The 57,671-nt window shown below is 59.2% G+C and carries 53 protein-coding genes (1 of these 53 running past the window's edge); 19 read left to right on the top strand and 34 right to left on the bottom strand.

Annotated features, from left to right (window positions below; translation table 11 throughout):
• The 5 genes from C2I35_RS10770 to C2I35_RS10750 form a co-directional block, all read right to left on the bottom strand.
• Positions 1–524: the 5' portion of a glycosyltransferase family 2 protein gene (locus C2I35_RS10770; protein WP_103763062.1), read on the bottom strand. Its footprint begins 475 nt before the window's first position; only the first 524 of its 999 coding nucleotides appear in the window; it begins with the start codon at positions 522–524; its stop codon lies beyond the left edge, outside the window.
• A gap of 119 nt (positions 525–643) precedes the next feature.
• Positions 644–1,807 (bottom strand): NAD-dependent epimerase/dehydratase family protein, encoded by a 1,164-nt coding sequence (locus tag C2I35_RS10765; RefSeq protein WP_103763061.1) that lies wholly within the window; start codon positions 1,805–1,807, stop codon positions 644–646.
• 150 nt (positions 1,808–1,957) lie between these two features.
• Entirely contained in the window at positions 1,958–2,659 is a 702-nt protein-coding gene (locus tag C2I35_RS10760; protein ID WP_170067182.1) for a sulfotransferase family protein, read from the bottom strand.
• Between the two features lie 127 nt (positions 2,660–2,786).
• Positions 2,787–3,617, bottom strand: coding sequence for a sulfotransferase family protein (locus C2I35_RS10755; RefSeq protein WP_103763059.1), 831 nt, complete (start codon positions 3,615–3,617; stop codon positions 2,787–2,789).
• A complete protein-coding gene (locus C2I35_RS10750) occupies positions 3,614–6,253 on the bottom strand; it encodes a glycosyltransferase (RefSeq protein ID WP_170067181.1) in 2,640 nt (879 codons plus the stop codon). Before C2I35_RS10750 ends, C2I35_RS10755 begins: the two co-directional genes overlap by 4 nt.
• A gap of 169 nt (positions 6,254–6,422) precedes the next feature.
• Between C2I35_RS10750 and C2I35_RS10745 the strand changes: the two genes are divergently transcribed.
• Together C2I35_RS10745 and C2I35_RS10740 are read left to right on the top strand one after the other, a co-directional pair.
• Positions 6,423–7,391, top strand: coding sequence for an NAD-dependent epimerase/dehydratase family protein (locus C2I35_RS10745; RefSeq protein WP_103763057.1), 969 nt, complete (start codon positions 6,423–6,425; stop codon positions 7,389–7,391).
• Positions 7,392–7,396: 5 nt separating this feature from the next.
• Positions 7,397–8,548 carry a UDP-galactopyranose/dTDP-fucopyranose mutase family protein gene (locus C2I35_RS10740; RefSeq protein WP_103763056.1) on the top strand — a complete coding sequence of 384 codons (1,152 nt, stop codon included), beginning with the start codon at positions 7,397–7,399 and terminating at the stop codon, positions 8,546–8,548.
• A gap of 10 nt (positions 8,549–8,558) precedes the next feature.
• Here the strand turns inward: C2I35_RS10740 and C2I35_RS21880 are convergent, their stop codons facing one another.
• Together C2I35_RS21880 and C2I35_RS10735 are read right to left on the bottom strand one after the other, a co-directional pair.
• Positions 8,559–8,855, bottom strand: a complete 297-nt coding sequence (locus C2I35_RS21880; RefSeq protein ID WP_146050013.1) for a hypothetical protein — start codon at positions 8,853–8,855, stop codon at positions 8,559–8,561.
• A 60-nt stretch (positions 8,856–8,915) separates the two neighbouring features.
• Positions 8,916–10,022 carry a DUF2793 domain-containing protein gene (locus C2I35_RS10735; RefSeq protein ID WP_170067180.1) on the bottom strand — a complete coding sequence of 369 codons (1,107 nt, stop codon included), beginning with the start codon at positions 10,020–10,022 and terminating at the stop codon, positions 8,916–8,918.
• A 254-nt stretch (positions 10,023–10,276) separates the two neighbouring features.
• Here C2I35_RS10735 and C2I35_RS10730 point away from each other — a divergent pair, with 254 nt between their 5' ends.
• The 5 genes from C2I35_RS10730 (at position 10,277) to C2I35_RS10710 (ending at position 15,032) form a co-directional block, all read left to right on the top strand.
• Positions 10,277–11,500 (top strand): tetratricopeptide repeat protein, encoded by a 1,224-nt coding sequence (locus tag C2I35_RS10730; protein WP_103763054.1) that lies wholly within the window; start codon positions 10,277–10,279, stop codon positions 11,498–11,500.
• Positions 11,501–13,252: a glycosyltransferase gene (locus C2I35_RS10725; RefSeq protein WP_103763053.1), complete on the top strand. Its 1,752-nt coding sequence runs from the start codon at positions 11,501–11,503 to the stop codon at positions 13,250–13,252. It abuts the gene before it with no gap.
• Positions 13,253–13,407: 155 nt separating this feature from the next.
• The gene (locus C2I35_RS10720; protein WP_103763052.1) at positions 13,408–13,935 is read left to right on the top strand and encodes a phage tail protein; all 528 of its coding nucleotides are present in this window, start codon (positions 13,408–13,410) and stop codon (positions 13,933–13,935) included.
• 62 nt (positions 13,936–13,997) lie between these two features.
• Positions 13,998–14,459, top strand: coding sequence for a hypothetical protein (locus C2I35_RS10715; RefSeq protein ID WP_146050011.1), 462 nt, complete (start codon positions 13,998–14,000; stop codon positions 14,457–14,459).
• Positions 14,460–14,531: 72 nt separating this feature from the next.
• Entirely contained in the window at positions 14,532–15,032 is a 501-nt protein-coding gene (locus C2I35_RS10710) for a GNAT family N-acetyltransferase (protein ID WP_103763050.1), read from the top strand.
• A 6-nt stretch (positions 15,033–15,038) separates the two neighbouring features.
• Here C2I35_RS10710 and C2I35_RS10705 read toward each other — a convergent pair whose 3' ends face one another.
• Positions 15,039–15,374, bottom strand: a complete 336-nt coding sequence (locus tag C2I35_RS10705) for a DUF6916 family protein (protein ID WP_103763049.1) — start codon at positions 15,372–15,374, stop codon at positions 15,039–15,041.
• 168 nt (positions 15,375–15,542) lie between these two features.
• Between C2I35_RS10705 and C2I35_RS10700 the strand changes: the two genes are divergently transcribed.
• From C2I35_RS10700 to C2I35_RS10685, 4 genes are all read left to right on the top strand, one after another.
• On the top strand, positions 15,543–16,475 hold the full coding sequence (locus tag C2I35_RS10700; RefSeq protein WP_103763048.1) for a Hint domain-containing protein: 933 nt from the start codon (positions 15,543–15,545) through the stop codon (positions 16,473–16,475).
• Between the two features lie 275 nt (positions 16,476–16,750).
• On the top strand, positions 16,751–18,136 hold the full coding sequence (gene ahcY, locus C2I35_RS10695; RefSeq protein ID WP_103763047.1) for an adenosylhomocysteinase: 1,386 nt from the start codon (positions 16,751–16,753) through the stop codon (positions 18,134–18,136).
• A 283-nt stretch (positions 18,137–18,419) separates the two neighbouring features.
• A complete protein-coding gene (locus C2I35_RS10690; protein WP_146050010.1) occupies positions 18,420–20,294 on the top strand; it encodes a hypothetical protein in 1,875 nt (624 codons plus the stop codon).
• Between the two features lie 59 nt (positions 20,295–20,353).
• Positions 20,354–21,046 (top strand): glycosyltransferase family A protein, encoded by a 693-nt coding sequence (locus C2I35_RS10685; protein ID WP_170067179.1) that lies wholly within the window; start codon positions 20,354–20,356, stop codon positions 21,044–21,046.
• Between the two features lie 9 nt (positions 21,047–21,055).
• Here the strand turns inward: C2I35_RS10685 and C2I35_RS10680 are convergent, their stop codons facing one another.
• On the bottom strand, positions 21,056–22,186 hold the full coding sequence (locus tag C2I35_RS10680) for a hypothetical protein (protein ID WP_146050009.1): 1,131 nt from the start codon (positions 22,184–22,186) through the stop codon (positions 21,056–21,058).
• Positions 22,183–23,979, bottom strand: a complete 1,797-nt coding sequence (locus tag C2I35_RS10675) for a glycosyltransferase family 2 protein (protein ID WP_103763043.1) — start codon at positions 23,977–23,979, stop codon at positions 22,183–22,185. Before C2I35_RS10675 ends, C2I35_RS10680 begins: the two co-directional genes overlap by 4 nt.
• A gap of 273 nt (positions 23,980–24,252) precedes the next feature.
• Here C2I35_RS10675 and C2I35_RS10670 point away from each other — a divergent pair, with 273 nt between their 5' ends.
• The gene (locus C2I35_RS10670) at positions 24,253–25,026 is read left to right on the top strand and encodes a phosphoadenylyl-sulfate reductase (RefSeq protein WP_103763042.1); all 774 of its coding nucleotides are present in this window, start codon (positions 24,253–24,255) and stop codon (positions 25,024–25,026) included.
• A 31-nt stretch (positions 25,027–25,057) separates the two neighbouring features.
• Here C2I35_RS10670 and C2I35_RS10665 read toward each other — a convergent pair whose 3' ends face one another.
• From C2I35_RS10665 to C2I35_RS10630, 8 genes are all read right to left on the bottom strand, one after another.
• Positions 25,058–25,810, bottom strand: coding sequence for an FkbM family methyltransferase (locus C2I35_RS10665; RefSeq protein WP_211286133.1), 753 nt, complete (start codon positions 25,808–25,810; stop codon positions 25,058–25,060).
• Position 25,811: 1 nt separating this feature from the next.
• Entirely contained in the window at positions 25,812–26,858 is a 1,047-nt protein-coding gene (locus C2I35_RS10660) for an FkbM family methyltransferase (protein ID WP_146050008.1), read from the bottom strand.
• Between the two features lie 59 nt (positions 26,859–26,917).
• Positions 26,918–28,219: an O-fucosyltransferase family protein gene (locus C2I35_RS21875; RefSeq protein WP_146050007.1), complete on the bottom strand. Its 1,302-nt coding sequence runs from the start codon at positions 28,217–28,219 to the stop codon at positions 26,918–26,920.
• Positions 28,216–29,040 (bottom strand): FkbM family methyltransferase, encoded by an 825-nt coding sequence (locus C2I35_RS10650; RefSeq protein WP_103763039.1) that lies wholly within the window; start codon positions 29,038–29,040, stop codon positions 28,216–28,218. The genes C2I35_RS21875 and C2I35_RS10650 overlap by 4 nt, the downstream gene beginning before the upstream one ends.
• Positions 29,041–29,042: 2 nt before the next feature.
• Complete coding sequence (fcl, locus tag C2I35_RS10645) at positions 29,043–29,990, bottom strand: GDP-L-fucose synthase (RefSeq protein ID WP_103763038.1); 948 nt, start codon at positions 29,988–29,990, stop codon at positions 29,043–29,045.
• Positions 29,983–31,023, bottom strand: a complete 1,041-nt coding sequence (gene gmd / locus C2I35_RS10640) for a GDP-mannose 4,6-dehydratase (protein ID WP_211286132.1) — start codon at positions 31,021–31,023, stop codon at positions 29,983–29,985. The genes fcl and gmd overlap by 8 nt, the downstream gene beginning before the upstream one ends.
• A 180-nt stretch (positions 31,024–31,203) precedes the next feature.
• Positions 31,204–32,241 carry a hypothetical protein gene (locus C2I35_RS10635; protein WP_146050006.1) on the bottom strand — a complete coding sequence of 346 codons (1,038 nt, stop codon included), beginning with the start codon at positions 32,239–32,241 and terminating at the stop codon, positions 31,204–31,206.
• Position 32,242: 1 nt separating this feature from the next.
• Positions 32,243–34,069 (bottom strand): DUF4422 domain-containing protein, encoded by a 1,827-nt coding sequence (locus tag C2I35_RS10630; RefSeq protein WP_103763035.1) that lies wholly within the window; start codon positions 34,067–34,069, stop codon positions 32,243–32,245.
• Between the two features lie 144 nt (positions 34,070–34,213).
• On the opposite strand from C2I35_RS10630, the gene C2I35_RS10625 reads away from it, so the two are divergent.
• Positions 34,214–35,179, top strand: a complete 966-nt coding sequence (locus tag C2I35_RS10625) for a glycosyltransferase (protein ID WP_245890467.1) — start codon at positions 34,214–34,216, stop codon at positions 35,177–35,179.
• A 20-nt stretch (positions 35,180–35,199) separates the two neighbouring features.
• Here C2I35_RS10625 and C2I35_RS10620 read toward each other — a convergent pair whose 3' ends face one another.
• Positions 35,200–36,012: an ABC transporter permease gene (locus C2I35_RS10620; protein ID WP_103763033.1), complete on the bottom strand. Its 813-nt coding sequence runs from the start codon at positions 36,010–36,012 to the stop codon at positions 35,200–35,202.
• A gap of 102 nt (positions 36,013–36,114) precedes the next feature.
• Positions 36,115–36,495 carry a hypothetical protein gene (locus C2I35_RS22140; RefSeq protein ID WP_170067178.1) on the bottom strand — a complete coding sequence of 127 codons (381 nt, stop codon included), beginning with the start codon at positions 36,493–36,495 and terminating at the stop codon, positions 36,115–36,117.
• 9 nt (positions 36,496–36,504) lie between these two features.
• Here C2I35_RS22140 and C2I35_RS10615 point away from each other — a divergent pair, with 9 nt between their 5' ends.
• The 3 genes from C2I35_RS10615 to C2I35_RS21870 all read left to right on the top strand — a co-directional run bounded on the left by C2I35_RS10615 (position 36,505) and on the right by C2I35_RS21870 (position 41,409).
• Entirely contained in the window at positions 36,505–37,368 is an 864-nt protein-coding gene (locus tag C2I35_RS10615) for a KpsE/RkpR family capsule polysaccharide export protein (protein WP_170067177.1), read from the top strand.
• Between the two features lies 1 nt (position 37,369).
• On the top strand, positions 37,370–38,038 hold the full coding sequence (locus tag C2I35_RS10610; protein ID WP_103763031.1) for an ABC transporter ATP-binding protein: 669 nt from the start codon (positions 37,370–37,372) through the stop codon (positions 38,036–38,038).
• A 254-nt stretch (positions 38,039–38,292) separates the two neighbouring features.
• Positions 38,293–41,409 (top strand): calcium-binding protein, encoded by a 3,117-nt coding sequence (locus C2I35_RS21870; protein WP_146050004.1) that lies wholly within the window; start codon positions 38,293–38,295, stop codon positions 41,407–41,409.
• 89 nt (positions 41,410–41,498) lie between these two features.
• Here the strand turns inward: C2I35_RS21870 and rfbA are convergent, their stop codons facing one another.
• The 13 genes from rfbA to C2I35_RS10540 all read right to left on the bottom strand — a co-directional run bounded on the left by rfbA (position 41,499) and on the right by C2I35_RS10540 (position 55,252).
• Positions 41,499–42,398 carry a glucose-1-phosphate thymidylyltransferase RfbA gene (gene rfbA / locus C2I35_RS10600; protein WP_103763030.1) on the bottom strand — a complete coding sequence of 300 codons (900 nt, stop codon included), beginning with the start codon at positions 42,396–42,398 and terminating at the stop codon, positions 41,499–41,501.
• On the bottom strand, positions 42,395–43,237 hold the full coding sequence (gene rfbD / locus C2I35_RS10595) for a dTDP-4-dehydrorhamnose reductase (protein WP_103763029.1): 843 nt from the start codon (positions 43,235–43,237) through the stop codon (positions 42,395–42,397). The genes rfbA and rfbD overlap by 4 nt, the downstream gene beginning before the upstream one ends.
• Entirely contained in the window at positions 43,234–44,271 is a 1,038-nt protein-coding gene (gene rfbB, locus C2I35_RS10590) for a dTDP-glucose 4,6-dehydratase (RefSeq protein WP_103763028.1), read from the bottom strand. The genes rfbD and rfbB overlap by 4 nt, the downstream gene beginning before the upstream one ends.
• The gene (gene rfbC, locus C2I35_RS10585; RefSeq protein ID WP_103763421.1) at positions 44,268–44,840 is read right to left on the bottom strand and encodes a dTDP-4-dehydrorhamnose 3,5-epimerase; all 573 of its coding nucleotides are present in this window, start codon (positions 44,838–44,840) and stop codon (positions 44,268–44,270) included. Before rfbC ends, rfbB begins: the two co-directional genes overlap by 4 nt.
• Before the next feature lie 498 nt (positions 44,841–45,338).
• Positions 45,339–47,789: a GcvT family protein gene (locus C2I35_RS10580; RefSeq protein WP_103763027.1), complete on the bottom strand. Its 2,451-nt coding sequence runs from the start codon at positions 47,787–47,789 to the stop codon at positions 45,339–45,341.
• Positions 47,782–48,456 carry a hypothetical protein gene (locus tag C2I35_RS10575; RefSeq protein WP_103763026.1) on the bottom strand — a complete coding sequence of 225 codons (675 nt, stop codon included), beginning with the start codon at positions 48,454–48,456 and terminating at the stop codon, positions 47,782–47,784. Before C2I35_RS10575 ends, C2I35_RS10580 begins: the two co-directional genes overlap by 8 nt.
• Before the next feature lie 13 nt (positions 48,457–48,469).
• Positions 48,470–49,369: a homocysteine S-methyltransferase family protein gene (locus tag C2I35_RS10570; protein WP_103763025.1), complete on the bottom strand. Its 900-nt coding sequence runs from the start codon at positions 49,367–49,369 to the stop codon at positions 48,470–48,472.
• 22 nt (positions 49,370–49,391) lie between these two features.
• Positions 49,392–50,462, bottom strand: coding sequence for an alcohol dehydrogenase family protein (locus C2I35_RS10565; RefSeq protein ID WP_103763024.1), 1,071 nt, complete (start codon positions 50,460–50,462; stop codon positions 49,392–49,394).
• Positions 50,459–51,085, bottom strand: a complete 627-nt coding sequence (locus C2I35_RS10560; protein ID WP_103763023.1) for a LysE family translocator — start codon at positions 51,083–51,085, stop codon at positions 50,459–50,461. The genes C2I35_RS10565 and C2I35_RS10560 overlap by 4 nt, the downstream gene beginning before the upstream one ends.
• 72 nt (positions 51,086–51,157) lie before the next feature.
• Positions 51,158–53,602 carry a GcvT family protein gene (locus C2I35_RS10555; RefSeq protein WP_103763420.1) on the bottom strand — a complete coding sequence of 815 codons (2,445 nt, stop codon included), beginning with the start codon at positions 53,600–53,602 and terminating at the stop codon, positions 51,158–51,160.
• Between the two features lie 39 nt (positions 53,603–53,641).
• Positions 53,642–54,010, bottom strand: coding sequence for a GFA family protein (locus tag C2I35_RS10550; protein ID WP_103763022.1), 369 nt, complete (start codon positions 54,008–54,010; stop codon positions 53,642–53,644).
• A 62-nt stretch (positions 54,011–54,072) separates the two neighbouring features.
• Positions 54,073–54,693: a LysE family translocator gene (locus tag C2I35_RS10545; RefSeq protein WP_103763021.1), complete on the bottom strand. Its 621-nt coding sequence runs from the start codon at positions 54,691–54,693 to the stop codon at positions 54,073–54,075.
• A 10-nt stretch (positions 54,694–54,703) separates the two neighbouring features.
• The gene (locus C2I35_RS10540; RefSeq protein WP_103763419.1) at positions 54,704–55,252 is read right to left on the bottom strand and encodes a helix-turn-helix domain-containing protein; all 549 of its coding nucleotides are present in this window, start codon (positions 55,250–55,252) and stop codon (positions 54,704–54,706) included.
• Between the two features lie 271 nt (positions 55,253–55,523).
• On the opposite strand from C2I35_RS10540, the gene C2I35_RS10535 reads away from it, so the two are divergent.
• From C2I35_RS10535 to C2I35_RS10525, 3 genes are all read left to right on the top strand, one after another.
• Positions 55,524–56,021, top strand: a complete 498-nt coding sequence (locus C2I35_RS10535) for a tyrosine-type recombinase/integrase (RefSeq protein WP_146050003.1) — start codon at positions 55,524–55,526, stop codon at positions 56,019–56,021.
• A gap of 51 nt (positions 56,022–56,072) precedes the next feature.
• Entirely contained in the window at positions 56,073–56,690 is a 618-nt protein-coding gene (locus tag C2I35_RS10530) for a tyrosine-type recombinase/integrase (protein ID WP_103763019.1), read from the top strand.
• Positions 56,691–56,759: 69 nt separating this feature from the next.
• Entirely contained in the window at positions 56,760–56,969 is a 210-nt protein-coding gene (locus C2I35_RS10525; RefSeq protein ID WP_103763018.1) for a helix-turn-helix transcriptional regulator, read from the top strand.
• 259 nt (positions 56,970–57,228) lie between these two features.
• Here C2I35_RS10525 and C2I35_RS10520 read toward each other — a convergent pair.
• On the bottom strand, positions 57,229–57,671 hold a 443-nt coding region (locus C2I35_RS10520; RefSeq protein ID WP_146050002.1), incomplete at its 5' end, for an IS110 family RNA-guided transposase.

Below are 57,671 nucleotides of genomic sequence, written 5' to 3'. Positions count from 1 at the left end.
TCGCGCGTGTAGATCTTGTTCCACACGGAAAACAGATAGCGAAAGCCAAAGAAGCTTTCCACGCGCTCGGCGCGCTGCAACAGCGTGTGGTCCGTCTCGGGCTGCCCTCTCGAAGTTTCGCTGCCATCCTCCAACTGATTCAGGGCCCGGAATGTCAGGATATCAGGCAGTCGGTCACGCCCCGACAGGGCGCGATAGAGAGCGACATCCACCAGATCGTCCGCATCGACGAAATGGATATACGGCCGGGTTGCCTCGAGTAGCCCGCTGCGCCGAGCGTCGAGCGGACCACGATTGATCGCATGTCGCAGGATACGCGGTTGGCCAAGTCCCTCAGGCAGGCGCAGCGCGCTTGTAAGAGGTTCGTCACACCCGTCATCGACCATGACGATCTCCGGCGCGGGGTATACAGCCGCAAGGCTCTCCAGACAGGCATACAACCGGTCTGGATCAGGGTTGTAGCATGGAATGATCACCGAAAGCGCGTCGCAAAATCTTGCTTCTGTGCGCCGCTTATAATGCATGACGCGCCTCCGGCATTATTCGACCCAGTGTGGGGATGCAGGCGGCACGTAAAGTCAGACCCACGACAAGTAACAGACGCCTTCGAAGAAAGGCGCCTGCCCGCCCTGACCGATGCGTTTCAACGCCAGGTCGAAACGCAAGGGATCTTGGAGCGATCGCAGCGATCCGCGTATTTCTCGGCGATCTCGTGAACTTCCTGCACAATACCTTGGGCAGAATCGAGCTTGATCGGCTCAAGTCCCAGGCCGAGAAACCGGTCATTTGCCACAAAAAGGTCGTTCTCCGCCGCCTCGTTGCGAGGATTTTCCAAATACGCGATCTCCGCCCCCATCATGTTTTCGATCATCTCGGCAAGTTCCCGTACCCGATGGGTTTCGGTCATCTGATTGAGGATGTTGACACGCTCACCCGCCTGCGGCGGGTTGTTGAGTGCCAGTTCGATGCAACGGCACGTATCCTGAATATGGATGAACGCACGGGTCTGTCCGCCGGTACCATGCACTGTCATCGGGTATTTGACGGCTGCCTGCATGATGAAGCGATTGAGAACGGTGCCATAGTCGCCATCGTAATCAAAGCGGTTGATCAGCCTTTCATCCATCTTGGTATCGTCGGTCTGGGTGCCCCAAACGATGCCCTGATGCAGGTCGGTCACCTTCACGCCGTCGTTTTTGTTGTAGAACGCGAACAACAACTGATCCTGGCTTTTCGTCATGTGATAGATCGAACCGGGATTGGTCGGGTACAGAATCTCGGTTTCCGTTTCGCCCTCGGGCGTATCAATCTTCACCGTCAAGTAACCTTCGGGAATCTTCATACCCGCGGTGCCGTAACCGTAGACACCCATCGTTCCCAGGTGGATCAAGTGAACATCCTGACCCGACTCCACAATCGCGGCAAGCACGTCGTTGGTGGCATTGATGTTGTTATTGACGGTATAGCGCTTATGCGAGGCCGATTTCATTGAATAGGGCGCAGCACGCTGTTCGGCGAAGTGAATGATCGCGTCAGGCTTTTCATCCTGGATCAGCGTCAAGAGCCGGTGGTAGTGTTCGCCAACCGTGAAGTTGTAGAACTTGATCTCGTTACCGGTCAGTTCTTTCCACACCCGCAGCCGCTCTCCGATGGGTCGGATGGGGGTCAGGCTGTCGACCTCCAGTTCCAAGTCGATCTCACGGCGAGAGAGGTTGTCCACGATTGTGACGTCATGTCCACGACGCGACAGGTAAAGTGCGTTGGGCCAGCCGCAAAAGCCGTCGCCGCCGAGAATGATTACCTTCATGATATTTTACCCGTTCGTTTGATAAGAAGTGATGTCGCGCTGTCTGGAGTCCTATAAACAGGATTGCGACAAGATTAAAACCCTCAGCACCCGTTCAAAAGACGCCGAAAAACAGCACGGCGTATTGTTGCTCGTTTTTCGGGCCAATCATTATTGGTCCGGATAAAGAGTGTAGCCCAATGTCTCGAAATCCAAGGCATAGGCCTTGCGCACGATGGCCAAAGCATCCGAAGACAGGTGCAGATCTTCCTTCTCCGGTTTGGCCGAACTTTTCCCGGCAAAGCTGGCTTGCGCCGGAAGACCGGTTTGCGCGGACAAATCCGCCCAATCGGTAGCGAATCGTTCCAGTCTTCCGATGAAATGATAATCGATTCGTCCGAGCGACAGGTTAAACACCTGCAGCCGCCAATGCGGATTTTGCTCCGGCGGACGCTGCGCACAGACCGCCCTGACGAAGCTTTCGAAGTCGGGAACTTCATTGGCATCGAACCCGGCCTGAACGCGGAATCTTCCTCTTTTCTGGCGCAGCTTGATCTTGTTGAGATAAGCCGATCTCAACCGCTCCAACGGGTGCCGTACAAAGGAAAAAATAAACCGACCCTCGAGAGCTTCGTCTTCCTCGCCTTCGATCTCTGGCCAAGTCAGCAAGGGCGACTCCGCATGGGCATGTACCGAGCGGACAGGTTCGTAATCCGGGGCGTCAAGTTCGGTACGTTGCAGCGTAAGCTTGATAGTCGAACAAGCGACCTTGGGGTTGTTGACATACACCAGTCCAAGCCTGCGACAGACATGCAAGGATCGGGAAAACTTCCGTCCTTTCAACGCAGGCACAATCGCTGGATCAGACGTCATGTTTTGACCCATTCCCTTCTTGAAGAAGCGTTTTAGGTGGAGGAGCACTGTTGTATATGATGTCGTGCGGGGGGTTGCGCCAATGGGACAGGTCAAGCCCGAATGCATCCCCGAAACGCTGCGATGCCTAAAGCACAACATCGTTTTGCAGCCTGCCGTATTCCTCCTCGCTCAGCCCCGGCGTCCAGCTGCTTTGCCGGCTCATGGCGTCAAGAACCTCGTCAACGCTTGGATCGGCCTTGACCCAACTGTTGCGTTGCTGTCCACAGAATACCAGGTTGTTGGGCGGCAAGACAAAGGTCTCGCGGCCTTCGCTCAAGGTCAGGGCCTTGTCGCGGCTGAAAAGATAGCGCGGCATGACGCCCGGATTGACTGTTTTGCCCTGGATGAAAGGCCGCGAAAAGTCGGCGGGCGGAAGACCGAGGAATTCAAGGATTTGGTTCTCGAACTGCGGATCGCTGCCGGCAACGTCCATCTCGAAGGACAGCGGCAGAATATTATTCCTATCGAATAAACGATAACACTCGCTCAGCGCGTCATATACGTTTTCAAGCCTTCTTGTCAGAGCTTGCGGGCTTTTGGGAAACGGCCCGGGCCGCTGATCTGCGCAGATGTTCTGCAAATACCGGGAATATGCCTGCTCAATCGGACGCCGGAGCACGAAAATTACCTTGGTCTCGCGCCCAAGCGTACTTGCAAGGCGCCTCACCGCCTGCGCCGACAGATAAGACGGCGCAACTTCTCCGACGAGATCCGCCGTCTCCGGAATCTCTGCAAAGTGCTGACTGTACCAGTCCACGCCCCGCTTAAAGCAAGCGGAAAAGAAATGCAGCTCTTTCGGCGTGGACAGGCCGATCGACGGGTTTTGCCCCAGAACATTATAGATCAGCGACGTGCCTGCCTTGCCTTGCCCCAAAACAACGAAGTCGGGCAATCGGGTCGTGGTGGATACGGTCATGGCAAAGGGCCTTCAACAGGGTCGTTCCGGGGGGTCTCGTGCCGCATTTGGGCCGTGTCTTTTAAGAACGCATCCAAAGCACGTGCGTGTTCTTCTGAAGACCGCTCCGCCAAAAGCGTCTCGCGAAGCCTTTTGGCGTTTTCTCGAGCGGTAACAGGATCTGACAGCAAACTTCGGATGGCTGCGACCCAGTCTTTCACCTCCGCGTCCTTGGGCATGGCAGTCGCCAACCCTGACCGCAGGACCTCTGTTGTGCCACCCACATCCGACCCAATCAGCGGCACACCAGTCATCGCAACCTCCAAAAGCATTGTAGGCACTCCGTCCCAGGCGGACGTGTAAAGCCATACATCCGCCTCTTCCATCGGCAGGTCCGCAAATCGCAGATACGGAGCGTGCACGGTCAGGTTCGAAGGCAGCGGATCAGGCAGCCCTTCCGCATCCATGACCTTTTCGCCCCAGACATGGAAGTCTACCTCGGGGAGTGCCGCCGCGATCGCCCGCAAAAGATCCGGCCGCTTTTGGCGATCCAGTCGTCCGGCCCAGAATATCCTGGGCTTTGGGTTCTCCGCAGGGCGGGCAATCGGAATGCTGGAGGCGACCGGGTTTGGCAGGACCCGCAACTTTTTCGACCAGTCCTCAGGCAACAGATATTGTGACCGCAGATCCTGAACCAGACGATGACTGTCGGTAATGATGCCCGTCAACTGGTCGAAGTGCCTGTAGAACCGCCGCAGGGGATAACCGGTCCAGTGACCAAGCAACGTTTGTTCGGGGCAAAGCAGACAGGCGTAAATGTGCATCGACGCCGCAAGTGCCTTTCCATACGGCGTCAACGCATCCCACAGCAGTCGCGAATTGACGTTGAAAACGGCTTCCGGGTTCAAACTGCGCAGGAATTCGGCAAGTATGCGTTCTCGTTCGATTTGGCTGGCCTTGGGCGTGAGCTCAGCAAAATCGACATGCCGAACCCCCTCGGGCAGCTTCCCTTTCGGCATCTGGCCGGCGCGATCGGTCGTGATCACCACAACGGACTCTGCGCCATCCCGCGCCGCAAGACTGCGCGCCAGATGCCCCTCGATCCGCGCCGCCCCGCCAAATCTGGCCCGGTTGACACAAATGACGTGGCGCGCACGCCTCATGTTTGCGGCCTGCGAAAGCCGCCAAACGCTGGCGGTACGGGCGGACACCACGTTGGAATGTAGCGGTGGCAGCTTGACCTGAATTGCTTCCATCCATGCGAGTTCGACAAGCGGCTCATGCTCTGCCGCCGCCTTGACCTGCGCGCCAAGCGCACCGTGGGTAAAACGCTCTTGCAAATCAGCATAGCGCGCGCGCCACGCGGCCACTGTCTGCTCCGGCGTGAGACCCAGAATTTCGGCGACAGTGTCCAAATCGCGAATGAAAATCGGCGTGTAGCCGTTTTTCCAACCTGTTGTCAGCCAGTGGACAAAGGGATTTTCACCGCGTTGCGCCACATCGGGATACCGCTCCAGGTAAAGCCGCGTGGTAAACCATGGCGCCGGGTCGCGCCCCTCTTTCCAACCGGCGCGCATATAATGCGCTACGGGGTCCATATCCCCGAGTTCGCGAATGTCGGGATTGCTTGCAAGGTAAAAGGGAACATCAAGGTTTTCAGCGACCAGGTCGTAGTGCCGCCGCATACTTCGTGGGATGTAGCCCTTCCTCGCAGTTGCATCTGACACCAGCTTCCCGAAAACGGCGCCATAATGCGGAACATCACCCATTGTCCTGCTAGGCGTCTCGGTGGCCGCGCCGCGAAAAAACCGGTACGCTCGGCTGCTGAAATCGGCGGCAACCTGAACGGGAAACGCTAGGGCCTCGGCGTCGGGATCAGCGTCTTGACGCGGCACCGTTCCGCCTAGCGATGCCACTTTGTCGATGGCCATAGGGTCAAGCTGGCGCACAAGCGCGCGCCGATTGCGACTTTCATTGACCAGCGAGACGTCGCGGCGACGTTTGAAAATGATCGTGTCAGGAACGCTAAGATGCTCCCAGCCGCCCGCCATGGTCTCAATGGAAAACTGCCAGTCCTGATAGCTTAGGCCGTTGGGGATATCGCGATGAACATAAGGATGCTCCAAGTGCGCCTCGCGCGGGCACAGACACAAGCTGTCATAGTAGTTCATGGCGTAAAAATGCCATGGCGTGAACAGGACCTCATCCTGGGCAGGTTTGAGGTAGACTGAATGCGCACCGTCAAAGAGCCAATTCAGCTCTGGATGGGCGATGGCGCGTTTTCCGGCAGTTGCGGCGTCGCGCAGCATCATGACGCCGTCGCGCAACCAGTTTTCGGAAAACAGATCGTCGGCATCGAGGAAAGCAACGAACTTCCCGCGGCTATGAGGTAGCACCGCATTGCGGACGCGGCCCAAGTCGCCTTCATCGAACTCAAGGCACGACCAGTCGGCTAGTGCGTGCTGGGAAAACCATTGCTTCGCAGCCAAGGTGGGCCGGTCCAAGGCGATGATGCGTTCAACAGTTATGCCCGCGTCCTGTGCCGCGCGGATGGCACTGTCGGCCGAGGTCACTGTCGGACCGCAAACCAGGGTTTCGTCATGAGCCGTAAGGATAACGGATAGGTCTACACCCTCTGTGCTGCCGCCTGATTTCACCCAGCCCTCCTGCGGCCAACCCAACACTAAGTCACCGACCTCGTCGTCATTTACAAAAGGCGCGCATGGGTTTCAATCGGTTCACGCTGCAATTGCGAACCGTTTGATCTTTCCCGCCGTTCACACTAGAAGCGTGAGCCGCAGGCATCAACTCAGAGAGGCGGCACGAATGCAGAGCAATTCCACGGTAATCCTCGTGGGCGGTTTCGGCTTTGTCGGTCGTAATGTCCTGGAGGTCATGAACACGCAGAATGCGTTCGGCGTGCTCAGGCCCGCAGTGATCGACAACCTTGCAAACGCCGCTCCGAATTACAAGTCGCTGGACCTGCCCGCCTATCACGGCAACTATCAGGACCCGGATGCGCTGACATTCCTGGACACGCTTGAGAGCGGGACATCCGGAACGGGCGGTCGCATCTTCGTATTCTTGGCCGGCGAGACTCGTGTGGCAGAGTCCAGAGAGCGCCCCATGGATTTTATCGCTGCCAATATCGACATGCCATCGCGTTTCGTTCTTGACGCAATCCGTCCGCAGGATCACTTCATCCTGATTTCGACTGCAGGCGCCTTGTTTGACGGAACCTTCGAGGTTCGCAAGGACTCCGCTTATTGCCCCAAGAACTTCTATGGCGCCACGAAAGCTGCTGAGGAATTGATCCTGCAAAAGCTGGTGGAGCAACGCGGCGCTACGTACAGTGCGATCCGCCTGACCAATGTCTACGGTCGCTTCTCGGAACAAAAAAAGAGCGCCATACATGTCTTTGTCAGGTCGGCGATTGCCGGGCACGAGATCGCGATCAACGGCGACGGTCAGCAAAAACGTGATTTTGTCTATGCGGGCGATGTTGGACGTGCAATTGCAACCCAGGCGCTTCGCGTTCATGAAAACGCGGATCTGTCGACCGTCAACATGGTTGGCTCCGGTGTTTCGAGCCCCTTGATGGACGTGGTCCACGCGATCGAAACAGCATCTGGCAAAAAGTTGCGCTGCAAGACTGAAGCGGCCACGGACCTTCTGAAGACCGAACCACGTCATGTGATCGCAAATAGCCATGACGTCCGGGATCTTCTGCAGGATGGTGTGACGCCGCTTCAAGAAGGAATTCGTCAAACCCTCGCATATTATCTGGACCAGTAGCCCAAATGCCAAAGCTTCCAGTGTGGATCGCGGGAGCCGGGCTCTCGGGTGCAGTCATAGCAAGAGAGCTCGCCGAAGCTGGCTATTCCGTGGATGTCTTCGAGTTACGCGACCACGTCGCAGGAAATTGCCACACCGCGCGCGACCCGAAAACGAATGTGCTGGTACATGTCTACGGGCCTCACATCTTTCACACTGCGGATTATGAGGTTTGGGATTACATACGCCGCTTCGGAACCTTCCGACCCTACCGTCATCAGGTCTGGAGCACGGTATCAGGACGCGTCTATCCTCTGCCTGTGACGCTTGCCACGATAAACCAATTCTACAATAGCGCGATGCGGCCCGACGAGGCGCGCGCCTTTATAATCAGTCAAGCCGAGCAGATCGAAGCGCCCGTCAGCTTCGAAGAGCAGGCCCTTTCCATGATTGGAAAGGACCTTTATGAGGCGTTCTTTCAGGGTTACACCGAAAAGCAATGGGGTCGGTCTCCTCGCGAATTACCGGCATCCATCCTGAAACGTCTGCCCCTTCGATTCACCTACGGAGGCAGTTATTTCTCCCACCCGATCCAAGCGATGCCGGAAACCGGCTATACCCCGATCGTAGAGGCAATGCTGGACCATCCAGATATCAAGCTTCATCTCGCGACAGAGCTTGATCCGCGCGAGGTTCCACCGGACACGCATCTGTTCTGGTCAGGTCCGCTGGACGCCTATTTCGGCTATCGTTCGGGTCGGCTTGGTTACAGGACTCTGGACTTCGAACATTCGATCGAAAAAGGCGATTTCCAGGGGTGCCCAGTCATGAACTTCGGAGATCGGGATGTCCCGTTCACACGCATCTCGGAACACAAGCACTTCATGCCTTGGGAATCACATCAGGACACGATCATCACCCGTGAGTATTCCCGTGAGTGCGGGCCCGAGGATATGCCCTATTACCCGATAAGACTTGTTGCGGAAAAACAACTGCTTGTCGACTATGTCCAGCAGGCCGAGACAACCAAGGGCGTGACATTCGTCGGCCGACTCGGGACCTATCGCTACCTGGACATGGACGTATGCATACGTGAAGCCCTGGATGCCGCGACAGCCTTCCTCACCGCCCAGACCTCGGGAGAACGGCTTTCGCCGTTCCTGGTCTCGCCGCTCTGAACCTCTTGGGTCAGCTTCCGGGCAAAGCGATGGGTCCGTCAAGTGCAACGAAGATCGGCTCAGGATAAAGTCTCTCACTCGGGGCATTCGGGCCGTGCGGCAGCAAGAGCTGAATGCTCAGAACACCATCGGCGCCACGCTCTGGATCGGCCGACAAGGCAGATGCCGGCCACTCGGTCATGGACCGACTTGACCCAGGTGCCACATCAGAAAAATCCAACGGAAAACCGTTGACCAGCAAAGTATCGCCCTGGCGCTCAAGAGAAAAATCATCGTCTGAGCGGATCGGAGAAAAGGAAATTCGCATTATTCTGCCTTATCGGGTTTGAGTGAAGCAATGACACAAGCGGACCGGGGTGCAAGTGAACTAGAACCAGCGGCCAATCGCGAACAGGGTAAAGACCGTGTGATCCGTTCCCACCCCCGCTGCGGCGGATGTCGAGAACAGCACCAAGCCGTGCCAGAAACTCGGCGTGCCATCCTGAAAGAAGCCGAACCGCGCCTGCAAAGCGCCATTTCGAATGGCGGCTGTATCGGATCCGTTAAGTGTCACGTTGGTAAAGTCCACCGATGCAAAAGTCGCTGGATAAATATAGGAACCGATCAGCCCGCTGCGGTAGAGCGCACCCGAGGCTATGTCGCAGGCGAGTCCGGCGATGCTGAGTTTCCGCGTGCAGATCTGCGTGCCGTCCGCCCATCGAACGTAGGTACCATTCGCGTTCGAGCCGCTTTCAATGACCGCTCCGGTAGGAACACCTCCCGACTGCGAAACACCGCCCAACAGGGTGCTGCGGCCATAGCCCCAATCGGCTCTCATCAACCGACCGGGCGTCGCGTCGTCCGGGCTTGCTTGCACCGCGCTCCCCGTCGCCGTGCCGGTCGTCGCATCAAACCGCAGAGCTTCGGTCCAGGTCCCGCCATCGGCGCTGACTTTGAGTGTAAAGTCATCCTGCCCCGCAAGCCCGATTTCAGCGTGCCCGGTCCAATTGCTTTGGAAGAGAATGGTGCCGGTGTCCGCACTGTCAGCCTTGTTGATCTTCATACGGTGGTCAGTGCCGTAATGTGAAAACAGGCTCGCGTCCGACGCGACGGACAGCCTATTCACGGGATCCCAAACGGTCCTGATCCCGACACCCTGGATCTCGGACAAGTCGGGGATCACCGGGACCCAGGCATCGGTCTCGAAAACCATCAGTCGGCCTTCGGCAAGATCCCACGCGCGCCAGCCCTCTGCGGGCGAGAAGAAAATCCACGCACCATCGCTGTAGAACGCAAGCTTGCCACCCTCACCGGACCAATCGCCCTGGGGGCTCGCACTCAGGGCGAAAAGCTCCCCCTCAGACGGGGTCGAGGGGGGCGTCGATGCGTCGAACTCCGTGACGCCCGCCTGCACCAAGGCATCCAGAATTAGCAATGCCTCATTATGGGTAACGTGTTTTTGGGCCTGTGCCGGACGCAGGTAAGGCAGGCTCAATCTGGTGGAAACATCTGACATGGCGCACTCCATAAGTCGGAAGGTTTCCAAACAGGGTGGACGCCAATTGTTAACCAAGCCCCACCTCAGCGCACGCTCACCTTCGACCGAAGCAACAGGCAACCACGACGCGAAACTGGACCTAACAACAGATTGCTTTAGGGATTGAAGGTGTCCGGTGCCGCGACCTAAGGTTCGGTTCAGAAAGCACAATCAATCAATTGTTCAGTATCAGTACATAGCGCGACAGACCAATGACCAACTCCACACCGAATGATTACCATGACTTTCATCGCCGGATGAAAGATGCGGTTGCGGCTTTGCCCGCTTCCACTTCTACCGATCCAATTGCTGTTTCAACGCGGCACACCCTGATCACGGCTTTCCGCAATTTGGGCGATCTCGAGACGGCAGAGGCACTCATGTCGCAGATTTTGGCGCTTGACCCCAGCCATGCGGGCGCGCTGCTTGGTCAAATTGACAACGCCTTGCGGCGCGGCGATCAGGATGCGGCCATTTCGTTCTGTGACACCGCCAGATCCGAACACCCCGAAAACGTGCTCGTAAGACGTAAGCACGCCCAGGTCTTGCAGATCGCCGGCAGGACGACAGAAGCCCTGACCGTGCTTGAAGACTTGAACCGCGACAAGCCAGGCGATGCGCCCGCCTGTCTGGCAATGGCAAACCTAAAGCGCAAGCTTGGCGATCTGGATGGCGCAGAGGCGGCGATGGCTCAAATTCTGGAGCATGATCCCGGCCATGAAGGCGCACTCTTGGCACAAATCGATACAGCCGTGCAGCGCGGCGATCACGAAGCCGCTCTCATTCTCTGTAACGCCGCCAGAAAGCAACATGCCGACAGTGTAATCCTAAAGCGAAAGCACGCCCAGGTTCTGCAAACCACCGGCAAAATGGACGAAGCCTTGGCCGTGCTTGAAGACTTGATCCGCGACAAGCCAGACGATGCGCCCGCCTGTTTGGCAATGGCAAACATTAAGCGCAGGCTGCGCGATCTGGATGGTGCAGATGCGGCGGTGGCTCAAATCCTGGAACATGACCCCGGCCATGAAGGCGCGCTGTTGGCTCAGATCGACACGGCGCTCCGCAAAGGTGACCACAATACGGCGTTTGCACTTTGCGACGACGTTTTGTCCAAACACCCCGAAAGCCTGGCGTCACGTCGCAAGCACGCACAGGTCTTGCAGTCCGCTGGCAAAATACAAGAAGCTCTTACTGTGCTGGAAAGTTTGATCCGCAAAACCCCCAACGATGCGGCTACCTGTCTGGCCTTGGCAGGCGTAAAGCATAAACTGGGCGATCTCGACGCGGCAGAGACACTCTATACGCAAGTTCTGAAGGACAACCCGGAAAACTGGCCAGCCTTGAACAGTCTTGCAAAGATAGCCGAGTCCCGAGGCGACCTCGAACGCGCGATTGCGCTTCTGGAAACTGGGTCAAATCCTGCATCGGTCCGTTGAATGTCCGCAACAATCCAACCTGTGAAACCGGATCATGCGCTGCCAATGACCCAAGAGCGGGCTCTGGCTTTGGCGAATTTGTACATCAAGGTAAAAGACGAGACCAAACTCCGGTCTATCCTCTCTTGGCTTGCAGACCATTTGCCTGACCTGAGCGACGGTCAAATCGGGCAGTTCTTGCGCCTGGCAGGATCAGCGGGACACGCTGATCTTGTTGCGCGCGGAATTTCCCAGGCAGGCACCCGAATGCTGATCGAGCTGACCTTGGCGATGGCGCTTTTTCGGCTGGCCATCGAAATGGAAGACAAATCTCTTGCCGTTGAGATGAAATCGGCGCTTGGCGACCGCGTTGCACCGACCTTTGAGGCCCAGTTCCGGATTGAAGCGTCGCTTCTTCTGGACGGACCACATAAAGCGCTGGAGCTGGCCCGAAGCCTCCGCAAGCGCGCCACATCTCCCGAAGCGGCCGTCCAATCCGCACAGCTCTTAATTGATACCGGGCAGGCAAGGCTTGCATCGCGCTATCTTCGCCTGTGCGCTCGGCGCTGGCCAGCCGCCCCCCGCATTGCGTTAGTTCTCGTTCGGAGTTTCGTGCAAGCTGGCGATCCCGACGGCGGCCTGCACTGGCTGGAGGCAAATGAGCACCGGCTCCCGGCAAAAAATGTGCCGGACCTGCGCCGAACACTCTTGATCGCCCAGGGTCAAATCGACGAGGCGATGAAATTGCTCGAATCTGAAATTGAAGCCGGACAGCGCCCTGCAGGCGACACGCTGCTTCTTCAGATCTACTGTAGCAAAGGGTGCCTCAAGGAAGCAGAAGAGGTGGCAGCCGCGTTGCGCAATGATCCGCGTTTTCCCAAACGGAAGGGCGCCCATTTTGGAATCAGTGTTCCGGGTGTCGCACTTAACGAATTGCGGCTCTATAATCTCGTCAAGGGGTCGCACTCGGGCGCGCTGCCGGACCCAAGCCTGACAGAAACCAATCTTCACGCCGCCAGCGTCGTGCTGGATCAATGGACCTCACGGGAGGCATCACAGGTCGTTCGTGCAGATAGCTTGTCGCGCAATATCTTTCAGTACTGGAACACTTCGACGCGCCCACCGGAACTAGCCCAGATCATGCAGACCTGGCAAAATGTGCCCGGCTGGACCTACTCTTGTCTGGACAAACCAACGGCAAAAAAGTGGCTTGGTGACACGTTCGGCGCCACCCACGCCCGGGCTTTCGTTCTGGCGCGCCATGTGGCCGAAGAAAGCGATTTTTTCCGGCTTTGCAGGCTCTATCACAGCGGCGGCATCTACGCGGACGCCGACGACATGCTGACCGGCGATCCGAACGATTTGGTCGGAGATGGTCAGAAACTGATCGTGTATCGCGAGCCCCTCGGGATGTTGGCCAATAACGTGATCATCGCCCCACCGGGCCATGCCGCGATAGGCCGCGCAATCGACATGGCGATGGCCGCCCTTCTGGCGCGAGACAATGACAGCATCTGGTCGAAAACCGGTCCGGGGCTTCTGACTCGCGCGGTCGCAGCGCATGTCCAAGCGGCGCCGGAAGACGCAGCGACGGACACGATTGTGCTACCACAATATCGCCTTCATCGAAATGTCCACCCGCACATGAAACTGCCTTACAAGAACACATCGCGTTACTGGAACTCGCAGGCCGTGCGGCAACAGGATGCGGTCAGTCTGGCCCTGCAAGCAGTTCTGGACGTTCCGAAAATGAAAATTCCCACATTTTCATAGCCCTTGGTTGACCTTAGGGCACAACAACGTAAAGATGAGTTCCGACAGCAGGTTGCACCTATAGCTAATCGCGCGACATTGCTGAGACGATTTTCGTGTTTCAAGAGTGACGTTCTCTTCCATCCAGATTTCCAGACCAGTTAAAAGGAAAAAACATGTCGGAACCCTTTCTCGGACAGATCTACCTCGTTGGTTACAATTTTGCGCAGCGCGGCTTTTCGTTCTGCGCCGGGCAAATCATCGCGATCAGCCAGAACACGGCGCTGTTCTCGCTTTTGGGCAACACCTTTGGGGGCGACGGGCGTACCACCTTCGGGCTGCCCGACCTGCGCGGGCGCACCGCCATCGGCATAGGGCACGGGCCAGGCCTGCCGGACTATCGCTGGGGCGAGAAAGCCGGGAATTACCAGACCACGCTCAATATCACGAACATGCCGTCGCACAATCACACCGCGACGCTGCATGCTGAAACCGGTCCCGCGACGCAAACAAGCGGTTCAGGGAACCTGCTGGGCGTCTCGCAAATTTACGCACCTCCCGGCGCCGCCCCCAATCAGCCCATGGCCTCCGAAGCAGTCACTGTAGCAAACGCTGGCGGAAACCAACCTTTCAACCACATGCCTCCCTTTCTCGCTCTGAACTACGAAATCGCGATGATGGGCATCTTCCCCTCGCGCAGCTAAGCCCGTCAACCGGGCACCTTTCGCCCAAAGGCAAAGGTCTGCCCCCGGAAAGGAGTGCCCCTATGAGCACCAAGACTTCCCTCAGCAGACGCGGCTTCGTGGCGCTCAACGCCGCGGGCGCCGCGATGGTGGCGCTGCCCTCCGCGGCGACCGCGTCAACATCCATGGCCGAAACAGTGACTTCCGCGACCCAGGTGGGTCCGTTCAACTGGCTCACCTCCGGCGCGGCAGAGCTTGAGGTCCATATCGGCCGCCGCTTCCGCTTTCAGGACGAAAACGGCCACAGCACCGCGATGCGCCTGATCGCGGTCGAACCGGTCAACAGCGGCCCCAACAGGCCCACCGACCTGCCCCGCGCAGAAGGCGTCATCGCGGTCTTTGACGGCCAAGATGCTGCCTCGCTGGCCGAGGCGGGCGATAGGATGTACCGCGTCGGCGCGCTTGGTCTGAGAACGGCCTCTGTGATGGCCGGGCCGACCCCGCGTCGTGACGGCTCGAACATGATCGAGATCGTGCTGAACTGATCCACCCGGACAAGGATAGCCCCGTGTGAAGGCACGGGGCGTTTTCATGGCTGCCCCCGAAGGAGGCCCGCAATGCTTGATCGTCGCGGACAGGTCTCATTTCGCGTCATCCACGATGCCGACCGGCCTTTTCTGGAACATGTCTATGCCAGTGCCCGCGAATGGGAATTCCAGCTGACAAGCTGGGAACCCGACGCCAAGGCCGATTTTCTGCGCCGTCAGTTCGAGGCGCAGGACCTGCATTACCAACGCGTCTTTCCCAATGTGATCCGGCGCATCATCGCGCTGGACGGAGTCGATATCGGGCGGCTTTACGTTGACCGGCAGGACGATTGCCTGCGAATCGTCGAATTCACGCTTTTGCCCGCCTACAAGGGTCGCGGCATCGGCACGGACATCCTGCGCAGCCTGCTGAACGAGGCACATGGCGGCAAGGTGCCGGTCCGGCTGATGGTCGAAAAGAACAGCCCCGCGCTTCGGCTTTATTTGCGGCATGACTTCGTGCAGACCGGCGAACAGGGTCATCACCTGATGATGGAATGGCGCCCCAATACCGGCCCGCGTGAGATCTGATGCGCTTCAGTTAAAGACAACCTCGTAAAGCATGCAGGTCTGATCCTGCCGAAAGGGCGACAAAAGCACGGTCATGTCGCCAAGGCGCGCATGTTCCAGGGTTACCGTCTCGCTTTCCAGCACCGGCTCGCGCGGTCCTTCAAAGGTCAGCGCAAAGGCCTTGCGCGGCGGATAGTGGACCCCGCCGATGGTCAGATCGTTGTCGCGGACAGTCGAACCTTCGAAGATCTTGATATTGTCAAGCGTGAGCGGCACCGGCCCGGCGGCGCTCTGCGCGGTAAAGGTCTCGCCCATGTAGGGCGCAAAGCTTTCGGACGTGGCGGTGATCAGATCAATGCTCATGGCTTCCTGTCTCATTTTGCGGTCTCTGTCTGCGTAGCACCGGCAGATCGTCGAGAGAACAGGATATTGGCTCCATGAAGTGCCCAAACACCCGTAGAGGTTGATAAATTCCTTCGACCATAGCGCGATTATGGTGTATGGTCGCGGCAACCTAAAGGAGTATCCAACATGGCTAGTTATACAGGCGACGTTTATTATTATTTTCCTGTTACGCCCTCCGACCCGCCAGTCCAAAACGGCAACGGCACCATCACCGACGACAACGCCAATACGACGTTCGAAGTTGGCGAATCCGCGTTCGGCAATACGGGAAACGGCGGCTTCGGCGACGGTGAAGCCACGTTTATCGGGTCCTACGAGGGCACATACCCCGATGGCGGTACATTCGACTTTCTAGTCTTCACCGAGAACAACAACAGCACCTCACTTTCGGACGGTGTTGTTTATCTGGTCGCGCCGACCGGCACACCAGAAAGTGCAATTCCGACCGACTACAATGAATTGAACGGGGCGCTTGAAACCCAAGCTGTTACCGAATGCTTCCTGACCGGCACCCGCATCGCCACGCCCGAAGGCGAGACGGCGGTCGAGAATTTGACCATCGGCGATATTGTCCTGACCGCAGAGGGCAAGACCGTACCGGTGCGCTGGATCGGCTGGCAGAAAGTGGTCTGCGCCTTTCAACCGCCCGAGCGTCTGATGCCCGTGCGCGTTTCTGCCGGGGCGTTGGGCAACGGCCTGCCCCATCGCGACCTGACGCTGACGACCGATCACGCGCTGTTCATCGACGGCATGCTGGTCAATGCCGGTACGCTGGTCAACGGCTCCACCATCACGCTGGTCCCCTTGTCAGAGTTCGATGGAAGCTACACCGTTTATCACGTGGAAACAGAGAACCACGACCTGATCTTGGCGGAAGGCACCGCCGCCGAGACCTATATCGACTATCTCGGGCGCAGCAACTTTCACAACTACGCGGAATATCTGGAACTTTACGGCGAAGAGGTCACGATCAGCGAGATGACCCTTCCGCGTGTTTCCGCAAGCCGGCTTGTCCCGGATGCCCTGCGGCGCAAGCTCTCCGCAAACAACGCGGCCTAGGAACAGCCCGCGCGTCCGCGTTAACGCTATGACCGGACGCGCGCAATCGGTCGTGCGGGTCACCAGCGGCAACGCGTGATGGCCATGCCAATGAGCGTGCAAATTCCCGCCAGGGGACGCCAAAGCCGCTCATCTTGCGCGAACGAGACCACTGGGCTGATGGCACTCCGGAAACACATTTGTGTTTGGGAACGGAAGTGTTTATCGACGCGGTTAAATCGATACAGGTAACAATAGCTGCTTGTTGTGCCGAATCTTAAGCGGATGGGAAGCCCATGAAAGACTACATCGTAAAAGACATTTCGCTGGCCGAGTTTGGGCGCAAAGAACTGGACATCGCCGAGACGGAGATGCCGGGCCTGATGGCGCTGCGCGAAGAGTACGGCGCGGAAAAGCCCCTTAAAGGCGCACGTATCGTCGGGTCGCTGCACATGACGATCCAGACCGCCGTTCTGATCGAGACACTGACCGCGCTTGGCGCGGATGTCCGCTGGGCCTCGTGCAACATTTTCTCCACGCAGGACCACGCGGCAGCGTCGATCGCCAAGGCCGGCGTGCCGGTTTTCGCCATCAAGGGCCAGACACTGGAAGAGCATTGGGATTATCTCGACAAATCCTTCATGTTCGAAGATGGCCCGAACATGATCCTGGACGATGGGGGCGATGCAACGCTTTACGTGCTTCTGGGCGCGCGCGCCGAAGCCGGTGAAGACGTCATCCCGGCCCCACAATCCGAAGAAGAAGAGGTGATCAAGAAGCAGATCGCCAAACGCATGGCCGAAAGCCCCGGCTGGTTCACCAAGGTCCGCGATCAGATCAAGGGCGTCTCCGAGGAGACGACCACCGGTGTAAACCGGCTCTACCAGCTGATGCGGGACGGCCACCTGCCGTTCCCCGCGATCAACGTGAATGACAGCGTCACCAAGTCGAAGTTCGACAACAAGTACGGCTGCAAGGAAAGCCTTGTCGACGGTATCCGCCGCGCCACCGACACGATGATGGCCGGCAAGGTCGCCGTGGTCATGGGCTATGGCGACGTCGGCAAAGGCTCGGCCGCCTCGCTCAAGGGTGCAGGCGCCCGGGTGTTGGTCACGGAAGTCGATCCGATCTGCGCGCTTCAAGCGGCCATGGATGGCTTCGAGGTGACGACCCTGGAAGACGTGGTGAATACCGCCGACATCTTCGTCACCACGACCGGCAACAAGGACGTGATCCGCATCGAGCACATGCGCGAGATGAAGGACATGGCGATCGTCGGCAATATCGGTCACTTCGACAACGAGATCCAGGTCGCCAGCCTGAAGAACCACAAGTGGACCAACATCAAGGAACAGGTCGACATGATCGAGATGCCCTCGGGCAACCGCATCATCCTGCTCAGCGAAGGGCGTCTGCTGAACCTCGGCAATGCCACCGGCCACCCGTCCTTCGTGATGTCAGCCAGCTTTACCAACCAGGTTCTGGCGCAGATCGAGCTGTGGAAGAACGGCGGCGAATACCAGAACAAGGTCTATATCCTGCCCAAGCACCTGGACGAAAAGGTCGCGCGCCTGCACCTGGACCGCATCGGCGTGAAGCTGACACAGCTTTCGCCTGAACAGGCCTCTTACATCGGCGTCACGCCGGAAGGGCCGTTCAAGCCCGAGCATTACCGTTACTGATCACGAGCAGCTTGGTCCGGCCGTCCAGGCCGGGCCAAACGCCATGGCGACTTCTGCTTGACACGCCATCTTGACCGCGACGTAAGGCCCACCCACCTCCAGACATCGCATCTCCCGGCACGCCTTTGCCGATGGCTGGATCAATCGCATGGATGCTCTCTATGCAAAACAGGGCCTTTGCCGTTAGACTCGAAAAAACAGATCAGCACGTCGTTTTTTGCCAACCGGCACGCAGGTCGAAAGTCGCCCACAACAGAAACTGCGTCCGTACGAGGAGACCCAGTTGAGGCTGAAATCATTCATTGCCCGGCTGCGTGATCGTTTCCTTGTCACGGAAAGCCAGCCTGCACCTAATCCATCAAACACCGGATCGCTGAACAAACGCATCGTATCGCTGGGTGACACCTACCTGTCAGTGCTTGGCGCATCCGTGCCGAATCCCTCGCATCTGCCCGAACCGCTGAACTCGCTTTCACAAGCCGCCAGAACCACGCCGCAGCCCAAGGATTATGCAGAGGAATACGCGCTTTTGCGAACCGAGTTTGATCCGGCTTACTACTTTGCCGAAAATCCAGATATAGCCAACACGGCGCTGAACCCGATCGCGCACTACATGAGAGAGGCCCGATCCAAGACCCAGCAACGCAACCCGGCGCCCTGGTTTTCCGACGACCACTACATCGCACGCTGTCCCGAAGCCGCAACGAGCGAATTGACACCCTTCGGTCACTATCTGTCCCACAACACCGGCGAGGGTCATACCGCAGCGCCCTTCCACGACTTTGCAGCCCTGGCTGAAATTCTGGAGATATCCCCGAACGACGCCCTCGCACATCTTCGCCAGCGAAGCGATGATCTGCGCGCCAGTCTGGAAACAGGAGAACTGGGCGAGATGGTGGAAAAGGCGGCAAGCCACGATCCGCTGATTGCAAAAAGCTGGTCGGCCGCCATGTCGCCCAGGATCCTGCCCTTCTCCAGCGACCGTGTCGTGTCGCGCATTGTCTCGCTTTTTCGGCTGCAAAAGGCAGCGGCGTTTCGACGTGCCCGCGTTGTTCTGATCGAAAACGGACTGGCCAGTAACCTGGATGGAGCGCCGACAACAGCCTTCGTCAAGGTGCTTTGCGATGTCGTACCCGCAGATGAAATCATCGTTTTGCAAACCGGCACCGCATATCCACTTCTGGAAGCGTCACGGTATCCGGCCGGCGTTCGCGTCATCTCGCTCTGTGATTTTTGCGCGAAACTCGACGACTTGAGCATGGCGCGTGTGCTGACAGAGTTTTTGCGGACGCTGCGCTGCACGGCATGCATTTTCACGGACACACCCATCGCATGGAACACTGTGTTGTATTTTGGGCGGCAGCTATCCAAAAGCATGGCGCTCCATGCTTGGACCGGCCCCTCAGCCGGGGGCGCACATGCTGACTCGGCTGCATACATGACGTATCGTTGCTTCAACCAACTCAGCGGTATCTGGTCCGAGTCCTCGGACTTCCTTGCGGAACTACGGAAAAGATACGCCGTCACCGACCCGGCAGAGGCAGCGCGCTTCCTTCATCTTCCGATGGTCAGCCAAGCACCAGAGGCGCGTGAAGAGACGGCTCTAGAGGGGGCGGGCGTCACCGTCTTGGGGGCTGCCACCTCCGAGAATGATCCGGCGACCGACCGATTTTGTGCTGTCGCAGCCACGATGCCGGAAACGCGCTTTCGTCTCTTGCTGACACGACCGACAGGAAAGATCCGGCGGCGCCAGTACATCCCCGCAAATGTCGAGATACACGCAGCGGGAATCCCGTCCGAGAACTGCTCTATTCAACATGCAATCGCATGGCTGGACACGGGACGCGCCGGCACCACGTCTTACAGTCTTCGGCATGCCGCACGTAACGGGATCCCCATCGTTGCAACCCGAAGAAACTGCACCGATGCCGGGCTTGATCCCGCGCACTGCTGGGTTCCCGCCGAGACCGAAACCCTCGCGGCCCAAGCGGATGCCCTCCGGCAGGTTATCGCGGATAGGTCCGGTGCCAAACTCAGGGCGGAACATTGCGCAAAGAACCTCGCGCCTGACCAAGAGCAGGCGGCTTTGAGAGCAATCTTGCAGGGTCTCTTTCCCGCTCAGCCGCGCAATACTCCGTCGCAGGATGCTGGCAAATGATAGACCTTACTCTTGCCCTCACGGTACACTCGGAAACGCATGTCGCGGGCCCCACTCTCTTGAGCATCAAGGACGCCCTGCACAGCCTCACGCAAGCAGGATTCACCTCTGAAACCCTGGTCGGGTTTGATTCCGCCCCTGACAACGTAAGCCGGTTCATCCGGCAAGGAATGCAGGATCATCCTCAGGACGTCCGGTTTTTCGACTACTGCAATCTTGATCAGGGGGCCACGCGCAATGCTTTGGCGCAAGCCGCACGCGGGCATTGTCTTGCTTTCGTAGATGCTGACGATCTGGTTAGCGAGAACTGGCTGCGAAACGCTGTCGCGCTTGTCTATCAGCTCGAACGTGACGGCCAGAGCCCGATCATCCATCCCGAACTGAATTGGCAGTTCGATGGGATCAACCACGTCTATTCAAACCCTGCTCAGTCCGATCCGTTCTTTTCCGGTCATGTGATGGCAATCGCAAATTACTACGACGCCATGTGCGTTGGGCCGACCAGGCTTTGGCAGGAGCTTCCCTTTGCCGAGCGAGATTTGGAAAACGGCTTCGCACTCGAAGACTATCAATGGTTCGTCGAAGCCACTGATCGCGGCTGGCATCACGCCGTTGCCCCAGGCACGATCGTGTTCAAGCGTCGGCGTGACACCTCACAACATCGTAACAGCAGTGCCGCCAAGGCGCTCATACGGGCTATACCAGCGCTTGCGATTGATCGTATTCGCCACCTCGGGCGTAAAAAGACCTGAGCGCTCGGCTTACTTGATCGATGGCAAAAGCGTTTTGAGCGACGGCAAATGCCCAAGTGAGCGCCCGTTTTTTCCAATTAATTGCATTGGATTTTCCGCCTTAAGGGCTGCAAGCGGAAGCTGCACGGTGTTCTTGCCCTCGTAATACTTGAAATTCGGCGCGTCCGCTTGATCAAGAGGGTGTACCTGCCCGGTTTCATTATCCAAGACATGTTCGATCAGGAATTTGTCTATGTCCTCTGGAACGATGGTCAGAAGGACATTCTTCTTGTCCGAGGCGTCAATCCGCGGGTTCGCTATCAAGAAACCGCTTGTTTCGTTGAAGAAACCCCAGACAGGTGATCGTTTTGACTTCGCCCCTTTGAACGTCTCGGCTGACAATTTTGCCAAATTGTTTGCAGGCACGGGTGTCGCAAAACGGAACATGCGCAGCGGATCATTACGCCATTGCTTTCCGCTTCTGGCAACGCCCACTTGCCCATCCGCGTGTATCTTGAGGAACACATCCACATCCGGGTTGTCAGTGTAGGTGGCCCAGCCTTCTATCAGACCACCTCGAAGGAACCTTACAATATTGATCTTATCGGCAAGATGGAAGTCCTGCAGCGATCCTGTGCTGCCGCTGAACATTAGTCGCCCGTCACGTTCGATCTCGCAACCAACCGATTTCGATGGATCAAACCCGTCGGGTGCATTCACAAGAAAATATTGCCACCGAGAGCTGCCATCATAGACGTAGCTGGCCTGTATCACAGTTCGCCCGTTCATGATGATCGTCAAGGATTGCTCGGTGTTACGGTACGCTCCCCGCTGCTTTTCCGGGATGTCCCCGCCCGCGCGAACGCCAATTATCAATGTCTCCGAGTCTACCGCAAGGACCATCGCCGAACCGGTCGAACGTTCTTTCACCAGAAAGCTCGGGAATCTCCATACGGGAAGCCAACGGGCCTCGGCCACATGCGTGTCGATATCAGGGTCACGAAAGCCGGTGTATGACACAGGCCTGCAGGGTTCAGCATGGACCACCTGGTGCAAGATATTCTGATATAGCTGCGGCAAGCTTGCCGTCTCGGGGTCAGACTTTGGTGGTTCTGCTCGCGCGTGCGTCGAACGGGGTGTTTTTTTCGCAAAGCGGATCACAATATTACCCCCGACAAGTTCAAGCCACTGCGCTGCGGACCTTTCAGGTTCAGTTGATGCGCCCCGGCAGTCCACGTGTGCGACGACGGGTCAGCGCGACGGACTTGGGCAAAATTGAACGGGTCGCTCGACAGGATACGATATCCTCGTTCCTCGGCTTCCGTCAGATAAAGCGTATCGGCATACCCGCGCACGTCCTCCGGAAACATGTTTGTCCCCGTCCGGGCCAGTATCGTGCCGCCGCCAATAAAAGGCTCCAGCGTGTCTCGCGTCCAGAGACGGCGGATGTGCAAACGGTCAAATTCTTCAAGATACGTGAATATGGCGGCCTTTCCGGTGATGTCGAAATCGACATACTTTCGCTGAAGCAGCATGTCGGAAAGGTAGTCCGGGCCATAAATGTCATCGTCATCAAACTTGGCCCAGTAATCGGATGCGGATTGTTCGATCCCGTAGTTGATACAATACCCGATGCTTTTGTATCCTGGCATACTATAGAGGGACGCAAAGGGATGCGCGTCCACCAGCCGACGGATGTCAGCCGGCACCTCAGCTCCATTGATCACGATCGAAAGGCTGAGGTTGTCGTGCTTCTGGCGTTCCACGTTCTTCAAGATAAAGGGGATCAGGTCAGGACGAATTGTTGGGACCACGACATTGACATGCGGGTTTTCCGGTTGAGAAAAGCGCGCCTGGATACCGACGATCGACAAGGTCAGCTTTAGCACCTCAAAGTAACTGTGATGCGTCAGCGTCTGTCTCCAGGCAAGATGCTGGACGGCTTCGCGGCCAATGTGGTCATTCAGAACCCAGTCGCGAAACGCCTCCAAAGACTCCGTGTCACCGGTATAACTGATATAGTCCTGCTTGAACGACGGATCGTCTGTCACGACACAGGTTTTGCAGGCACCCGCCGATAGATACAAACGCTGGGCATGGCGTTTGCGCCCAGACACAAGCGCCTCCGGCAAGAAATAGCCGCTCGCCAATTGCAACGGCTTGCTCAAGGCCGAGTCGCGCATACTGCCCAAGAACCTGCGACGCATCGCAGCGTGGATCTTGTGATCCCCGTTTCTCAAGTCGTTCGAACTATCCGTTAGCCACCAGTTATACTCAAAGAACGGCTTGAATGCTTCATAGGCGCGTTCCGGGCCGTACTTGATCCCAATTTCGTGTGCGCCGTCGATAAGAAAACCGATAAACCGCGCTCGGCTCCTGCGCATATGAGCCTTCGGCAACAACGGGTTGAAGGATTTCACATCGACTCCGACAGGCAATGTCGAAACCCGCTCCGACTTGCCGTGCTCGGCGCCCTCGGGCAGCATCAGATGGTCGACCTTGTCGAACAAGTGGGCGAACATGCCGATCGCTTCACTCTCTTCCTCGACCCAGAGAACACTGGGAACCCTATGCGCCTTTGCCCGCCGCAGAAGTCGGCTCAACAAGAACCCTTCGTCCTCGATATTCAGAAAACAGCGCCGCCACGGCTCATCAAAAGGCAGAACCTGGGCGACGATGAGCAGGAAATCCATCGCCTGCCAGTCGATGAATTCATCCTTTTGATCAGGGGATATGGGGCTGACATCGGCGTACTTGCCCAAGGTTGCGGCCACGGTCTTTCCTGAAATCAGACCGATTCGGTTCAAAAGTCTTTGTGAGGAAGGCTCGTCCGCAGCGGGGCTGCGCATATCTTGGGTCAGCGAGCGGGATGGGAGGTGAGCGTCAACCTTATCCAGAAACTGGCTCTTGATCGAAGGCTTGGCTTCGTTTCGAGTTGAGTCGTCAGGATCCATGATACGTCCTTCAAGATAAATTCTCTGGTCAAGGCGTCACAAAAACAGCAGCACGAGATACAAACGCCTTGTCAACATGGAAGGATCACTGCTTTGCCGAGTCATACTTGCCATACCCAAACGGCTCAAGCAGATAGTGGACGACAAGGCACGGCAAGCCTTCTGCGCTTGCAAAATAGGCATTGACTGCTTGATTTCATGCCTGCTCGCGGTGACAGGGTGGCCTTGCTACAGCCTCGAAGTTATGGTCGCTCCAGGCCATTGGAGAAGCTCATGCGTGACACCACCGTTCAGCAAGGTCCGGCATATGAGACAACTGCCCGCATAGAGCTGAGAGACCGGGCAGACACGCTCTCGGATCGGTTCGCGGCCCAGTCCGCCGAGGACGTGCTCGCCGCGGTAATTGGCACTCATTTCCAAGGGCGCGCAGGCCTCGTGTCGTCCTTCGGCACCGAAGCGGCCGTGCTCTTGCACATGGTATCGCGCATTGACCCTTACGTGCCGGTGATCTTTCTCGACACATGGAAGCATTTTCCCGAAACACTGGAATACCGCGACCGGTTGGTCAACGATCTGGGCCTGTGCAACATCCAGACAGTGACCCCGCAGCCCTCTGGCGTGCAGGCAGATGACCCATCCGGCGATCTTCATGCGCGGAACCCCGACTTGTGCTGCCATGTTCGCAAGACCTTGCCGATGTTGGCCGCGCTGCGGCCCCTGTCCTGTTGGATCACTGGACGCAAGCGCGGACAGGCCCTCACGCGCTCGGACATGCAGTTGTTCGAGGTCCAGGACCGCTGGATCAAGGTAAACCCGTTGCTCGACTGGTCCACCGCCGACGTCGAGGCCTATTACGATGCACATGACCTGCCGCCTCACCCGCTCAAGGCGCAAGGCTATCTTTCCGTCGGTTGCGCACCATGCACCCGCGCGGTTCAACCCGGAGAGGACGCGAGGGCCGGACGCTGGGCCGACAGCGAGAAGACCGAATGCGGCATTCATTTCGAGAACGGAAAGATGGTGCCCAAGTCGTCGTCGCAACGCTAAGCGCGGGCCGGGTTGCCGACCTGTTGCACATTCAGTCCTGCGCACTCCGCACGGCCAGATAGTTCGACGTCATGAAGCTTTCGAGGTGCTCCCGATAAGCTGGCAGAGGGATCAGGCCAAGCGGGGAAATGCGTTTCAACTCGAAACCGAACTTCTCGAAGAACAGGAAAAAGTCTTTCAGATATGTGCGGGTGTCGATGTTGCACCCGCCGAACTCGAATTGCACGGCGTTGCAACTGGGCAGGGTGTTCGTGGCCCCGTGCAAACAATCAAGCTCGTGCCCCTCGACATCCAGCTTGATCAGATCAATCCCAGCGTCCCCGAAATGCGCGCCGGCGATGTCATCGATCGTGCGGATCACGACCTCTTCGACCGGGTCAAAGCGGCGCCGTAGGTGACGCAGATCGCGCTGTGTCAGGCTGGCAAGCTCGGACCCGGGTTCATCCGCGTAGAGCATGCCCGTCCCAGGTGCGTGACCAGCGGCGCTGACCTCCACCGCAATCCGCGGATCGCTGGCAAAGCGGGCGCGCAAAGCATCTGTCTGTTTTCGACTGGGTTCGACCAGGACGATCTGAGCATTGGGATAAAGAGCACGGCAATGGGCGGTAAAATCACCCTTCGCCCCACCGATATCGAGAATGCGACGCGGCGCTTGCCCGAACACGTCCATATACTGGCGCGCCTCGAGTTCCGTGGTGAATGCGCCGCCACGCTTGCCCAACTGTTCCTGGGCTTCAGCCTCCAGCGCGATCCAGTCCCTGATGCTGCGCTGGTTCTTTTCCATCTTATTCGAAGGCGTAGAACTGGCTGACATTGATCGCGTGCCGCCCCTGTGCCTGCAGGCGGATAAAGCGCGTCTCCTGGTTGATGCCGATGTGCTTGATCAGGGCCGTCGACGAACGCTTTTCCTCATCCTCCAGCGTGGCGATGGTTGTCCATGTTTCGCCATCGTCACTGATCTTCACGTCCGTGGGATGCGGCGCCATGAGCCTGCGACGGCGGTCCAGCCAGTAAGCGTGCGACACGAATTTGCGCTCCCCGAGGTCAACCTGCCAGTGAGCTTCGTTCTGAAGCTTCGTCCGGCTTCCCGAAGCTTGGCGAAACTTGCCATTTATGGCGTTGTGCGCGCCGAAATTCTCTTCCGTCGCGTGCGTGGAACTTTGCGTAGCCGTCCCGCTCTGCGCGAGGCTTTGTTCAGCTTCGTCCTCGAACAACAGGCGGTCACGCGAAAAAAGTGCGTTCCCCCAATCCATGATGTTGATGTTAACGTGGCGCGGGGAGAACTCAAGGCTCTTCATAAACGCCGTTATTTCGTCAAGCGTACACCCGCCTGCATAAATCGGAGCCAGTGAAACCTCGACATATATAAAATCGATATTGTTGCGTATCGTCTGTTCTGCGCCCCGCAAAACCTTCAGGTCCGCGCCTTGCGTATCGATAACCAGCACATTGAAATCTGCCCCGGATATTCCCCTGTCTTCCATCAGATCATCGAGCGTGACTGTCGTCATCTCGATATGATCGACGTACGAGATACTGGGGTATAGCTCCGCAACTTTCCCCAGTTCGAGCATACTGGACGAGTCGCCTCCACCACTTGCGACGTTGAAGGTCACTTGCTCTCCCGTCACGTCGCTGCAAAGTGCCTCGATGACCTCGTATTTTACGCCGTGGTCGGACACCTTTTTTCGTAATTCGTCCAGAAGATGTGGGATCGGCTCGATCAGAATGGCGTTCTCGACTTCGCGGGAATACTCTTCGATTTCCTGCCCTCGGTTTGCACCAATGTGAATTATACCTTTGATTGGGATACCGAAATTATTGATCTGCACTGTAGACAATTCATTTACCTCACATAAATTCTTAGATTGAATTTTAGGACGGTCGGACTTTACGCTATGCTCTTCAGAAGCTCTGAAGCCTTTTCTCCCTGGCTTATTTGAAGGCAAACCTTTGCCAATCGAGAGCCTTTCTCGGATCCAGCCTCCAGCGCCTTGACATACGCCGAATTCCCATCGCCCGCGTTTGATTTACCCAGGCGTCGAAGAATAAGAACAAGCCGCGATTTTATGGCATGGGGATCACGAAGTCGCGGGCCTAGAATGTCGTCTGCGCTTTCTACATCGCCCGCCGCGAAATAGCTGCAAGCCAGGGTCAGGGCCAAATGGTCATTTGCAGGATCAAGTGTAAATCCTTTTTTCAGCAAACGCCAAAACGGCTCCTCGGACGCAAGCTTTTCCTTCGCGAAAAGGAACGCACTTCGACAAGCAAATGCACGCTGTTCCTTGGAAATTCGTTCATCCTCCGACCCGGAGAACACATGGCGGTCAATCAGATTGACCGCTTCTTCTGGTGGAAAGAATGAACGCGGGTTATCGATTTTGCATTGACCCAGCCAGGAGCTCAAGATTGCAAAGCCACTGGTTCCGGCCAAGATGCGATTGCATCTCGACATGAGAAAGATATCGAACATCGCCTTTTCGGCAGGCGAATACTCTTCATTGGACGGAACAAACTCGCTGGCCAACCGGGCTCCGTGATGCTCCGCCAAGTATTCCATCAAGGCTTCATCTTGACCGAACAAAAGTGGCGTTTTGCCTTCCCCACAAAGGCGGTCACATATCTCGATAGCAAGAGGATATGGTGTGACCTTGCCATGGAATTGGTCTGTCATTCGATAGATGTTGTATACGACATCCCCCGCACGAAGATGTAATGCCGTCATATCGGGCGGAAGATCAGCCGAATACGCAGCTTCACGCGCAGCCTCTATCTTGTCCGAGAAGGATATTTTCGCGAACGCCTCTTCCAGAATTGGCGCGACACTTGTCCCGGCGAAGATGGGTCTTGCCTGTGTTTGAAGGTGGGTCTGCGTTACAATTATGTTGAAGGGCTCCGAGCGCGCCGCGTCTTGCTCGTCCGAAAACTCTTCCAGCAGTAGCGTCGATCTGCCTTCAAGTGCATCCCGTTCTTCTAGGTAAAGGTCGCAGAATTCTTCCGAGAAGAATTCGCGAGCAGGTAATATCGAGTGATCTCCGGCAATGGAGTCACGAAGTATTTCCCAGCTCAGGCGAAATGGCATACCGAGCCGGTCTGCAAGAGCAATACCGTTCAGAATTGCTCTTAAACGCTCTCCAAGACCATCTGTATTCTGCGCCCAAACAATTCCATCGAGACCGTCGGAACCACTCATGGTTTCACGTACCAATCATCAAAACGAGTAACGGACTCCCAATTCTTCCGTACGAATCCGTGAGAGGTCAAAAGGTCGTACAGCTTTTCGCGCAGCGGAGTATAATTATGCTCCACACAAAGAGATCTTACGTCCCAGCGGTCAAAGTCAAATTTAGAAAGAATTTCAAACTCGGACCCTTCCGTGTCGATCGACATGAAATCAATGGTCGAAGGAGCCGCGTTCTCAACAAGCAGGTCGTTCAAACTGATTGTTTCAACAAGAACTTCCTTGTCCGCTGGTACGTCCCGTGAGCCAGAAGCTTCATGCGAGTCTTCTGGAGCAATATCTTTCATTCTGGACAGCTCACCATAGCTCGCGGGCAAGAAGGCAACTTGCTTGCCGCTCTCGGAGAACACACATTTTTCAGAAATGATGCAGTTCCGGTTCTCTCGAACCTGCGGAATGAACTCAGGGTTCGGTTCAGCCACGATACCGCTCCAGGAAAACGCGGTTTCGAGAAGGTATGTATTGCTAAGTTTCTTACCGTTGGCGGCACCAAATTCAACGAAAAATCCCGGTGATTCAAGCCCGTGTTCCCATAGAGCCCACACATCCTGGAACAGCTGCCCTTCTGCGCGATCAGCATGCTCAATGGCAAACGACAGGAATTGCGCAACATCGTCCTTGTCTCTCGTGTCGATAGATTTTGGCCGCATTGCAAGCATGGTTCTTTGGTATCTCAAAAGATCCATCACGAAATTCTGGAACCCTTCATTTCTTTTGAAGTGTCTTTCCGAATTGAATATGAGTCTTTTGTTCTTTTGCTGCGTATTTGCCATTTTCACACTTTCTTTAATTCTTCAAACTCGGCGATCGTGCGCTGCAACCCCTCATCAAGCCCGATCTTCGGGGCCCATCCCATGTCCAGAAGCCGCGTGCTGTCCATCAGTTTGCGCGGCGTGCCATCGGGTTTGGTCCTGTCATGCACGATCTCGCCTTCATAACCGGCAGCATTTACGATCCTGCGCACCAATTCGCCGATTGAGATTTCCTGCCCGGACCCGACATTGACGTGATCGTAATCCGAATAGTGCTCCATCAGAAAGATCAGCGCATCAGCAAGATCATCGGCATGCAGGAATTCGCGGAGCGGTGTACCACTGCCCCAAACCTCGATTTCCGGCGCGCCTTTGTCCCGTGCCTCGACAACCTTGCGTACCAGTGCCGGCAAGACATGGCTGGTCTCAAGATCGTAATTGTCGCCGGTGCCATAAAGATTGGTCGGCATGGCCGAGATGAAATCGCGCCCGTGCTGCTGCCGATAGGCCTGCACCAGCTTGATCCCCGCAATCTTGGCGATGGCGTACCACTCGTTCGTCGGCTCCAGCGGGCCGGTCAGCAGCGCATCCTCGCGCATCGGCTGTTCGGCCATCTTGGGATAGATGCAACTGGATCCGAGAAACATCAGCTTGGCCACGTCCGTGTCGTGCGCGGCCTGAATGATATTCGTCTCGATCATCAGGTTCTGATAGATAAAGTCGGCAGGATAGCTCGCGTTGGCGAGGATACCGCCCACTTTTGCAGCGGCGAGGAACACGGCGTCAGGCTTGTACTCGGAAAACCACGCCTCAACCTCGGCCTGCCGTGTCAGGTCCATTTCCGACCGGGTCGCCGTCAGCACGGTACAATCTTCTTGTTGTAACCGTCGGCAGATTGCACTTCCGACCATGCCGCGATGACCGGCCACGTATATCCGTTTTCCGGCAAGCTTGAAGAGCGGTTCACCCATGGCGACGTGCGTCTTCCAGGTCGGCCTCTGCCATCTCGCGTACCAGTTCCTCGAACGGCGTCTCGGGCACCCAGCCCAGTTTCTCACGCGCCTTGGTCGCATCACCCAGCAGGGTCTCGACCTCGGCTGGGCGGAAATATTGCGGATCGACCCGCACGATGACCCGACCGGTCTCGTCGCGGGCCACCTCGTTCACGCCCTCGCCTTCAAAGGTCAACTTGAGGCCCAGCACCTCCGCGGCGCGAGTGACGAACTCGCGCACGGAATATTGCTGACCCGTCGCGATAACGAAATCCTCTGGCGTGTCCTGCTGAAGCATCAGCCACATCATCTTGACATAGTCGCGGGCGTGGCCCCAATCCCGCAAGGCATCCATGTTTCCCAGCACCAGATCGTCCTGCATCCCCAGCTTGATGCGCGCCAGGGCACGCGTGATCTTGCGCGTGACAAAGGTTTCACCACGGATCGGGCTCTCATGATTGAACAGGATACCGTTGCAGGCGTACATCTCGTAGGCCTCGCGATAGTTCACGGTAATCCAGTAGGCATATAGCTTGGCCACGGCATAGGGTGAGCGCGGATAAAAGGGCGTCGTCTCACGCTGGGGCGTTTCCTGAACCAAGCCATAAAGCTCCGACGTGGAAGCTTGGTAAAAACGGGTCGTCTCGCCCATGCCCAGAAACCGGATGGCCTCCAACAGGCGCAGCGCGCCCATGGCATCGGAATTGGCCGTGTATTCAGGTTCTTCGAACGACACCGCCACGTGACTTTGCGCCGCCAGGTTGTACACCTCGTCGGGCTGTGTCTTTTGCAGGATGTGGGTCAGAGACGAACTGTCCGTCATGTCCCCGTGATGAAGCTTGAAACTCCCCGACCTTCCCGGCTCGCCTTCCATGAGATGGTCGATCCGGTCGGTGTTGAACAAAGAGGTGCGGCGCTTGATACCGTGCACCTGATAGCCTTTTTCAAGCAAGAACTCGGAAAGATAGGCACCGTCTTGGCCGGTGACGCCGGTGATGAGCGCTGTTTTCAATATTCCCTACCTCCTAATGAAAGGCTACGGTTTAATAGCGCAACCACACTTAACGACGCCTGCTACAGGCAATAAAACCCCGCAGCAATCGATTGCTGCCGACGGCGATGTAGTACTCACTCCAATCTCTGGTTGCAATGTTCAATCCGGGAAGGTGCCAGTACGATGGTCGCACTGCGTTCAAGAGCCGAAGACAAGACCGGCCAGCAGCCCGTCGGCCTCTGACGCAGAGCGCATGAATTTCGGCCAGCTGCGCAACAGCGCCAGTCGCTGCCGTGCACTGACATGGTCGGTGGGGGCGCCCAGATCGGGGCAAGACAGCTTGTCAGCCTCGGCAAGCGCAGGCGCCAGCGCACCTTCGGGGAAAAACGCCCGGTCCATGGCGCGGGCATCCTCATTGCAACTATCCTGCACCAGCGCAATTTGATCGGATGTCAGGCCAAGAGGCGTGCCTGACGGGCCTTTATCCGACAGGACGCTGTACAGCGCATTGCCGAAACGGCGACGGTCGGCCTTGTCCAGGTCCGGTCTGAGTTCGCTGATGCGCGCATGTACGTGGCGCATGAACCACAGATCCTCGGCGCTCAAAGACGGGTTGGACCGCAGGTGCCCCTGGTTAAGCTCGAATGCATGTCCCTCAAGCGCGATGTTCAGAAAATCATTCAGGGCGTCCCCGCCGGCCAGCAACGGCGCAACCACCGGGCGCAAGATGAATCGGTCGCCGAACACCCGCCGCCACCGCATGAAACGCGGCGCAAAACGGATGCGGTCGTTTTCAAGAAACCGCGGCAGGTAAGTGTCGATGGGATCGGTCGTGGCGCCCAGCTTGACCCGCTCCGCATAGAGCGAAAGCGTGAATTCCGCGTGGGGTCGCACATAGGCCAGCACGCACATGTCGTCAGCCATCTCTGGCAAATAGGTTTCGACCCACTTCAAGAGCCGCGCAGGCCGCACGCCTTGAAAATGCTCCGCCGACAACACGACGGTGTCCGCGTCGGCATTGCGAACCGCCTGTGCGGTCTGACGGAACAGATCGTCGCGCGCCGGATCCGGCTTGCGCAAGCGCATGGCCTTGGCCAGCACCATGTGATGCGGGTTGGCGCAGGGATAGGCCAGACTGTGCGTTTCGCAACGCCACAATCCTTCTGAAAGGCAGGTCTGTATAGACGTGCTCCCCGTCTTGTAGTCGCCAACATGGATCAGCAGTCGTGCGCACATCTTATCGTCCGCTCCGTTTCAATCCCGCATACAGCTTTAGAAGTGGCCGTCTGAGCACCGGCACCCGCTCCGCCAACGCTTTGCCCGCCCGCACGACAAAGCCACTCGCGGACAAGCGACTTCGCGCGCCAGTGCCACTCATGACCTCGCCGTAAAAGGGCGTGCGCATCAACGCCTGCCAGTAATGCTGGGCCATCGGGATCGCCTTGAACTGCCAGGGCTTATAAGTCTGGTCCGCATAGTGGATGATCCAGGGGTCTTGCTTCGCGGCAAGGGCCGCCTTGCGGCCAGGTGCCGGCACGCGGTCATAGGCTGTCGGAAAGGAATTGAACACGTTCCATCTCGGGTCCAGTTGGAAAACCGTGTTCTTGAAATGCTTGTTCAGGATGTCCTGATCGCGGAACAGGTACTTGCCTTGGCGCGCTTCGAGCAACAAGGCCCGGCCCGTCTCCGCGACGTCCGCCATCGCAGCGAAGTTGAATATCAACACGCCTGCATTGAAATATCTTTCAATTTCAGCCTCGCTCAGTTTCAGCACGTTGCGGTGATACTCGGACAAATCCGGCACATCGCGGTCGATGGTCTTGGTCGGCCCGGTCAGCGTTCTTGTCATGATCCAGTCGGGCACCGCCGCGATTTCGGCCTGTCCGATATCGGTGTCATAAAGCTCGCACACATCGGCGCGCAGGATCAGGTCCGTATCCAGGTAAACAAGCCGATCGAGACAGGGCAGCAGATCGAACAGCAGGAACCGGTTATAGGTGGCATTGGACGGCGCCCGGCTCATGGATCTATAGCTGGCCTCGAAGGCACCGCCGGTTTCGATCGGGTGAAGCGTCACGCCCTCGTGCCGTGCCAGGACTTCGCCGAGCAGATCGAGATCCTGCGCACCAATTCCCGAGCACAGAAAGAACAGATTGATCGTGCGTGTCGCATCTGCGTGATCAACCAGCGATCTCAGCATCGCAGCCGTGTGCGGCAGATAGGTACGATCCGCGGAAAAGGCAATGTTCACGCTGTTGTCTGCGTCGCCCAGATCTTCGCGCACCAGGTACGGCGTCACGAGCGTCTGTGAAAGAGCCAGGATCGAGACCTCGCGGATCCGCAGATCTGGTGCCGTTGCCTGCAAATGGTGCACAAAGACGGTCAACAGCCGTTCGGCCAGAAACCCCAGATAGCGCGTCTGGTAGCCGCTGTAATACTGGCGGCTCTTTCCCGCGTCCTCGACCTTGAGCAGAATGTCGAAAAGCCACACGCAATAGCGCTCGAACAGCGGCCGCTTCATGAGCGCAAGATTCCCCAGGCGAACCTTGTGACCGCTCGCGACCGCCTCGAAACTCGACGCGTATTCGGGATGATCCCGCATCACGATCTCGCGAGCGAGATCGAAATCCTGATCCTGGTGCGAGTTGCGGTAATTCTCTTCCACCGAGCGGCCCATCTCATGGGCACGAGGCAGGACGATGTCCCAATTGGCCCCCTCTCGCTCCAACCACGCTTCTACCTGGGCCGTCCAGTCAGGAATATGCAGCCGTCCGGGCGTGCGCTCCACCGCGCCGCCCGGCAAGAGATCCGTCAGATCCAGAAGACGGCGATAATGCATCAGGCCGATTGCATCACTGTCGCGGTCGTTCTTCCAGGCCCAGTAAAGGGCCGTAAGTTCACACCATTCTTGGTTCCGCGCTGACAGGTTATCGCCGCTGTCATCGCCGGTCATCTCTGGCAAGGGCGCTTCCGCCGTGGCCCGTCCCACATGAATCGGCTGGATCGACGCGCTTTGGATTCGCGGGGCGCTACGGTGATAGGCTGTATAAATGGAAACTTTCATACTTTTTCCGAACTTCTCACCCTTGGCAACCTTTGATTGCGCGTCCTACCCCACACTCTGGCCATGTGCCATATTCAACCTCTATTTGACAGGGGTCCTGCACAACGTCAAAACCACGATTTGATGGATACTACGGAGGCCGACATGGCAACGCCTCGGCTTGTGGCGGTGGTTGTGACCTGCAACCGCCTCGCCCAGCTCAAGATCACGCTGGAACGCTTGCTGTCCAGCGCGGAGAGTGACCTGTCGGGGCTCGTCGTCTTTGACAACGCAAGCACGGACGGCACCGCCGACTGGCTGAGCACGCAATCCGATCCGCGCCTGCATGTGATCAGAAGTGCATCCAATATCGGCGGCGCCGGCGGTTTCGAAGCCGCCATGCGCGAAGCCTCGGCACGCTTCGATCCGGACTGGCTTGCTCTGATGGACGACGACGCGCGACCGGACGCAGGCACGCTCGCGGCCTTCGCCAACGCGCCGCGCGCGCAGTACGATGCCTGGGTGGCGGCGGTGCGTTACCCGGATGGTCGCGTCTGCGACATGAACCGGCCCTGGATCAACCCGTTCCGATCTGCAGGCGACCTGCTCCGGGCCATGGCAAAAGGGCGCGATGGCTTTCACCTCTCTGCAGCGGACTACGCGCACACGGATCACCGCGTGGTCGACGGGGGATCGTTCGTAGGGCTTTTCCTCTCTCGTGCCGCGATTGCCCGGGCCGGCTTTCCCGATGGCTCTCTGTTTCTCTATGGCGATGACGTGCTCTATAGCCTTGCGCTCAGCGAAGCCGGGGGCGTCATCGCGTTCGATCCCGGGCTAGCCTTCGAACATGATTGCGCCACGCTCTCGGCCTCGACGTCCCCCGTGATGTCTCCGTTGTGGAAGGTCTACTACTACCATCGCAATCAGGTGATGGTCTATCGGCGTGTAGCGGGACCGATCCTGTTCTGGCCGGTCATGGCCTGTCGCGCCACAGCCTGGGTCATGCGCGCCAAAGCCTATGGTGCGCAGCGCAAGACCTACCTGAAAGTGCTGCGTCAAGCGGTTCGCGACGGGCTCGGCGGGTGCACGAACCGACCGCACGAGTCTGTTCTCGTTCTCGCCGGGCAATGACCCGGCGGGCGTCCGCTGCCTCAGCGCCGGGCGAGGATATCAAGGTGATAGCGCCGCATCAGCATCAGGCCCATGACCAACAGGACCATCCCGACCGCTGTTACGTACCAGACGGATGCGAAATCTGCCTCGTAGATCGGATAATAGCCTTCGCGCGAAATCGCTGTAAGATGGAGCAAAGGAAAATACCACAAGATCTCCTGCGCCGCTCGGGGAAGGTCTTCGTAGATATAAAGCACCCCTGAAGCCAGCAACATGGGCCGGGTAATAATCCCCCAGATCGTTTGCCAAACGGGCACGAACCCCACGAAAACGCAGTTCAGCATACCCATTCCAGTGCCCAGCAGTGCCGCCAGTATAAAGCTCAGCAGGATCGGACCGAAATCCAGTACGGTTTTGGTATCGACCACCATCAGAATACCGAAGAGCAACAGGTAAGCGACAAGCGCCTCTGTCAGGATACTCAGTATAAATCGCGCGGCCACCGCATCGAACCACCCGACTGCAGGATAGTAAAGCAGGGATCTTACCTGCGCGAGCGTCATCATTATCATGCGCGTGTTCTTCTGGAACAACGAGTAGGGCAAATAGCCGGTTGCGTAAAACAACAGGAACGAGGTGCCAAGAGGCGGCGACCGCAGCAGCAGCGAAAACCCGAGCGACAGGATGAAGATCATGCCCAAAGGCTCGACCACCGCCCAGACATAGCCGCCCGGATTGCGCCCATATCGCGACCCCATCTCGCGCAGGATAAGCGCAAGTATTGCCCTTAAGTGACCATGGCTTGGCTTGCCGTTGGCGATCTCGCGCTCCGGAAGAGCCACGGGGGTCATCGTTTGGCCATCCTGCAAAAAGGCGCCTCCTTCTGATCTGGTGCTGGCCTGTCTGACACGTTACAGTTAACTGGCATTCTCGTGCCCACAAGAAGAAATGATTCAGCAGTGACCGATACAGGCTCCACGGAAGAACGCCAACAGGCGCCTGAGGACGATCAGGCAAAAAAGCCCCGGCGGAAACAGGGTGGCCGGGGCAAGCCCGCGAAAGTGGTCGAAGTGCCCCCGATGGCAACGAAGGCTCACATGCGCAAGCGTCACTGGGGCCTGATATTCAGCTTTTGCGCGATCGTCCTTCTGCCCCTTGCCGTGACGGGTTGGTACCTGAGTTTCAAAGCGATTGATCAATATGCCTCGGTCGTCGGCTTCACCGTACGACAAGAGGAAGGCGCCGGTGCGTCTGATCTGCTTGGCGGTCTCGCCGCACAGGTCGGTGGCGTCTCGGGCGGCTCGGACACCGACATTCTGTACGAATTCATACAAAGCCCCGCGATGGTCGAGGCGCTTGACGCGAAATTCAATCTCACGGAAATCTATTCGGCCCCTTACGACCTGGATCCGGTGTTCGCCCTGGCGCCGGACAGCAATCTTGAGGATCTGCTGGACTACTGGCATCGCATCATCCGGGTTTCCTATGACGGCAATTCCCAACTGATCGAACTCCGCGTTCTGGCCTTCGAGGCAAGCATAGCGCAAGAGATCGCAGAAGAAGTCCTTGATCAAAGCCAGCAATTGATAAACGACCTCAATTCGCAAGCCAGAGCGGACACGATCCGATATGCCGAGCTTGATCTTGACGAGGCACAACGTCGGCTGCGCGAATCGCGATCGGCCTTGATTAATTTCAGGGCGCGAACCCAGCTGGTAGATCCCGAAACCGATCTTCAGGGCCGTATGGGCGTCGTCAACACGCTGCAAGGACAGCTTGCCGAGGCACTGATCGCCCTCGACCTCCTGACGCAGTCGACATCCGAAAGGGATCCGCGCGTCGTTCAGGCACAACGCAGGATCGAGGTCATACGCGAACGCATCTCGGCAGAACGCCGCAACGTGGCGCGCGGCGACGATGATGGCCTGTCCGGCGATTATCCGACGCTCTTGGCGGAATACGAAGGCTTAGTCGTGGACCGGGAATTCGCCGAACAAAGCTACACCGCGGCACTCAAGGCCTTGGATGTCGCGCGGGCAGACGCGGCGCGCCAGTCACGCTATCTGGCAACCTATGTGCGACCCACACTGCCGCAAAGTTCGGAATTCCCACAGCGCTGGACCATTTTCGGGCTCTTTGCCCTGTTCCTGTCCTTGGCCTGGGCAATCCTTGCGCTGATCTACTACTCGATTCGCGACAGCAAGTGACATGATCCGCTTTGAGAACCTGTCAAAGAGCTTCTGGCTGCGTGGCGAGCAGAAGGTCATAATCGACCAGCTCGACACGACATTGCCCACAGGCAAATCCCTGGCCCTCATGGGGGGCAACGGGGCCGGCAAATCGACGCTCCTCAGTATCATAGCTGGTGTGATGCCGCCCGACTCCGGGCGCATCGTCAGTGACGGCACAATTTCGTGGCCTGTCGGACTCACCGGGAGCCTGCACCCGCAGATGACCGGCGCTCAGAACACCCGGTTTGTCGCGCGCATTTATGGGGCTGATACAGAAAACCTGATTGAGTTCGTCAAGGATTTCTCCGAACTCGGCGTGCATTTCGACAACCCCGTCCGAACCTATTCCACGGGGATGAGATCGCGACTCGCGTTCGGCATGTCGATGGGTATCAAGTTCGACACCTACCTGATCGATGAGACCACCGCCGTCGGCGATGCCTCCTTCTTTCACAAAAGCCGGGCCGTGTTTCACGAACGGGTCAAGGATGCCAGCGCGATCATGGTCAGCCACCAGACCCGCGCCTTGCGCAATTTCTGCAACAGCGGCATCGTCCTGAGCAATGGAAAGCTTGAATACTTCGAGGATCTTGAGGAGGCGATTGACCGCCACAACGAGATCATGGGCGTGCCATCCGGAGGCTAAAGCGTTTCGCCTTTTTTCCAAGACCCGGATAAAGCCGAAATCCGCGCAGCGACTGAGCACTTGACCGAGTTTCCAGAAAACCTGCGTGGCAAGTTTTCGCAAAACGCTTTGGCGTGCCATGCCCTGCATAGCTCGCATTCATATTAAATATCAGCTTCATGCCACGGTTTTGACGCGGTCTCGGTCCGCTCCGCGTCACCTCCCCGCCTTTTCTTCAAACGCGATCAAAGCACTGAAGATCATTTGGGGCGAACATGTTAAATTTACGCTTTCACGGGATCGCCGGAAATCTTCGCGCGGTGTCCGACTTGCAGATCGTCGACCTGCAGACCGGCCCGTATCTCGTGACCGTTTCGGCCAGCCAGGGCGGCTTGACAAGCTGGGCACCGGTCGCGGGCGGCCTGCCCGACTATCTGGGCTGGCGCGCAGCCTCGGTTGACACGCTGACCGGCACCGGACCTCAGATCGCCGCAGTCGCAGACGAAGTTCTCGTGGCCGGTCTTGGCCGGGACGAGGTCGACAGGATCATGCTGCGCAGCGACGGCAGCCTGCTCGCGCCCGAGGATCTTGCAGCGCCCGGTGGCGCATGGTCAGCAATCGCCATGCTGGACGCCGAAACAATCGCTCTGGCCGAAACGAACGCCTCGGGCTTTTCGCTGTTTTCCCAGGCCGACAACACGTGGCAGTCGACAAGGACCGTGACGGATACCAACGCCGTCCATGCGGACGGAATCACCGCGATGACGTCCCTGACCGTCGGCACCAGGTCGTTTCTGGTCACCGCAAGCGGCACCGAACACGGCGTCACCCTGTTCGAGATAGCCGGCAAGACAGTCAGTGCACAAAGCAGCATCGGCCCCAAGGATGGGCTGGGGCTGATGGTGCCTTCGGCCATGACCGTCGCTGCCGTCGCCAACCAGCCCTTCGTACTTGTCGCCTCGGCCCCCGAAAACGACGGCGACGGCGGGGCGATCAGCGTTCTCGCCATAGGCCCGAACGGAGAGCTGACTCCGACGGACCACATATTGGACACCCGCGAAAGCCGTTTTGGCCAGATCAAGAGCCTCGCCGCGGTCGAACATGGGGACATCACGCTGGTGGCCGCCGGCGGGGGCGATGACGGGATCACCCTCATGATCCTTCTGTCCGATGGACGGCTGGCGCATCTGACGACGGTGGTGGACGACACACAAACCGGGCTGCAGGGCGTGACCGAGCTGGAAATGACCGTCGTCGACGACCGCTTGCAGATTTTTGCCTCCTCCGGGGCCGCGGACGGGCTCAACGTGTTCAAGGCCGACCTGTCCCAGCTCGGACTTCGGGCGGCGGCAGACGCGGGTGGCGCGCGCCTCGTCGGCACCGACCGTGACGACATCCTCGAAGATGGCAACGGGGCGGATACGCTGGAGGGCCGAGCGGGCGCCGACCTCTACATTCTTACCGTCGATGGGCAACGAGACGTGATCCGTGGCTTCGATCCTGGCGAAGACAGGCTGGACCTGTCGTTCTGGCCCATGATCTACGATACAGGCCGGATCGACATCACCAGAACGACCACAGGCGCCCGGATCGAGATACGAGGCGAGATCCTGGACCTGATTTCACCGAACAATAGCGCCCTTGATACCGAAGCGGTGCGCTCTGCGATACAGCTTGTCATAAACCGCAGCTTTTCTTCTCCCTCGGTCGAGTATCAGGGCGACAGCACCGCCGAGCGTATTGAGGGAAGCTGGCACAACGACACCCTGCACGGCGGCGGCGGCAATGACACGCTGATCGGCGGCCGCGGCGACGACACGCTCATGGGGGGCGCCGGCGCTGACACGGCCGTATTCGGCATCCCTGCCGGTGCGCTCACGATCCTCGACATCGCGGGCGACCGCGCCACCATCATCTCGTCCGAAGGCACCGACAGTCTCGACGGGATCGAAATCCTGGAATTCACCGACACCACGGTGAATTTCGCCGACCTGGCACAGCTGCGTGCGCCCGTCACACTGACAGGCGGGGCGGGGAACGACAGTCTTGTCGCGACGGGCCTTGATGCGTCCCTCCACGGCCTCGACGGAGATGACAGGCTCACGTCCGATCTGGGCGAGGATACGCAGCATGGCGGGGCAGGGAACGATACGCTCAGCGCAGGCGCCGGTCAGGATTCGCTGCTTGGCGCCGAAGGACACGACCGGCTGTCCGGCGGGACGGGACAGGACAGGTTATCGGGCGGGTCCGGAAATGACTGGCTCAGCGGCGATGACGGCAAAGACAGCCTCGACGGCGGCACCGGAGCGGACACCTTGAACGGCGGCGTGGGCGATGACAGCCTGCGGCCCGGGCAAGGTGACGACGAAGTCGACGGTGGCGCGGGCTTGGACACGCTCTACTTCAGCCTCGACATATCGCAGATCGAAATCGCAGAGATTGACGGCACCCAAGTCACCTTGATTTCCGCAGAAGGCACGGACCGGATCAGGGGCGTCGAAAACTTTGTCTTCGGCACGCGAACGCTGACACTGTCCGACCTTGACGCGATGTCCGGCCCGACGCTTCTGGAGGGCGGCAACGGAAACGACGTTTTGCGCCACTTGGAAAACGCAGTCGATATGCGCGGCTTTGCGGGCAACGACTTTCTTGAAACTGGCCCCAGTGATGACCGCATAGACGCCGCAAGCGGCGATGATACCGTCAGATCTGGCCGGGGAAACGACACCATTGAGGCCGGACCCGGTCATGACGGCGTTTGGGCACTTGGCGACAACGACACTGTCTTCGGCGGAGACGGCAATGACACATTGCGGGGCGGCCGTGAGTCCGATCAGCTTTTTGGCGGAAACGGGAATGATGTCCTGCGCGGGCAACGGCACGCTGACACGCTCTATGGCGGCGACGGCGACGACAACATCGCAGGCGGCGGCGGTAGTGACATCCACTTTGGCGAAGACGGCAACGATTTCGTCAAAGGCGGCACGCGAAACGACCTTGTCGATGGCGGACGGGGAAATGACAAAGTAATAGGCAACCGGCACGATGACACCCTGCTCGGGGGCCACGGCGACGACTACCTGAATGCCGGCGGGGACGATGACAGGTTGGACGGCGGACCCGGCGACGACTGGATGCGCGGCGGTCCCGGGGCCGATGTGTTCGTCTTTGCGGACGGGCACGGTCGTGACACGATCGATGATTTCAACCGCCGGCACGATACGTTCGAAATCGACGCGAGCCTTGCAGGCGACCTCAGCCCAGCGCAGATCATCAAGGGCGCAAGGGTGACTGCCGATGGGGTTCTGATCGATTTCGGGGGCGGCGACACGATCCTGCTGGATGGGCTTGGGTCGACACACGGGCTGATCGACGACATCATAATCGTGTAAAAGGGCTTGATCAGGCCACCACCTTTCGCTTGCGAAAAGCACATAACAGTCTCTGTTTTGCGGTGCGCGCCTCTGCCCTGCACCTGACCCTAATCGCGGGGATAAAGCGCCAGCCGTTTGAGATAGGCACCATAGCCTGTTTTCCCAAACAGCGCGGCCCGGGCCTCGAGCTGTTCAGCATCGATCCAGCCCTGCTGAAACGCGATCTCCTCGGGGCATCCAACCTGCTGGCCCTGCCGGTCTGACAGCGTCCGCACGAAATTGCCCGCGTCCAGCAAGGACCCATGCGTGCCGGTATCAAGCCAGGCATATCCCCGCCCCATCTGCTGCACGCTCAGCTGCCCATCGGCAAGATAGGACTCGAGCAGCGAGACGATCTCAAGCTCGCCACGCGATGACGGGGTCACATGCCGGGCGCGCTCGGACGCCGTGCTGTCGAGGAAATAAAGCCCGGTCACGGCATAGGGCGACGGGGCCACCTCCGGCTTTTCCACGATGCTGCGCACCGTGCCATCGGGGGCGAAATCCACCACCCCATATCGTTCGGGATCGGCCACGCGGTACCCAAAGACGGTCCCCCCCGTCACGGTTCCGTCGGCCTCGTGCAGGCGTTCCGGCAGGCCGTGGCCAAAGAAAATATTGTCGCCCAGAACCATGGCGCTTGGGGCACCATCCAAAAACGACTCCGCCAGCAGATACGCCTGCGCCAGCCCATCGGGGCTGGACTGGGTCACATAGGTCAGCGACAGGCCCCATTGCGCCCCATCCCCAAGCGTGCGGCGGAACTGATCCTGATCCTGCGGTGTCGTGATGACACAGATCTCACGGATCCCCGTCAGCATCAGCGCAGACAAGGGATAATAGATCATCGGCTTATCATAGACCGGCAAAAGCTGTTTCGAAACGCCCATCGTGATGGGATAGAGGCGTGTCCCCGATCCACCCGCCAGAATGATGCCTTTGCGGCCTGTTGCTGATTGCGCGGTCATACTCTGTCCAATTCCTTTAACACGTTGACCAGTCCTGTGGTCCAGTCCGGCGGCTCAATTCCAAAATCCCTCGTCAGCTTCGCACAGTCGAGCCGGGAATTCCGCGGCCGCTCTGCCGGCGTGGGATAGGCGCTGGTCGGAATATCCTCGACCGTAACGGTCTTGCCGGCATTCGCAAAAATCGCGCGGGCAAAATCTGCCCAGCTGACCGGAGGCTGGCCGCCGTAGTGATAAAGACCACCCCCCTGCCCTTTTGTCATCTCACGTCCCATGCGCAACAGCGTTGCCGCGATATCCGCCGCCGGGGTCGGGCAGCCCACCTGGTCGGCGACAATACTCAGGCGGTCGCGGCTCTCGGACAGACGCAACATCGTTTTCACGAAATTGCCCCCATGGGCCGAAAATATCCACGAGGTGCGCAGGATCGCCCAGTGCCCTCCGGCCTCCGCAACCTGGTGCTCTCCGGCAAGCTTGGTGCGCCCATAGGCGCTTTTCGGTGCAACAGGGTCTGTCTCACGCCAAGCTCGGGTGCCAGAGCCCTCAAATACGTAATCGGTCGAGATATGCAGGAACGGAATCTCCAGTGCGCAACAAGCCTGCGCCATGGCACCCGGTGCTTTGGCATTGATCCGCATCGCATCACTTTCCTGCGCCTCGGCCGCATCGACAGCGGTCCAGGCGGCGGCGTTGATCACAACCGCCGGTGCGTGTGCCTCGATCGCGGCGCTGCAGGCCTCCGGATCTGACAGGTCTGCCGTATCGCGTCCCAGGGCCGTGACCGACGCCTGGCGCTGCAGCTCCGTCGCCACCTGGCCGGTTCTTCCGAAAACCAGGATCACGCCGTGCCCAACCGGCGGCCGACACCTTCACGGTCGAGCAACGCGCGCCACCACGCCTCATTGTCCAGATACCAGCGCACGGTCCGCTCCAGTCCCTCTTCAAGCGTTACGGACGGCCGCCAACCCAGTTCGTCCCGGATGCGCGCAGGGTCGATCGCATAGCGCAGGTCGTGGCCGGGTCGATCGGCCACAAACTCGATCAGGCTTGCATAGGGCCTTGTTCCCGGCCGCAACCTGTCAAGAATGGCACAGATCATCTGCACAAGATCGATATTGCGCGCCTCGTTCTCGCCGCCGATGTTATAGCTGCGCCCCACCTTGCCCTTTTCCAGTACCAGCAAAAGCGCGTCAGCATGATCCTCGACATAAAGCCAGTCGCGCACATTCTCGCCCTTGCCGTAGACTGCGATCGGCTTGTTCGCGAGCGCATTCAGGATCACCACCGGCACCAGCTTTTCAGGGAAATGGAAAGGCCCGTAATTGTTGGAGCAATTGGTCAGCAGGATGGGCAGGCCATAAGTTTCCTGCCACGCGCGCACCATGTGGTCGCTTGAGGCTTTCGAGGCGGAATAGGGACTGCGCGGATCGTAAGGCGTTTCTTCGGTAAACATTCCTTCCTCTCCCAGAGAGCCGAACACCTCATCCGTGGAGATATGGTGAAACCGAAAGTCCTGGGGCCGCCCTTGTCCGTGCCAATAGCTGCGCGCGGCCTCCAGCAGGTGGAAGGTGCCCAGCACGTTGGTTTCGATAAACGTCGCCGGGCCGTCGATGGAGCGGTCCACATGGGACTCGGCGGCAAGATGCATTACTGCGTCTGGCCTGTGTTGGGAAAAAATCCGGTCCAGGGCGGCTCTGTCACGGATGTCGGCCTGCTCGAACGCGTAATCTGGGTGATCGGCAACCGAGGCGACGTTCTCGAGACAGGCCGCATAGGTCAGCGCATCCAGGTTGACCACCGAATGCCCGTCGGCCATCGCCCGGCGCACCACCGCCGAGCCTATGAATCCCGCCCCTCCGGTCACGAGCAGCTTCATGTTACTGCCCCGTCCCAGACAAACGGGCTGTCGAAATCCCGCAGGGCCGGCGCCCGCGCGTCCTTGTCCGAGATCACCGGCGCGCGGCCATCAAGCGGCCAGTCGATGGCAAGGTCCGGATCGTCCCATTTCAGCGCGCCTTCTGCCTCGGGGGCGTAAAGGTCAGAGCATTTATAGATAATCTCGGTCTCTTGCTGCAGGGTCACGAAACCATGGGCAAAGCCCGCCGGGATCAAAAGTTGTACACCGTTTTCGAACGACAATGTTTCGCCCAGCCAGTGACCGTAGGTGGGACTGCCGCGACGCAGATCGACAGCGACATCGAAGAGTGCTCCGCGCCCGCAGCGCACCAGCTTGGCCTGGGCATGGGGCGGCGCTTGGAAATGCAGGCCCCGCAGGGTGCCCGCCTGCTCCGAGAGTGATTGGTTGTCTTGCACAAAAACCGTGTCGATCCCTGCCGCTGCCATCGTGTCGACATTGTAGGTCTCGGCAAAAAAGCCACGATGGTCGCCGAACCGGCGTGGCGTCAGGCGCAGCACTCCAGGCAGCGTGGTCTCTTCGATCAGCATGGCGACCTCCGACCACTGGTAAAACTTTCGCATGCGAAAGGGCTCACAATATTCGTCTCTTCACTCTGATTCAGAATTCTTTGTCGGGCTTTCGTAACCTTTGATTTCCGGTGCCAAAAAGGACCGCTCGATCTGACTGGTCCTGTTCGGTCGTTGGCCCATTGTCCGTTGAAACTGCCTGAGTTCCTGACTTGGCCTACACACCGCCTTTCCGGACTTCTGTTGTTGGCTCCAAAGCCGCTTGGCGTCAAGCTTGCAAATGATGAACGCCGTTTGATTTCATTATGCTCCGGCCCCGCAAGCATTGACCTGAAGTGGCCCAAGCGGTTTGGCAAGTTTTACAGTGCTTCAGGGTATGACGCTAGTGAACGCAGGGAAACCGCTTCCTCGTTAACCTGAAGGCGAAACGTGTAAAAAATGCGGATCAAATAATCATTTTCTGTCTATCTATCTGGCAGAAAATGCTTTTTGATCTTGGCAATGCTCCCGTCCGAGGCGTCAAACCTTCACACGCTCCGATTTCGGGTCATACATCGGCTTCAGCGACGCTTCGGCCTTTACCCGCGTCCCCGCCACGTCGATCTCGTAATCCGACGCCAGCACCTCCTGCACGCTCTCACCCGGACAGGGCACATATCCCATCCCGATCGCCCCGCCCAGGTGGTGACCATACGCCCCCGAACACAGATACCCCACGATCTCGCCATCCCGCAGCACCGGCTCGTTGTGATAGACCAACGGCTCGGGATCGGTCAGCCGGAATTGCACCAACCGTTTCGACACTCCCGCCTCCTTCTTGCGCAGGACCGCGTCGCGGCCGATGAACTCCGCCTTCTCCGTCTTAACGGCAAAGCCCAGCCCCGCCTCCAGCACGTGATCCTCGCATGTGATGTCATGCCCGAAATGCCGGAACCCTTTTTCGATCCGGCACGAGTCCATCACGTGCATCCCGCACAGCTTCAGCCCATGTTCCTGCCCGGCCTCGTAAAGCGTCTCGAACACGTGTCCCGCCATATCCGCGCCGACGTAAATCTCCCAGCCCAGCTCGCCCACGTAACTCACCCGGTGCACCCGCGCGAGCCCCATGCCCAGCTCGATCTCCTGCGCCGTGCCGAACGGGTTCGCCTCGTTGGAAAAGTCGTTCGGGCTAACCGCCTGCATCAGCTTGCGGGCATCCGGCCCCATCACCGCCAGCACGCCCTCGCCCGCCGTCACGTCGGTGATCACCACGTTGAAATCGCCCTTGTGCCGCATCATCCACGTCTGGTCCGCCAGCCGCGTCGCGGCGGGCGTCACCACCAGGTACGCAGTCTCGCTCAGTCGGGTCACCGTCACATCCGCCTCGATCCCGCCCCGGTCGTTCAGGAACTGAGTATAGACGATCTTTCCATTCGGTACCGAATAGTCGCCGCCGCCGATATGGTTCAGGAACACTTCCGCATCCGGCCCCTCGACCCGGATCTTGCCGAAACTCGACATGTCATACATGCCGACCCCGGTGCGGATCGCGTGATGCTCGGCCGCGGCGTTCTCGAACCAGTTCTGCCGCCCCCAGCCGTACCGATACTCCTGCTCCTGTCCTTCCTTGGCGAACCAGTTCGCCCGTTCCCAGCCGGCCATCTCTCCCATCACCGCGCCGCGCTCCAGCAGGTGGTGGTGAAACGGCGACCGCCGCACGCCCCGCGCCGTGCGCTTTTGCAGGTAGGGAAAGTGATCGGCGTAAAGCAGCCCCAGAGTCTCCTTCGACCGCTCGAACAGGTAATGCCGGTTCCCCTGAAACAGCTGCATCCGGGCAATATCCACGTCGCCCAGGTCAAACGGCTTTTCGCCGCTGTCCATCCACTGGCTCAGCGCGTGCCCCGCGCCGCCCGCCGACTGAATCCCGATCGAGTTGAACCCGGCGGCCACCCACACATTGTCCATCTCCGGGCAAAGCCCCAGGTGATAGGCATCATCCGGCGTGAAACTCTCCGGCCCGTTGAAAAACGTGTGCACCCCCGCCTCCGCCAGCATCGGCATCCGGTTGCAGGCCGCTTCGAGGATCGGCTCGAAATGGTCGAAATCCTCGGGCAACTGGTCGAACTCGAAACTCTCCGGAATGCCCTGCATCCCCCACGGCTTCGCGTTCGGCTCGAACGCCCCCAGCAGGATCTTGCCCGCGTCTTCCTTGTAATAGGCGCATTCGTCCGGCACCCGCAGCACCGGCAATTGCCCCAGCCCGTCGATGCCTTCGGTCACGATGTAGAAATGCTCGCAGGCATGCAGCGGCACGTTCACACCCGCCATACGCCCCACCTCGTGGCCCCACATGCCCGCGCAGTTCACGATCATGTCGCAGGAGATATGCCCCGTCTCGCCGCAATCGTCAGCGGCCCAGTCCACGCCCGTCACCCGGCGGCCCTCGCGCGCGATCCCGGTGACCTTCACCCGCTCCTTCACCAGCGCCCCGTTCTGCCGCGCGCCCTTGGCCAACGCCAGCGCGATATTCGCCGGATCCGCCTGTCCGTCCTTTTCCAGGAAAACCGCCCCGGTCACGTCGTCCGCGTTCAGATGCGGATAGCGCGTCTTCACCTCCGCCGCGCTGATCTCTTCCACGTCTACGCCAAAGGCGCGCGCCATCGCGGCCTGCCGGTAGATCTCCTCCCGCCGCGCGTCGGTCAGCGCCACGGTGATCGACCCGCATCGCCGGAACCCGGTCGCGACCCCGGTCTCGGCCTCCAGGTTGCCGTAAAGCTCCTGGCTGTATTTTGCCAGCTTCGTCATGTTCGCACTTGCCCGCAGTTGCGCGATCAGCCCCGCGGCGTGCCACGTCGTGCCGCTGGTCAGTTGCTTGCGCTCCAGCAGCACCACGTCACGCCAGCCCAGCTTGGCCAAGTGATAGGCCACCGAACAGCCCACCACGCCGCCTCCCACAATCACCACGCGGGCATGCTTCGGAAGGTTACTCATCGCTTGTCTCCTTGAACGCGGCATAAAGGGTCTGCCACTGGTTGGTCATCGGCCCCACCGTGCGCCACTCGACGTGCAAGTCATCGCGCTCGAAATGCCGGTCGACCCAGTCCTCGACGGTCTGCGGTCGCGACATCGAGAAATCGCTCGCGCCGATCTCGAACAGCGGCAGGTCCGCGTCGATCTCGCAGGACCGCCCAAACTCGTCCGTCGCCTGCACCTGAAGCCTGTAGCGATCCGGCGGCACAAAGCTCAACGCCAGCTTCAGCACGTCGGTCGAGCCATAAGACCCCTCCTGGATCGCCGCCGGCGCCTCCAGCACATCGGGCATCTTCCGCCAGTCGAAATCGACCGTCACACCGTCCAGCGCCGCACGGCCCCGGCTGGCGAACTGGCATTCATCGATCTTCAGCCATTCTGTGGTCAGCGCCGGGGCCAGCAAATAGGCCATTTCCGCGTCGTCGCTCTCGTCCGGTATCTCCCGGCTCTGCGCGGCGATCATGACATCCAGTTGCACGCCCTCGGCTTCCTGCCCGTCCTCGAAATTCTTCCACAGCACGACCTTCCCGTGGCTCACCTCGAAATCCAGACGCCCGAATTCCCTGCTTTCAAAGCGGAATCGCCCGCTTGCCGGGACCATGCCGGGGGGAAGCGTGCCGTCACTCATCTCGTCACCTCGCTCATACGATCTCGTGTCCCGCCGCCTGCAGGCAGCGGGCAATCTCCGCGATATGCGCGGGCCCGATCTCGCAACAGCCGCCAACGATCGTGGCCCCCTGCCCGACCCAGCCCATGACGTATTCCGCGTATTCCAGCGGCCCAAGGTCCTTGCGCTGCTCAAGCGCGTCCACCGTTGGCGCGTCGTCCAGGAACCCGTCGCTGATCTCCGTGAACCCGTTGGCATAGCCGCCAAAGGGCAGGCCGAAGTCCTTGATCACTTCAATCCCCGCGCCCGTCGCTTCGGGCCGCGAGCAATTGACCAGCACCGCCGCCGGCGCGTGCTTTTCCACCGTCCCGGCCAGGTCCGCCACCGGCTCACCCGAGCGCAGGCGCGTGCCGTCGTGGTCATCCACGCTCACCGCCAGCCACACTGGCAGGCCCTGCCCCGAAGCCGCCCGCAGCGCGCCCTCGGCCTGGTCCACGGACGACATCGTCTCCAGCAGGAAAAGGTCCACGTGATCCTTCATCAGCGCCACCGGCTCGGCATAGATCTTCGCAGCCTCGGCGGCGGGCGGGCAGGTCTCGGGCTTGTAGGACTGCACCAGCGGTCCGATTGCCCCGGCCACCCGCCCCTTGCCGCCGCCCGCCGCCCGGGCCCGACGCGCGGCCCGCACCGCCGTACCGGTAAGTTGCCCGATCTTGTCCTCCAACCCGATCCGCACCAGCCGGTCGCGCAGCACCGCGTAGGTGTTGGTCGTGGCCACAGTCGCGCCGACGTTGAAGTATTCCAGGTGCACCTCGCCCACCAGCTTGGGATGGTCGATCATCACCTGCGTCGACCACAGCGGCGTCGCCCGGTCGCCCGAGCGTTTCACCAGCTCCTGCCCGATGGAGCCGTCCAACAGGGTGACCTGTGCCATGTTCTTCCTCCCGCGCCCTTGTTCAGATGTCGATGCCATCCGGGATCAGCACCAGCTTCCCGGCATGCCGCTTCGACATGAACTCTTCCTGCGCCCTGCCAATCTCCCGCATGGGAAACGTCTTCGCGATCAGCGGTTTCACCGACCCTTCCCGCACCATTTCGACCAGCCGGGCAAAGACCGCGCGGGACTGGAAGGTGCAGCCGTGGATCGTGATGTCCCGCAAATAGATGCGCCGCAGATCCGCCTCCACCACCGGCCCGGCAATGGCCCCCGCCACCGCGTAATGACCACCCGGCCGCAGCGCGTCGATCACTGCGCCCCAGCCCGGCCCGGCCACCAGGTCGATCACCGCGTGAAACGTATCGGCGGGGGGCACGTCCTCCCGCCCGATCACCGCCACCGCGCCCGCATCGCGCACGCACTCGGCCTTGGGTGCCGAAGACACCCCAGTGACCTCCGCCCCCAGCGCCGTGGCCAGTTGTACCGCCGCCAACCCTACGCCACCGGATGCTCCGGTGATCAGCACACTCTGCCCGGTCGCCACACCTGCGCGGTCCAACAGCCCCGCCGCCGTGCCGAAGGCGCAGGGAATCGCCGCCAGTTCCACGTCGCTCAGGGGCGCATCGCTCACGTCGAACAGGTCCCCCTCCGGCACGACGCAATACTGCGCGAACGCCCCATCAAATTCCGACCCCAGCGCCTCGAACCCCACCGGGTTGTCGTCGGTCGGGCGCGGCTGGTTGATCGGGCAGATCACCCGCATCCCCATCGCCACCGCGCTCACGCCCTTGCCTAGCGCGACCACTTCGCCGCACAGATCCCCGCCCTGGATCAGCGGAAAGTCCAACGCCCCGGACCAGCCGCCATCCTCGACCCCGTCCTGCAACTCGCCCGTGGCCCCGGTCACGTCGGCCGAGTACCAGCCCTCGCGCGTGTTGATGTCGGTGTTGTTCACCCCCGCCGCCAGCACCCGCACCAGCACCTCGCCCGACCCGGGCCGGGGCACGGGAATATCCTCGCGCCATTCCAGCTTGTCGGGCCCGCCGTGGCCGGTCAGGTAGACGCCGGACATGGTCTCGGGCAGGGTCATCGCGCCGCCCCCTTGTCCAGGTCCTTCAGCCCCAGGAGCACCGCAGCCCCCACCATCAGCGCACCGCTGACCCGGTTGATCCATACCCCGGTCAGCGATGTCACACGCCCCAAGGTCCGCGTCGCGGCCCAGCCCCACAAGAGCAGCACCAGACCGTCAACAACCAAGTACGTGACGCCCAACAGTAGCAATTGCGGCAGGATTGGCGCGCCCGCATCGATGAACTGCGGAAACAGCGCCCCGAAGAACACCACCGCATAAGGATTGGCCGACGACGTAACAAAGCCCTGCCGGAACAGCCGCCCCGTCGCCGCCGCGCCCGGCGCCTCGGCCCCGCCTTTGCTCAGCATCAACCGCAACCCGATCCAGACGAGGTAGGCCACGCCCACCCATTTCACCACCCACAGCGCATCGGCATTGGCCGCGATCACCGCCGTCAGGCCAAACGCCGCCAATGTCATCTGCACCGCGTTCGCGCTCAGGTCACCCGCGACGGTGGCCAGCGACCTCCGCAGCCCGTGCCGCAGACTGTTCGAGATGATCAGCAACTGGCTCGTGTCCGGCGGTGTGGCGAAAAACGCCGCCAGGACGCCAAGATAAATCAGGTAGGTCTCGATAATCATCCTTCGTCCTTTCGCGTCCCCGTCCCGGGCCTGACCCTGGCGGCCCCGGGCTTGACCCGGGGGGACCTCTAATTACGCCGTCAGCCGCGCATTTTCCGGATCCCAAAGCGGCTGATCCGGCTGCACCACGGCCTTGCGCCGCTCGCCATAGATCTCCACTTCCAGTTCCGTGCCCGCCGCTGCCACGTCAGTCCGCAACATCGCCAAAGCAACACTCGCGTTCACGCGATAGCCCCAGGCGCCGCTCGTCGTCTCACCCACGATCTCGTCGCCGTTCCAGATCGTCGACATGTAGGGCGCATCCGCCTCCCCCGCGTCGATGATCAGCGGGGCAAAGGCTTTCTTCCGGCCCTGCTGTTTCTCTGCCAACAGCGCCGCCTTGCCCGTAAAATCCTGGTCCTTGTCGAACTTCACGAACCGCTCCAGCCCGGCCTCCAGCATCGAGTAATCCGTGCTCAGATCACCCTTCCACGCCCGATACCCTTTCTCGATTCGCAAGGAATTCAGCGCATACATCCCAAAGGGCTTCGCGCCCGCGTCCAGAATGGCGCCATAGATCGCCGGCATCTCGGCATTGTCTGCATGCACCTCCCACCCCAGCTCGCCGGTAAAGCTCACCCGGATCAGGAACGCAGGCCGCCCCGCCACCGTGCAATGCTGATGGCTCAGCCACCCGGCTTCCAGATCGGCATCGCTGATTCTGGCCAGCACCTCACGGCTCTTCGGCCCCGCTACCAGCAACGCCGACCGCTCGGTCGTCGTCTCGGTCACACTCACACCCTCCGGCACGCTGTTCCGGATCAGCTCGCCGTCATGCCACTGCGCCGTGGCTGCGGTGATCAGCACGAAATCATTTTCCGCCAGCCGGATGCAGGAAAATTCCGTCACGATCCGGCCTTTCGCGTTGGTCACGTAAACCAGGTTCATCCGCCCCACCTTGGGCAGCCCCCCGGTCACGAAGCCCCGCAGCCAGTCATCGGCCCCCGTGCCCTCGACCCGGAACCGCGAAAAGCCCGGCAGGTCCAGCAAACCACAGGCATCGCGCACCGCCTCGCATTCCTCGCGGATACGCTGCTCCCACGGGCCCGTGCGGTTCCACGTATGTGTGCTTTCCTCCGACGCGTCGTCGCCGGGCTGCGCGAACCAGTTCGCCCTCTCCCAGCCATTATAGGCCCCCATCACGCCGCCCAGTTCCAGAACCTTCCCATGGTTCGGCGACAGCTTCTTGTCGCGCCCTGCCGGCCATTCGTGCCACGGGAAATGCATGGCGTATTCGTTGCCGTAGACCTCCATGCCCTTGGCAACGCAGTAGTCGTGATCGGTGTAATCGGTGTACCGCCTCGGATCGACCGCCCACATGTCCCACTCGGGCGCACCATCCACGATCCACTCGGCCAGCACCTTGCCCGCGCCGCCGCCCTGCGCGATCCCGAAGGTAAAGACACAGGCCTCGAACGCGTTTTTAACCCCCGGCATCGGCCCCAGCAGGGGCAGCCCGTCGGGCGCATAGGGGATCGGCCCGTTGATGATCCGGCTGATCCCCGCCGTGGCCGCCACTGGCACACGCTCCATCGAATCCGCCACGATATCCTCGATCCGCGCCAGGTCATCCGACCAAAGCTGGAAGCTGAAATCCTCCGGCATCGGGTCCGACGGCTCCACCCAATGCGCCCGGCAATTCGGCTCGTAGGGGCCGATGTTGAACCCGTGCTTCTCCTGCCGGAAGTAATAGGACACGTCCACGTCCCGCAGAAGCGGCAGCTTGCGGCCCGTCTCCTTGCTGTACGCCTCGATCTCGGGGATCTCGTCGGTCAGCACGTATTGATGGCTCATCACCATCATCGGCACCGTCCGCCCGCCGTAAGGCTTGAACCACTCGCCCACCGTCTGGGCATAATACCCGGCTGCGTTCACCACGAAATCGCAGGCGATGTCGCCCTTTTCCGTGTGCACGATCCAGCCGTCACCGTCCTGCGTCACGCCGGTGGCCGGGCAGAACCGCACGATCGTCGCCCCCATGTCCCGCGCCCCCTTGGCCAGCGCCTGCGTCACCTGCGCCGGGTCGATATCGCCGTCGTTGGGATCGTAGAGCGCCCCCACGATGTCATGCGTCTCGATGAACGGATAGCGTTCCTTGATCTCGTCAGGGCTCAGGATCTCCAGGTCCATCCCCTGGTGCTTGCCCATCCCCTTTGCCCGCTCGAACTCCTGCATCCGCTCCTTTGAATGCGCCAGCCGGATCGAGCCCGTCTGGTGATAGTTCATCGGGTAATCCACCTCGTCCCCCAACCGGGCATAAAGCTCGGTCGAATAACGCTGCATGTTCATTATGCCCCAGCTGGTCGAGAAGGTCGGCACGTTCCCCGCCGCGTGCCAAGTGCTCCCGGCGGTCAACTCATTCTTTTCCAGCAGAACGCCATCGCTCCACCCTTTCTTGGCCAGGTGATACAGCACCGAGCATCCAACGACCCCGCCGCCAATGACGACCACTTTCGCGTTTTTCGGCAGATCAGCCATCTCCGTTTCTCCCTGTTCGGATGCCACCACGCGGCCCGTTCACTTCTGCGGAACCCCGTCCGCGATCTCGTAATAATCGCCCTTGTCGGCGGTGAAGATATGCTTCTCCAGCTGCAGCCCCGTCGGCCCATCGATCGCCCCCAGGGCAAAGCTCATCGTGTCTTCGTCATGCGCCTTCCAGAACAGGAACGCTCCGCAGGTCCCGCAGAACCCGCGCTTGGCTGAAGGCGTCGCCTCGTACCACGTCACCGCACCCGTGATCTTCAGATCCGCCTCCGGCACATAGGCCGAGGACCACACGTGGCCCGATTGTTTGCGGCACTGGCCACAGTGACAGGCCGACACCCCCTGCGGCACGCCCGTCACCCTGAAAGTGACGTTGCCGCACAGACAACTTCCCTCAAGCATCCTCATCTCCCCTCGATCTCTTCGATCGCAGCCGCCCGACGGCACGCGCCCTTGATCATCCCTCACGCCCTCCCCGGCGTCGAGGCCGCCCCCAGCAGCACGCCGTAAACCACGAAACACGCCGCCAGCCCCCGCCGCAGCCACACGTTGAACACCGCGCCCAGCGCCGCCCGGCCCAGCCCCGCGCCCAGCGCGGTGTAGCCCATGTAGCTCAGCGCGGTCAGGCTCAGCGCCGTGGGAAAGATCACCCACATCTGGCTCCAGATCGGCACGTCCGGCTGCACGAACTGGCTGAACGCCGCCAGGTATCCCGCCACGCTCTTGGGTTTGATCGTCGCGATGGCAAAGGCCCGCCAGTAGATGCTGCGCCCGTCTTGCGCGGCCACCACGACGCGACCCCGCGCCATGATCCAGCCGCGCACTCCGAGGTAGACCAGGAACCCCGCACCAACGAATTTCGCCACCAGGAACGCTTCGGGCGAGGCCGCGATCAGCGCCGTCACCCCCGCCGCCGACAGCGTCAGGAACAGCGCCGCCTGCGTCAGTATAGCGGCGCCCCCCCACAGGCTACGCCGGAACCCGAGCGTCATGCCGTTGGTGATGCAATTTACCGCGTTCGGCCCCGGCGTGGTTACGAACACCACCCAGAACAGCGCGAAGACGGTCCATGCCTCCAGGCTCATCCCAGCCTCCTCAATAAACCGGCGGCGCGATCACCCAGATCGCGACGCATGGTTCGTCATAAGGATTGGACCACGCATAGGTCTCGTGCCGGATCCGGAAACTGTCGCCCGGCCCCACGCTGAAAGACCGCCCGCCGATGCTCAGGTCCAGCCGACCGGACACGACATATCCCACCTCCTGCGTCGGCCGCGTGGCCGGGCGCTGCATCTTCGATCCGGGCCGGAACGTGGAATGGATCACTTCGAAATCGTCACTCAGGTCGGGCGACAATAGCTCCTCGATCAGCCCTTCCTCGCTCGATCCCATCTGCCGCCGAGATACCTTGCGCACGACGATGCCCTGCTCTTCCGCCGGGGCACTGGCATGGGCAAAGAGAAACGACATCGGCACGCCGAACCTTTCGGCCATCTGGCGCAGATCCGAAATCGACGGCTCGGACAAATCTCGCTCTACTTGGCTCAGCCAGCCCACCGACCGGCCCAGCGCTTGTGCGAGGTCGCTCAGCGTCAGCCCCCGCGCCTTGCGCAAGGCCCGCAAATCGGCTCCGAGGCTGCGCATGGCGGAGATCTGGCTCTGTTCCAAAGGGCACTCTTCTCGTGAAATTATTGCGTCAATTTTCACGCTGCGCGAGTCGCGTGAAAAAATCAATCAAAATTTCACTGCTCCCGAAATACTCCCGCCGGAGGGGTATCCTTGTTGTGTCAAACGTTCTCACTGCGTGTCATCGGAATAAATCTTCCTTTAATCGTAAAAATTTAATGTTTCAGCACGTCCCGGACTGACCTGGGAAGTGCCACGCCAGAACGTATATAAAACGGAGGATATTATCATGGCAAAATCTAACGCATTCACAGTCCCACAACTCAAATCTTTCCCCACAGGCAAGCATTGCGATGGCTTGGGCCTGTGGCTCTACAAACGCCCTGACGGCGGTGCCCAATGGATCTTTCGCTTTCAGCTCTGGGGACGCCAACGTGAGATGGGTCTTGGTTCATATAGAAGCGTCAGTCTCGCCGAAGCAAGAAAGCAAGCCGAACTGGCGCGTCAGCAGGTGCTACGGGAGGTAGACCCGATCAAGCAGCGCCAATTGAACCGCCAACAATCGAATTCTACTGATGGCCGCCTCGAGTACCTTGCATTGGAAGCATACGAGAAACACAAGAAAAGTCTCAAGCACGGTGGGTCCGATGGCAAATGGTTCAGCCCTCTTCGGCTCCACATCCTGCCGAAGCTCGGCAAGATGCCGATTGTGAAGATTGACCAGGAAGACATCGCGCGTGCGTTGGAACCCATCTGGCATGATAAGCCGGTTACCGCTAAAAAGTGAATTTCCAGGCTGAGAACGGTATTCAATTACGCAAACGCCAAACGCTTCCGCGTGAGCACAGCAGTTATTGACGATGCTGTGGTGATCCTCGGCGATAACAAGAAACGCTCGGCGCCACACCAAGCGCTCCACTGGAAAGACGTACCTGCGTTCTACGCGACCCTCTCGGATGACGACCCTACGCAACTGGCATTGCGGATGCTGATCTTGCCTGGCGTTCGCTCGGATTCGATCAACAACATGCGGTTGGGTCAGCTTATGAGTTCCGTCTGGATTATTCCCCCGCTCCACGTCAAAAGCCGCGCAGACAGCGACTTCGTTTTTGACGTACCGCTGAGTAAAGAACATTTGCACGTGATCGAACTCGCAAAGAAACATTCAAGAAACGGATACTTGTTTCCCAACTCGACAGGCGGACCCCTGAACAAAATGGCCATGCGCAATTTCCTGGTGGACAACAACATCCCGGCACGACCACACGGGTTTCGCTCTTCTTTGCGCACATGGCTCATGGATGAAATTCACTGTGAGGAAGAGATTGCCGAAGCTTGCATCGGTCACGTCAGAACGGGCGATGAAGCTGTCGATGCCTACAAACGTTCAACATACCTCCCCAAGCGCACACCCTTGATGAAAGAATGGGCAAACTTTATCACCGGCAATTCCTGAACAAAACGTAAACATGGCTTAAATCATTCGCTGTTAAGGTGATTGCATCCAACGAAATAGAGGACATGCATGACCGATAAAATTTTAAGGCAGAAAGATATTCAGGAACTGACCGGGCTCAGCCGCTCGACGATTTACAGACATATCAACGCTGGCACATTTCCAGCACCCGTAAAGTTGACCGAGCGCCTTATCGGATGGCGCCACAGCGCGATTTCTGAGTGGGTCGCGGATCGCCAGGCGTTTGCCTTCGTATGTCCCACGACCGTCCGGCATTAAGTGCCGGGCGGCTCTTTTCGGCCCAATGTATGTACCGGCTGCTGTTCGCAAATGATTTCTGGCATGTTCTCGGAAGTCGCTCATATGTATCCGGCCTGTTGGTCGACACGCGGGTCGTGGCCTTGTTGGGGTTACGCACGCGCCGTGATCTCATTAGCGGACAGGTCGTAGATGACCATTTGGGCCGTCAGATTCTGGGGGCGTAGTATTTCCGTTCCATGCTTTTGATCTATCGCGAACTCCTCTGGGTCGTCCCGGCTTAGACGCCGATAGCGACCTCGTCTCGTGGCGCATCGAACGCCGTTTTGTGTCTCAGAATGCTCCATGCCATACGCGCCAACTTGTTGGCGAGCGCGACGGCGGCCTTATTACGATGCATGCGTTCTGATGCGCGCGCCAACCATTCGCCAGAACTGAAGTCTGGCCAACGGTGCGGTCGCATCATGATGATCTTCGCCGCCTGAACAAACAACATTCTCAGATACCTGCTGCCGCGTTTTGAGATGCGACCGAGGACAGTTCGTCCTCCGGTGCTGTACTGTCGGGGAACCAATCCCACCCAAGCCGCAAAATCACGCCCGCGATCAAACGCCTCACCTTCACCGATTGCTGCTACCATCGCTGTTGAGATCATTGGACCGATACCGGGCACCGTCATGACATTCACGCAGTTCTCTTCGGTTCGACTGATCTCTTCGATCT

It is taken from the genome of Roseovarius confluentis (assembly GCF_002917925.1).
GTDB classification, from domain to species: Bacteria; Pseudomonadota; Alphaproteobacteria; order Rhodobacterales; family Rhodobacteraceae; genus Roseovarius; species Roseovarius confluentis.
Note: the sequence above shows the minus strand (reverse complement) of the source record. Positions and strands in the feature narration are given on the sequence as shown.

What these genes read in the sequence shown, in the direction of transcription:
- C2I35_RS10765 (WP_103763061.1), bottom strand. Translation starts at nt 1,807, where the DNA reads ATGAAGGTAATCATTCTCGGCGGCGACGGCTTTTGCGGCTGGCCCAAC.
- C2I35_RS10760 (WP_170067182.1), bottom strand. Translation starts at nt 2,659, where the DNA reads ATGACGTCTGATCCAGCGATTGTGCCTGCGTTGAAAGGACGGAAGTTT.
- C2I35_RS10755 (WP_103763059.1), bottom strand. Translation starts at nt 3,617, where the DNA reads ATGACCGTATCCACCACGACCCGATTGCCCGACTTCGTTGTTTTGGGG.
- C2I35_RS10745 (WP_103763057.1), top strand. Translation starts at nt 6,423, where the DNA reads ATGCAGAGCAATTCCACGGTAATCCTCGTGGGCGGTTTCGGCTTTGTC.
- C2I35_RS10740 (WP_103763056.1), top strand. Translation starts at nt 7,397, where the DNA reads ATGCCAAAGCTTCCAGTGTGGATCGCGGGAGCCGGGCTCTCGGGTGCA.
- C2I35_RS21880 (WP_146050013.1), bottom strand. Translation starts at nt 8,855, where the DNA reads ATGCGAATTTCCTTTTCTCCGATCCGCTCAGACGATGATTTTTCTCTT.
- C2I35_RS10730 (WP_103763054.1), top strand. Translation starts at nt 10,277, where the DNA reads ATGACCAACTCCACACCGAATGATTACCATGACTTTCATCGCCGGATG.
- C2I35_RS10725 (WP_103763053.1), top strand. Translation starts at nt 11,501, where the DNA reads ATGTCCGCAACAATCCAACCTGTGAAACCGGATCATGCGCTGCCAATG.
- C2I35_RS10720 (WP_103763052.1), top strand. Translation starts at nt 13,408, where the DNA reads ATGTCGGAACCCTTTCTCGGACAGATCTACCTCGTTGGTTACAATTTT.
- C2I35_RS10715 (WP_146050011.1), top strand. Translation starts at nt 13,998, where the DNA reads ATGAGCACCAAGACTTCCCTCAGCAGACGCGGCTTCGTGGCGCTCAAC.
- C2I35_RS10710 (WP_103763050.1), top strand. Translation starts at nt 14,532, where the DNA reads ATGCTTGATCGTCGCGGACAGGTCTCATTTCGCGTCATCCACGATGCC.
- C2I35_RS10705 (WP_103763049.1), bottom strand. Translation starts at nt 15,374, where the DNA reads ATGAGCATTGATCTGATCACCGCCACGTCCGAAAGCTTTGCGCCCTAC.
- C2I35_RS10700 (WP_103763048.1), top strand. Translation starts at nt 15,543, where the DNA reads ATGGCTAGTTATACAGGCGACGTTTATTATTATTTTCCTGTTACGCCC.
- ahcY (WP_103763047.1), top strand. Translation starts at nt 16,751, where the DNA reads ATGAAAGACTACATCGTAAAAGACATTTCGCTGGCCGAGTTTGGGCGC.
- C2I35_RS10675 (WP_103763043.1), bottom strand. Translation starts at nt 23,979, where the DNA reads ATGGATCCTGACGACTCAACTCGAAACGAAGCCAAGCCTTCGATCAAG.
- C2I35_RS10670 (WP_103763042.1), top strand. Translation starts at nt 24,253, where the DNA reads ATGCGTGACACCACCGTTCAGCAAGGTCCGGCATATGAGACAACTGCC.
- C2I35_RS10665 (WP_211286133.1), bottom strand. Translation starts at nt 25,810, where the DNA reads ATGGAAAAGAACCAGCGCAGCATCAGGGACTGGATCGCGCTGGAGGCT.
- C2I35_RS21875 (WP_146050007.1), bottom strand. Translation starts at nt 28,219, where the DNA reads ATGAGTGGTTCCGACGGTCTCGATGGAATTGTTTGGGCGCAGAATACA.
- C2I35_RS10650 (WP_103763039.1), bottom strand. Translation starts at nt 29,040, where the DNA reads ATGGCAAATACGCAGCAAAAGAACAAAAGACTCATATTCAATTCGGAA.
- fcl (WP_103763038.1), bottom strand. Translation starts at nt 29,990, where the DNA reads ATGGGTGAACCGCTCTTCAAGCTTGCCGGAAAACGGATATACGTGGCC.
- C2I35_RS10635 (WP_146050006.1), bottom strand. Translation starts at nt 32,241, where the DNA reads ATGTGCGCACGACTGCTGATCCATGTTGGCGACTACAAGACGGGGAGC.
- C2I35_RS10630 (WP_103763035.1), bottom strand. Translation starts at nt 34,069, where the DNA reads ATGAAAGTTTCCATTTATACAGCCTATCACCGTAGCGCCCCGCGAATC.
- C2I35_RS10625 (WP_245890467.1), top strand. Translation starts at nt 34,214, where the DNA reads ATGGCAACGCCTCGGCTTGTGGCGGTGGTTGTGACCTGCAACCGCCTC.
- C2I35_RS10620 (WP_103763033.1), bottom strand. Translation starts at nt 36,012, where the DNA reads ATGACCCCCGTGGCTCTTCCGGAGCGCGAGATCGCCAACGGCAAGCCA.
- C2I35_RS10615 (WP_170067177.1), top strand. Translation starts at nt 36,505, where the DNA reads ATGGTCGAGGCGCTTGACGCGAAATTCAATCTCACGGAAATCTATTCG.
- C2I35_RS10610 (WP_103763031.1), top strand. Translation starts at nt 37,370, where the DNA reads ATGATCCGCTTTGAGAACCTGTCAAAGAGCTTCTGGCTGCGTGGCGAG.
- C2I35_RS21870 (WP_146050004.1), top strand. Translation starts at nt 38,293, where the DNA reads ATGTTAAATTTACGCTTTCACGGGATCGCCGGAAATCTTCGCGCGGTG.
- rfbA (WP_103763030.1), bottom strand. Translation starts at nt 42,398, where the DNA reads ATGACCGCGCAATCAGCAACAGGCCGCAAAGGCATCATTCTGGCGGGT.
- rfbB (WP_103763028.1), bottom strand. Translation starts at nt 44,271, where the DNA reads ATGAAGCTGCTCGTGACCGGAGGGGCGGGATTCATAGGCTCGGCGGTG.
- rfbC (WP_103763421.1), bottom strand. Translation starts at nt 44,840, where the DNA reads ATGCTGATCGAAGAGACCACGCTGCCTGGAGTGCTGCGCCTGACGCCA.
- C2I35_RS10580 (WP_103763027.1), bottom strand. Translation starts at nt 47,789, where the DNA reads ATGAGTAACCTTCCGAAGCATGCCCGCGTGGTGATTGTGGGAGGCGGC.
- C2I35_RS10575 (WP_103763026.1), bottom strand. Translation starts at nt 48,456, where the DNA reads ATGAGTGACGGCACGCTTCCCCCCGGCATGGTCCCGGCAAGCGGGCGA.
- C2I35_RS10570 (WP_103763025.1), bottom strand. Translation starts at nt 49,369, where the DNA reads ATGGCACAGGTCACCCTGTTGGACGGCTCCATCGGGCAGGAGCTGGTG.
- C2I35_RS10565 (WP_103763024.1), bottom strand. Translation starts at nt 50,462, where the DNA reads ATGACCCTGCCCGAGACCATGTCCGGCGTCTACCTGACCGGCCACGGC.
- C2I35_RS10560 (WP_103763023.1), bottom strand. Translation starts at nt 51,085, where the DNA reads ATGATTATCGAGACCTACCTGATTTATCTTGGCGTCCTGGCGGCGTTT.
- C2I35_RS10555 (WP_103763420.1), bottom strand. Translation starts at nt 53,602, where the DNA reads ATGGCTGATCTGCCGAAAAACGCGAAAGTGGTCGTCATTGGCGGCGGG.
- C2I35_RS10550 (WP_103763022.1), bottom strand. Translation starts at nt 54,010, where the DNA reads ATGCTTGAGGGAAGTTGTCTGTGCGGCAACGTCACTTTCAGGGTGACG.
- C2I35_RS10545 (WP_103763021.1), bottom strand. Translation starts at nt 54,693, where the DNA reads ATGAGCCTGGAGGCATGGACCGTCTTCGCGCTGTTCTGGGTGGTGTTC.
- C2I35_RS10540 (WP_103763419.1), bottom strand. Translation starts at nt 55,252, where the DNA reads ATGCGCAGCCTCGGAGCCGATTTGCGGGCCTTGCGCAAGGCGCGGGGG.
- C2I35_RS10535 (WP_146050003.1), top strand. Translation starts at nt 55,524, where the DNA reads ATGGCAAAATCTAACGCATTCACAGTCCCACAACTCAAATCTTTCCCC.
- C2I35_RS10525 (WP_103763018.1), top strand. Translation starts at nt 56,760, where the DNA reads ATGACCGATAAAATTTTAAGGCAGAAAGATATTCAGGAACTGACCGGG.